The following is a 57,671-nucleotide window of genomic DNA, read 5'->3' on the forward strand; positions in this document are numbered from 1 at the left end:
GGGTACCGTGGCCACGTCAGGCGCGCGCACTGTGGGCCGATCAGGCGGCGGACACCGCGGGCCCGATCAGGCCGTGCGCTCGTGGCGCTGGCCGCGCTTGCTGGCCTTGGCCCGGCTCAGCAGCTGGGGTTTCGCGCCCCGGGTGATCACGTCGGCATCGACCACGACCTGGGTGATGCTCTCGTCGGACGGCACGTCGTACATCACGTCGAGCAGCGACTCCTCGAGAATCGCCCGCAGGCCGCGCGCGCCGGTGCCGCGTTCCAGGGCCGCCTCGGCGACCGCTGCGATGGCCTCGTCGGTGAAGTCCAGGTCCACCCCGTCCAGCTCGAACAACCGCTGGTACTGGCGCACCAGCGCGTTGCGCGGCTCGACGAGGATCCGCACCAGGGCGTCGCGATCGAGTGGGGCCACGGTGGCGATCATCGGCAGGCGACCGATGAACTCGGGGATCAGCCCGTACTTGTGCAGGTCCTCCGGCCGGACGTCGCTGTAGGGGTCGGAGTTCTTCTCCTGCCGAGCGGCCAGGTCGTTGTTGAACCCGAGCGGCCGCTTGCCGACCCGTTCGTTGATGATGTCGTCCAGGCCGGCGAACGCCCCACCCACGATGAACAGCACGTTGGTCGTGTCGATCTGGATGAAGTCCTGGTGCGGGTGCTTGCGCCCGCCCTGCGGCGGGACCGAGGCGACCGTACCCTCAAGGATCTTCAGCAGCGCCTGCTGGACACCCTCGCCGGAGACGTCGCGGGTGATCGACGGGTTCTCCGACTTGCGGGCCACCTTGTCGATCTCATCGATGTAGATGATGCCGGTCTCGGCCTTGTGCACGTCGAAGTCCGCGGCCTGGATCAGCTTCAGCAGGATGTTCTCGACGTCCTCACCGACATAGCCGGCCTCGGTCAGCGCGGTGGCGTCGGCCATCGCGAACGGCACGTTCAGCATCCGAGCCATCGTCTGCGCCAGGTACGTCTTGCCGCACCCTGTCGGGCCGATCAGCAGGATGTTGGACTTGCCCAGCTCCACCCCGTCCTCCTCGGCGGCTCGCCGAGGAGTCGGGGCGTTCTGGGCCTGGACCCGCGTGTAGTGGTTGTAGACCGCCACGGCGAGCGTCTTCTTCGCCGAGTCCTGCCCGATGACGTACTCGTCGAGGAAGTCCCGGATCTGCTGCGGCTTGGGGAGCTCGTCGAAGGACCCGGTCTCCCCCGTCTCGGAGAATTCCTCCTCGATGATCTCGTTGCACAGTTCGATGCACTCGTCGCAGATGTAGACGTTCGGTCCCGCGATGAGCTTCTTGACCTGCTTCTGACTCTTCCCGCAGAAGGAGCACTTCAGCAGGTCACCGGTCTCCCCGATGCGCGACATGGTCGGTCCTCCCCCGTGGCCTAGACGTCCTTGAGGGACTTCAGCACGTCGTCGATCAGACCGTAGTCCTTCGCCTCCTGGGCGGTGAGGTACTTGTCCCGGTCGACGTCCCGGCTGACCTGCTCGGTCGTCTGACCGGTCGCGTCGGACAGCATCTTCTCCATCAGCGCGCGGATCCGCAGGATCTCGTTGGCCTGGATCTCGATGTCGGAGGACTGACCGTACGAGGTCTGCCCCATCGAGGGCTGGTGGATCAGGATCGTCGAGTTGGGCAGCGCGAGCCGCTGACCCTTGGTGCCGGCGGCGAGCAGCACGGCCGCGGCGGAGGCGGCCATGCCCAGGCAGATCGTCTGCACATCGGGCTTGATGTACTGCATCGTGTCGTAGATGGCGCTCATCGCGGAGAAGGAGCCGCCGGGCGAGTTGATGTAGATGCTGATCGCGCGCTCCGGGTCCATCGACTGCAACACCAGCAGCTGCGACATCACCGCATTGGCGATGTCGTCGGTCACCGGGGTGCCGAGGAAGATGATCCGGTCCTCGAAGAGCTTGGTGTACGGGTCGACGCGGCGCACGCCGTACGACGTACGCTCCTCCCACTGCGGGATGAAGTAGTCCATCCGCGGGCCGAGCGGGGCGACCCCGTCCGCCCCCGACCCGGAGAACCCCCCGGGCTGCAGGGCCTCGTGGCGCTGCTCCATGTTGAACCGGGCGAGATACTGCCTGTCCATGGTCATCCTCCTCACTGGTTCGGGGCGTCGTCGCGGCCGGCGGTGATCTGCGAGGCCTTCTCGTACACGTGGTCGATGAAGCCGTACTCGAGGGCCTCCTGCGCGGTGAACCACCGGTCGCGGTCGGAGTCCGCCTCGATCTTCTCCAGCGGCTGGCCGGTGTGCTCGGCGATGAGCTTGGCCATCTCCTTCTTCGTGGCCAGCAGCTGCTCGGCGTTGATCTTGACCTCGGTGGCGGTGCCACCGACGGCACCCAGTGGCTGGTGCATCAGGATCCGGCTGTGCGGCAGGGCGTAGCGCTTGCCGCGGCTGCCGGCGCTGAGCAGGAACTGTCCCATCGAGGCGGCCATGCCCATGGCCACCGTGGCGACGTCGTTCGAGATCCACTGCATGGTGTCGTAGATCGCCATGCCTGCGGTCACCGAGCCGCCCGGGGAGTTGATGTAGAGGTAGATGTCCTTCTCCGGGTCCTCGGCGTTCAGCAGGAGCATCTGGGCGCAGATCGCGTTCGCGTTCTCGTCCTTGACCTCCGAACCCAGGAAGATGATCCGGTTCGCCAGGAGGGACTGGTAGACATTGTCCGCCATGCCGAGTGGGCTCGCGCCGTTGGCGGCGAGGGGGCTTCCCTGATTCACGTTCACGATCCCGAACCTACCGGCCCACCCTGACAAAACTGACCCGAACCGCGTCGTGTTCGCTACAGGCAGAGCACCGGGACCGGCAGCGCGCCCGACACAGGAAGCACGTGACGAAGCCGGGAGACGACACCGCCGGGCCACGACATGGCCGGGACATGACCAGGGCGGCCACCCCCTGAGGGGCGGCCGCCCTGGATCGTGCAGGGGCCGGAGGTCACTCGGCGGCGGCCTCCACCGGCGCCTCGTCCTTCTCCGCGGCCTTCTTCTTCGCCGGCTTCTCCTCGGCCGGAGCGGCGCTCTCGGCCTCGATGACCGGCTCACCCTCGGCCTCCGCCTCGGCGTCGGCCGGCTCGGCGAAGGTGCCGTCGGGCTGCAGGTTCTTGACATCGACGACGTTGCCGTCGGCGTCCTTCACCGTGGCGGCACCGAGGATCAGCGCGAGGGCCTTGGAGCGGCGGATCTCGGTCATCCAGTCCTGGGTGTGGTCGTGCTCGAGCATGTGCTGCATCTCCTGCTCGGGGGAGGTGCGGTTGGCCCGGGCCCGGGCGAACAGGTGCTCGGTCAGGTCGGTCTGCTCGATCTGGACGTCGTGGTCCTCGGCGATCCGGTCCAGGACCAGCTGGGCCTTGACCGAGTCGGCGGCGCGCTCGGCGAGATCGGCACGGAACTCCTCCTCGGTCTGCTCCTCCTCGGTGTCGGCCAGGTACTGCTTGAGGGTCATCCCGGCCTGGGCGAGCTCCTGGTCGACCTGGTTGTTGCGGGCCTCGACCTCGGTGGCCAGCAGCTGCTCCGGCAGCTCCATGTCGATCTGCTTGATGACGGCCTCGAGCACCTTGTCGCGAGCGGCGTTGGCCTGGTCGACGCGGTGCAGGCGAGCGAGGTTGTCGCGCAGGTCCTCGTACATCTCCTCGGCGGTGTCGAACTCGGACACCATCTGGGCGAAGTCGTCGTCGACCTCGGGCAGCTCCTGCTCCTGCACCTTGACGACGGTCACCTCGATATCGGCCTCCTGGCCCATGGCCGTGCCACCGACGAGGGCGGAGGTGAAGGTCTTGGTGTCGCCGGCCTTCATCCCGGTGAGGGCCTCGTCCATGCCCTCGACCATGCCGCCGGCGCCGACCCGGTAGGTCACGCCCTCGGCCTCGCCACCCTCGACGAGCTCGCCGTCCTTGGTGGCCTTCAGGTCGAAGGTGACCAGGTCGCCCTCGGCGGCCGCACGGTCCACCTCGGTGTTCGTGGCGAACCGCTCGCGCAGGATCTTGACCTGCTCCTCGAGCTCCTCACCGGTCGACTCGATCGGGTCGACCTCGACCTCGATGGCGTCGAACGCAGGGATCATGAAGTCGGGGCGCACGTCCATCTCGGCGGTGAACTCGACGGTCTCACCGACCTCGAGCTTGGTCACCTCGATCTCCGGCTGCGTCAGCGGCACCAGCTCGTGCTCGGTGACGGCGGCGGCGTAGAGATCCGGGAGCGCCTCGTTCAGGGCCTGCTCCAGGGCGACGCCCGGGCCGAACCGCTGGTCGATGATGGTCGCCGGCACGTGCCCCGGACGGAAGCCCGGGATCTGCACCTGCTGGGCGATCTCCTTGTAGGCCTTGTCCAGGTGAGGCTTCAGATCGGCGAAGGGCACCTCGACGGTGATCTTGGCCCGCGAGGGGCTCAGCTGCTCAACAGTGCTCGGCAAGACGGATACTCCTGAATCGATGGACACAGGGCGACGGCCGGATGGCGCCCCCTCAAGTCATGGGTGTCCGCAACAGGTGCTCGCCCGGCGCAGACAGGATCACATCCTAACCTCACGCCCCGTCAGCTCGAAAATGTGGACTTGGCCGCCCCGCTCCTCCACCGCTACACTCCAACAGTTACGAACGGCGGACCGCTTCCTGCCGAGCCGTACGATCCACGTACGGCCGGCGCCAGCAGTCAGCACCGGGCTGTCCGTACGACCGGGGCGTAGCGTAGTGGCTAGCGCGCCTGCTTTGGGAGCAGGAGACCGCAGGTTCGAGTCCTGTCGCCCCGACCACACCACCCTCGGCGTGCCCACCCCCTACCGGGGACGGACGGCCGCCCGGGTGGCCTCCAGGGCCATTGCGAGATTGTCGAAACGCTGCTGGGCCACGCGTACGAACAGGAAGTCGACCACCGCCAGCTGGGCCATCCGGCTGGCCATCGCCGCAGCCCGGAACTGCGCCTCCCGCACGGAGGTCGTCAGCACCACGTCCGCTGCCCGCGCCACCGGGGAATCGGCCACGTTGGTGAGGGCGACCGTCAGCGCCCCGGACCCACGGGCGACCTTCAGGCCACGGATCACTTCCTCGGTGGCTCCGCGGAAGGAAGCCCCGAAGGCCACTCCGCCGGGCCCCGCGAGGGCCGCGTTGGCGAGTTGCACGTGTGTGTCGGCGGAGAAGAGGAAAGGGCAGCCGATCCGCTGCAGCTTCTGCGAAAGGTCCTCGACCACCAGCCCGCTGGCACCGACCCCGAAGCCCACCAACCGGCCGGCCTGCGCCATCGCCCCCGCCGCCCGGTCCAGCGCCTCGAGATCGAGCGCCATCGCCGTGTGCTCGATGGCCCGGGCCTCATGAAAAGCCAGCTTGGTCACCACGTCGAGAGCACTGTCAGCGTCATTGATCTCCCCCTCGGCGATGTTGGACCGCTCCAGCTCCAGCGCACGCCGGGACAGGTCACCGGTCAGGCGGCTGCGTAGTTCCGGCACCCCCGCGAAGCCGAGGGCCTGACTGAAGCGCACCACGCTGGCCTGGGACACCTGGGCCCGGTCCGCCAGTTCCGTGATGGAGGCGACCGCCGCACCTTCAGGATCAGCCAGGACGACGGCTGCCACCCGGGCCTCCGCCGGCCTGAGGCGCGTCACCGCGCCCCTGATCTCCTCCATGACATCAACCACGAGACCCCTTCCCTCAACACTGACGGGATCAGTCTGTCATGCCGGGCAGAAGATTATGTAAGACCCTTTCAAACTTGAAAGATTTCTTGTAGGTTTCTTTCAAAGCGGTTGGGTCCCCTCCCGGCCGACCACCACCAGGAACGGAGCGCCGTGAACGAAGCGACACAGCTGTCCATGTCCACGACCGAGGCCCACAACCCGCGCACCCGGGAACTCGACACGATGACCATCCCCGAGTTCCTCACTGTCATGAACGAAGAGGACCACCGCGTGCCGGACGCCGTCGGAGCAGCGATCCCGGACATCACCCGCGCGGTCGCCGCGGTCACTGCGCGACTGCGGGCGGGCGGGCGGCTCCTCTACCTCGGGGCAGGCACCAGCGGCCGCCTGGGGGTCCTCGACGCCGCGGAGTGCCCGCCCACGTTCGGCACCGATCCGGGACTGGTGATCGGTCTGATCGCCGGCGGTGAGGTGGCCCTGACCACTGCGGTCGAGGGGGCCGAGGATGCGCCGCAGTTGGCCGTACGTGACCTCGACGCCGTCGGCGTCTGCGCCGCTGACGCCGTCGTCGGCATCGCCGCGTCGGGTCGCACCCCGTACGTGATCGGTGGCCTTGACCACGCCCGCGCACTGGGGGCCGCCGCGGTCTCCATCGCCTGCAACCCCGGCGCGGAGGTGAGTCGACACGCGGACGTCGCGATTGAGGTCGACAACGGCCCCGAGGTGCTGACCGGCTCCACCCGTCTCAAGGCAGGCACCAGCCAGAAGCTGATCCTGAACATGATCTCGACCGCCACGATGGTGCAGCTCGGCAAGGCCTACGGGAACCTGATGGTCGACGTACGGCCCACCAACGAGAAGCTGCTCGACCGGGCCCTGCGGATCATCGTCGATGCCACCGGATGCGACCGGGCCACCGCCCGCGCCGCGTTCCAGGAGGCGGACGGCCACGCCAAGACCGCGATCGTCGCGATCCTCACCGGGGTCGACGCCCCCACCGCCCGGGCCCGTCTCACCGCCGCCCAGGGCTTCGTACGCCATGCCGTCACCCCATCCAGCAGCCGTCATCGATCGCAAAGGAGCACTGATGACTGACCGTTACACCGACATCGCCCGAGCGCTGATCCCCCCGCTCGGAGGATCCGCCAACATCGGCGACATCAACAACTGCATCACCCGACTCCGGCTCGACATCAAGGATCCGGACCTGATCCGACCCGAGGCGGTGCGGGCGGTTCCCGGCGTCCTGGGCGTCGTCGAGGACGACACGTACCAGATCGTTCTCGGCCCCGGGACCGTGGAGAAGGTGACCGCGCAGTTCCGCCGCCTCGTCGCCGAGGAGCGAGCCTCCGGTGGCGGCGGCGCGGCCACGACCGGCGCCGCCGGGACGAGCGGCACCCCGGCCGCCGGGACGAGCGGCACCGATGCCGAACGGCTCGCCCAGAAGGGCGCGGTTCTCAAGGCCGCCCAGAAGTCGCGCAACAACACGCCGGCGAAGAACGCGATCCGCAAGATCGCCAACATCTTCGTGCCCTTGATCCCCGGGCTCATCGGGGCCGGCATGATCCTGGCGATCCGTGGGTTGCTGGCGAACTGGCAGACAGCCGGTGGGGCGCCGGGATGGCTGGGCACGCTCGTCCCCGTCCTGACCGTCGTGGGCTCGGCGTTCTTCTCCTACCTGGCCGTCTTCGCCGGCATCAACGCCGCCAGGGAGTTCGGCGGGACGCCGGCCCTGGGGGGCGCGGTCGCCGCGATCATCGTGCTGCCCGCGGTCGCCAGCATCCACTACTCACTGCCACTGGTCGGTGAGGTGCACCTGAGCCCCGGACAGGGCGGCGTCATCGGTGCGATCTTCGCGGCGGGTCTGTGCGCGTGGATCGAGCGGTTGCTCCGTGGCCGCATCCCTGACGCGATCGACATCCTCGTCACTCCGACGGTCGCCCTGCTCGTCTCCGGTCTCGCCACGATCTACCTGTTCATGTTCGTGGCCGGCGAGATCGCCACCGCGATCGGCAACGGCGCAGTCTGGCTGTTGGCGCACTCCGGAGTGGTGGCCGGCTTCCTGCTCGGTGGCACCTTCCTACCTCTGGTGATGCTCGGACTGCACCAGGCGCTCGTGCCGATCCACGCCACCCTGATCCAGCAGCTCGGGTTCACTCCCCTGCTCACCATCCTGTCGATGGCCGGGGCGGGTCAGGTCGGCGCGGCACTGGCGGTCTATCTGAAGCTCAAGCGGAACACGTCGCTGCGCACCACGATCAAGGGAGCACTGCCGGTCGGCCTGCTGGGCGTCGGCGAGCCGTTGATCTACGGCGTCTCCCTTCCGCTCGGCCGCCCGTTCATCACCGCGTGCGTCGGCGGCGCCTTCGGCGGTGCCGTGGTCGGCGCCTTCAACCAGTTCGTGGCACCGTTCGGCGCGACGGCGATCGGGCCGTCCGGTCTGGCCCTGCTGCCGCTGCTGCAGAGCCATCAGGGCCAGGGCTACGCGATCATCGCGTACGTCACCGGCCTGCTGGTCGGCTACGTCGCGGGTTTCGTCGCCACCTGGTTCTGGGGACTGCCCCCGCAGCTGATCGCCGAGCACAACGGGGACGCCTCCGACCAGGTCGCGGACCAGGATGCCGTTCCGACCAGTGCCCCGACCACCGAGCAGGGCGACCGGGAGACGACATCGACGCTCTGACAGGAACGTTCGGGCTGACCGGTCACTTCGGCGACGTCTTCCTCCGCCACCGGCCACCGGGCTGATATCACCGACCTCCGACCGCACCGCGGGACCGTCCCACTGACGGCCCCGCGGTCCTGCGGCCCCCGGCCGCCGGTGTCCTGCGGCCCCCGCATGACGGTGTCCTGCGGCCCCCGGCCGACGGTCCGGTGATCCCCCGCCCGCTCAGGAAGGGTTGCCTGACCGCAACGAGAGGGACACCATGGTCGAGGTCACACTGCCGCAGGTGGTCAGTGCCCAGGGGGTCAGCGGGCACGGCCGGCCCGCAGCACGGCGGACGGGCAGACACCACATGATGGGCAGACGTCACGACGGATGGACAGCGCTGGAAGGCGGCACCGATGAGCGAGCACCTCGGCACCGAGGCGGCAGCACCCGAGCAGCACGTGGCCGACAGCCACGACCTGATCCGGGTCCGCGGCGCCCGGGAGAACAACCTCCGCGACATCAGCCTGGACATCCCGAAACGGCGGCTGACGGTGTTCACCGGGGTCTCGGGGTCGGGCAAGAGCTCGCTGGTGTTCAGCACCATTGCGGCCGAGTCGCAACGCCTGATCAACGAGACGTACAGCGCGTTCGTCCAGGGGTTCATGCCGACGCTGGCCCGCCCCGACGTCGACCTGCTCGAGGGGCTGACCACCGCGATCATCGTCGACCAGGAACGGCTCGGGGCGAACATCCGCTCCACCGTCGGGACGGTGACCGATGCCAACACGATGCTGCGGATCCTGTTCAGCCGCCTCGGCCGACCCCACATCGGGTCGTCGCAGGCGTTCTCCTTCAACGTCGCCTCCGCCCACGGCGCCGGGGCGATGACGGTGGAGACCGGCAACAAGCGGGCCGAGCGCCGCGAGTTCTCCATCGTCGGCGGCATGTGCCCCCGGTGCGAGGGCACCGGCAACGTGACCGACTTCGACCTGTCGGCGCTGTACGACGAGACCAAGTCGCTCAACGAGGGCGCACTGACCGTTCCCGGCTACAGCATGGACGGCTGGTGGGGCCGGATCTTCCGCAGCAGTGGCCTGTTCGACCCGGACAAGCCGATCAACAAGTACACCAAGAAGCAGCTGCACGATCTGGTCCACAAGGAACCGACGAAGGTCAAGGTCGAAGGCATCAACCTCACCTACGAGGGCCTGATCCCGCGCATCCAGAAGTCGTTCCTGTCCAAGGACGTCGAGGCGATGCAGCCGCACATCCGGGCCTTCGTCGAGCGGGCGGTCACCTTCCGGACCTGCCCCGAATGTGGCGGCAGCAGGCTCAGCGAGCTCGCCCGCTCCTCGAAGATCGCCGGGAAGAGCATCGCCGACCTCTGCGCCATGCAGATCAGCGACCTGGCCGAGTGGGTCCGCGACCTCGACGAGCCCTCCGTGGCACCGCTGCTGGCCGGCCTGCGTGGCTCCCTCGACTCGTTCGTCCGGATCGGGCTGGGCTACCTCAGTCTCGACCGCCCCTCGGGCACCCTGTCGGGCGGCGAGTCGCAACGGGTCAAGATGATCCGCCATCTCGGCTCATCCCTCACCGACGTCACGTACGTCTTCGACGAGCCCACCATCGGCCTGCACCCCCACGACATCCAGCGGATGAACGAGCTCCTGCTGCAGCTGCGCGACAAGGGCAACACCGTGCTGGTGGTGGAGCACAAGCCCGAGATGATCGCCATCGCCGACCACGTGGTCGACCTCGGGCCCCGCGCCGGCTCCGCGGGCGGCAGCATCTGTTTCGAGGGCACGGTGGACCAGCTGCGGGCCGCCGACACCCTCACCGGTCACCACCTGGACGACCGGGCCCGGCTCAAGGACACCCTCCGCTCCCCCACGGGCGCGTTGGAGATCCGCGGGGCGTGCGAGCACAACCTGCGCGACGTCGACGTCGATGTGCCCACCGGGGTGCTCGTCGTGGTGACCGGCGTGGCGGGCTCCGGCAAGAGCTCACTGATCCACGGCTCCCTGGCCGGCCGCGACGGCGTCGTGGTGGTCGACCAGGGCGCGATCAAGGGCTCGCGACGCAGCAACCCGGCGACCTACACCGGCCTGCTCGACCCGATCCGCAAGGCGTTCGCGAAGGCCAACGGTGTCAAGCCCTCGCTCTTCAGCCCCAATTCGGAGGGTGGCTGCCCGGTCTGCAACGGCGCCGGGGTCATCTACACCGACCTGGCGATGATGGCCGGCGTCGCGGTCCCGTGCGAGGAGTGCGGGGGCAAACGCTTCCAGGCACCGGTGCTGGAGTACCACCTCGGCGACAAGGACATCAGCGAGGTGCTGGCGATGTCGGTCGACCGGGCCGCGGAGTTCTTCGCCGCCGGCGAGGCACGTACGCCCGCCGCCCACACCATCCTCAAGCGGCTCGTCGATGTCGGTCTCGGCTACCTCACCATCGGCCAGCCGCTGACGACCCTGTCCGGCGGTGAACGCCAGCGGCTCAAGCTCGCCACCCACCTGGGCGAGAAGGGCGGTGTCTACATCCTTGACGAGCCCACCGCCGGCCTGCACCTGGCCGACGTGGAGCAGCTCCTCGGCCTGCTCGACCGGCTGGTCGACGCCGGCAAGTCGGTGATCGTGATCGAGCACCACCAGGCCGTGATGGCCCACGCGGACCGGATCATCGATCTCGGCCCCGGCGCAGGCCACGACGGCGGCCGGATCGTGTTCGAGGGCACCCCGGCCGATCTGGTCGCCGCCCGCTCCACCCTCACCGGTCAGCATCTCGCGACGTACGTCGGGGCCTGATCCGCTGGCATAGGTCGGGACCCGGCCCGCCAGGCCTACGTCGGAACCCGACCCGCCAGGCGCACGTCGGAACCCGGCCCGCCAGGCCTACGTCGGGGCCCGACCAGCCGAGCGCTGCCGACGACGCGCGGACGCTTGACAGGTTGGCCGACCCACGACACGTTTGCTGACGTACGGCAACGTGGCCGACGGAGCTCCGTCAGCCAGGTTCGGGCGCGTCGCACAACGCGAGAATCGTCAGCAAGCACGGGCCGCGAGCCGAGGCGATGGAGCCGGACCGCGAGCCGAGACGATGGAGCCGCGACCCGGCCGAGTCAGCCACCTGAATGATCAAAGTCCGGCCGAGTCAGGTTCCTGAGTGATCAAGTCCGGCCACGTATGCCACCGGAGTGATCACGTGTGGACGGGCGTCGCTGTCCCGATCTCCGCTATAGTGGGGCACTGCGTCCCCAGTGGGCGCTCGCGGATGTAGCTCAATGGTAGAGCCCCAGTCTTCCAAACTGGCTACGCGGGTTCGATTCCCGTCATCCGCTCCAATGTATCCGGCCTGGTCAGAGCCACATTACAGACAGCCTGACGGTTCGAATAGCCGGCCCGGCCGACACCGCATGCCAGATATGTGTCCCAACGGTCCAGATATGTGTCCCAACGGTTTCAGCCACCCGCGACCCGGCCCCGAGCGGGCCGCGGCCCCCCGTCATGTGCCCCGCCAGTCATCGTTGTCCCGCCAGTCATCGTTGTCCCGCCAGCCATCGTTGTCCCGCCGGCCATCGTTGTCCCGCCGGCCATCACTGCACGGCGATCATCAGCGGCAGGTAGGCGGCTCGTTCCCGACGCTCCGAAGCTGACACAGGGCGATGTGTAGGCCGATGCGTTGCCCACCGGGCCGTCCCCTCGGTGGCCGCACCTCACTCGTGGTGCAGCGCCGCCACGACGTCGAGCCGGGCCGCCGAGCGGGCCGGGACCAGCGCCGCGAGGACGCCGAACACGATCCCTACGACCATGGTCAGCAGCACGCCGCCGTATGGGAAGGTGTACGGCATCGGCCAGCCGACGTTCTTCATCGCCTGGACCAGGGCGTACCCGAGCCAGACCCCCGACACCACGCCGAACGCCGTGCCGATCACGGACAGCAGCAGGGACTCGGCGACGACCATCCGGCGCACCTGCCGGCGGGTGGCGCCGACCGCCCGGAGCATGCCGATCTCCCGGGTCCTGGCCAGCACCGACATCGCCAGGGTGTTCAGCAGGGCCAGCAGGGACGGGACCGCGAGGGCCGCGATCAGGGCGTCGAAGATGCCGAGCGTGGTGCTGAAGGTCCGCTCCTGCTCGGCCCGCCACTGGGAGGCCTCGTACAGCCGGAATCCCGGGTAGTCGCGGACGACCCGGTCCAGCGCCGCCTTCGTCGCCACCGGATCGGCGCTCGGCAGCCGGTTGGCCATGATGAGCATGTCGGAGGAGACGTTGAAGTCACGCGCCAGCAGGTCCTGGCTGACGTAGATGGTGGAGACCTTCGCGTTGAGGTAGTCGTTGCCGATCCCCGCGACGTGGTAGGTCCGCTGGCCGTTCGGGGTGTCCAGGGTGACCGCCTGGCCGGGGACCAGACCGGCCTGGCTGGAGAAGATGCCGTTGCCGATCAGCCACCGGCCGGTGGCCAGCTGCCCGACGGCGGCGTCCGAGGAGCCCTCGTTCCAGTCCAGGGCGGCGACCTTCAGGTAGCCGGCCGGATCGATGCCGATCACCTGGACGTCACGCCCGTTCAGCTTGCCGCGGGCGATCCGCAGCGACGACACGGGCCCGATCCCGGGGGTGTGCCTGATCTCCTGGGCCAGCTCCGGGCCGGCCGCGACATTGCCCTGGCTGAGCACGATCGACTGCGGGATGACCATGTAGTCCGCGCTCAGTGACTTGTCGATATAGCCCAGGAAGCCGGCGAAGATCGACTGGATCACCGTCACCATCGCCACGATCGACGCCAGGCCGAGCATCACCGCGGTGACGGTGACCGCTGAGCGGCCGGGGTTGCGCTGCAGGTTCGAGCGGGCCAGCGCCCCCTCCCGGCTGAACGCGACCTCGACCAGGTAGCCGAACGCGTGCGCCAGCGGGTTGACCACCGCCGGGGTGACCAGGGCGATGCCGATCAGGAACAGCACCGCCCCCACCCCCACCAGGCCGGCCACCCGGGTGACCAGGCAGAACACCGAGGCGACCAGCGCCGCCAAGCCGATCCAGGCGCGCATGCCCGCCGAGGCCCGGTAGGACTCCTCGGTCACCGGGCGCAGCGCCTCCATCGGGGTGATCCGGCCGGCGGCGCGGGCCGGGATCAGCGCAGCCACAACGGTGACGCCCATCCCGAGCGCGATCGTCTGGACGTACGCGGTGGACTCGAACCGCAACGGCCCCATGGTCAGGTGGGCGACGCTCTCGAACAGCGGCCCCATCACCGCGAACAGACCCGCGGCCATGCCGTACCCGAGCACCATGCCCAGCACCGTGCCGACCGCCCCCTGGAGCAGCGCCTCGGCGAGGAACATCCCCGTCACGGTCCGTCGGCGTGCCCCGATCGCCCGCAGCATGCCGATGTCGCGGCGACGCTCGGCGACCATCGTCCGGAAGCTGTTCAGGATGATGAAGCCGGCCGTGACGACGGCGAAAACGCCGAACAGGGTGAACGCGAGCTTGCTGGTCTGCAGCGAGGCGAGCAGCGACGCGTTGGTGGACAGGCCACCGACCGTGTAGTCGGTGCCCACCGCGGTCCGGACCGCGTCCTCGACCCGGCCCCGGTCCGCCCCCGGTGTCAGCGAGGCCTGGACGACGGTGAGCTTGTCCCCGAGGCCGAACAGCTGCTGGGCGGCCGTCAACGGCACGTACACACGTTCCTGGCCGCCGACCGTCGGGGTCGAGGTCAGCCCGACCACGGTGAACCGGGTCGTCCCGACCTGGGACGGCAGGGCCAGTTGGGACCCCGGTCCCATCCCCAGCCGCCCGGCCAGGTCGGCGGCCAGCACCACCGCGGTGGTGTCGCTGGTCGTCAGCACGCGGCCGGTGACGATCGGGTAGTCGCGGACCCGCCCGGTGACGGCCGGGTCGACGCCGACGACCGTCACCGCGGACACCTGGTCGGCGACCGGCACGTCCGGGCGCACCGGCAGCGGTGCCTGCTGCTCGACCTCTCCGGTCGCCACCCCGATGCCGTCGACCCGGGCGACCCTGTCCAGCACCGCCGGTGAGAACGGCTGGGCCAGGGTGCTGCTGACCGAGATGTCGATCTTGCCGGCCGCCGACATGATCGACCGGTTGAAGGTGTCCATGATCGTCGGCAGCACGCCGTTCAGCCCGAACACGAGCATCACGCCGAGGGCGACGGCCAAGCTGGTCAGCAGGGACCGCAGCCCGCGCCCGCGCAGGTAGCGCCAGGCCAGCATCAGGCTCGCGCGCGCCGCCCCGTTCACAACAGCCCTGCCCGCTCCATGGCCCGGACCGGGCCCTCCCGCGAGCCGTCGAGCGGCAGGTCGTCGACGACGCGGCCGTCCTTCATCAGCACCAGCCGCTGGGCGTACGAGGCGATCCGCGGATCGTGCGTCACCATCAGCACCGACCGGTGCCACTCGGCGGCCACCTGCTGCAGCAGTTCGGCGATCTCGGTCGCCGACCGGGAGTCGAGGTTGCCGGTGGGCTCGTCGGCCAGCACCAGAGCCGGGTCGGTCGACAGCGCGCGGGCCACGGCGACGCGCTGCTGCTGGCCACCGGACAGCTGGTCGGGGCGGTTGTGCAGCCGGTCGACCAGGCCGACCCGGGTCAGCCATCGGGTGGCCCGCTCGTCGGCGTCCGACGCCCCGTCGAGGGTCAGCGGCAGCCCTGCGTTCTCCACCGCGTCCAGCACCGGGATCAGGTTGAACGCCTGGAAGACGAAGCCGATCCGGCGGCGGCGCAACTCGGTCAGCCGGTCGTCGGGCAGCGCGGTGAGATCCGCCCCGTCCACCTCGACCCGTCCCGAGGTGGGTGAGTCGAGCCCGCCGAGCAGGTTGAGCAGGGTGGACTTGCCGCACCCCGATGGGCCCATCACCGCGACGAACTCCCCCGGCGCGACCGCGATGCTCACCCCGTCGAGGGCCCGCACCTCGCTGTCGGCGACGCCGTACACCTTGGTCAGTCCCTCGGTCCGCACGATCGTACGATCCCCCGTCGACACCCGGGCGGTCGATCGCTCCTGCGACTGACCGGACGCGGACCCGTCGGACAAGGGCCCATCGGGCACGGCTCCGCGGGAGATGTCCTCGGCCGGAGCTGTCGGCCGGTCGGGCGCCGCGGTCCTGGCGGACCTCCTAGCCGGCCACATTGACCGACGCCCCGTCCTTGAGGGAGCCGAGCTGGCTGGTGGCCACGAGGTCACCGGCCGCGAGGCCCGTGGTGATCTGGGTGAGGGTGTCGGTGGCCGACCCCACGGTCACCGTGGTGCGGGTCACCTTGCCGTCGGCGACCCGGTAGACGTACTTCGTGGCACCGTCGGTCTGCACCGCCTGGATCGGGACGACCAGGGCACCGTTGACGGTCTGCGTCGCGATCGACACGTTGCCGCTCATGCCCAGCCGGACGGCGCGGTCACCGGGGGCGAGCGGCACCTTGACGATGAAGGCGGTGCCGCCGGTCTTGGTGGTCATCGAACTGGCCGAGATCTCCGAGACGGCCCCCGGGAACGGATCGCCCGGGAAGGAGTCCAGGCTGACCGACGACTGCTGGCCGACCCGGACCCCGGCGATGTCGGCCTCGTCGACCTGGGCCGCGAAATCGACCCGGGAGAGGTCGACGATGGTGAAGACCGGGGTGGCGGTGGTCACCGCGGCACCTGCCGCGGCCTTGGTCCCCGACCCGTCCAGGGACGTCAGGGCCAGCACCGGGAACGAGACGACGCCGCCGGTCGGGGCGGTGATGGTGAGCCGCCCGGCATTGTTCTGCGCATTGGTCCGGACCACGGCGGCGGCCGACTGGGCGGCAGAAGCGGCGGACTGGGCCGCCCGGGCGGACTGCTCGGCGGCGTCGGCGGCCGAGACCGCCGCATCGCGGGCCGCCGTCTGCTGGTCGGTGGCGGTCGGCATCGCCCGGGCCGCCGCCCGTTGGGCCCGGGCGGTGGCGAGCTGGGCGGTCGCGGCCCGGGACTGGGCATCGGCCTGGGCGACCTGCGCCTGCGCCTGGGCGACGGCGGCCCTCGAGGCGGCCCCGTCCAGAGTGGCGAGGACGTCACCCGCCTTGACGGTCTGCCCGTCGCTCACCCGGACCGAGTCCAGCGTGCCGGCGATCGGGGAGAAGACCGAGGTGCGCAAGGTCGTGTCGACGGTGCCCGGGGCCGAGATGCTCACCGACAGATCCTGGACGACGGCGCGGGCGGTGCTGATCGAGGGCTTGGCGGCCTGGCGGGAGTACGCGTACCCGCCGCCCAGGGCGGCGAGGACGGCCACCGCGGCGACACCGGCGATGATGCGGCCCTTCTTCATGGTTCAGCTCCTGGGCTGGTGGTCGGGCGACCCGTTCAGGGCCGCCAGGAACGCGACACGGCTCGCCCGGACGAAGGCGGGATCGAGCGTCACGGTGAACGAACCGGCGCTCGCCCCGAGGACCCGCTCGACGGCGGTCGACAAGGCGGCGATGTTGCGGACGATGATGTCGACGTAGGCGTCCTCGGTCGGCGCCGCGAGGGCCCGGTCGTACATCCGGCCGGCCCCGTCGATCCAGATCGACAGGACCAGATCGGTGGTGACCTCCGGGTCGTCGACGGCCAGCGAACCGTCCTCGGCCCCCCGGGCGACGCAGGGCAGGAAGATCTCCCGGCACCGCTCACCCCACTGGTCGAACAGATGGTGGCGCAGCTCCGCGTTCTCCGGCTTGTAGAGCAGCGGGACGAAGCCGTACGCGTCGTCCACGTGGCCGATCTTCCAGGACGCGGCGCCGAGCAGCAACAGTCGGAAGCGCTCGGCGCCGGAGCCCTCCGGACCGACGGCGATCCGTTCCAGCTCGGTGAACAGCGCGTCGACGAAGCGCTCCACCAGGGCGAACAGCAGGTCCTGCTTCGAGCCGAAGTAGTAGTAGAACGTGCCCTTCGCCACCGACGCCTCGCGGGTCAGGGTGTCCACCGAGAACGCGTCGTACCCCACCGTGGCGCACAGCCGGACGGCGACGTCGAGCAGCTCCTCGCGTCGTGCCTCCGGTGCCATCGAAACCCTCGCCACGCGCATCAGCGTACAACTGACTGACCGTCAGTCAAGTGTCTTCGCAGCCCGTTCTTCCGGAGTCGGTGGCGGGCGGCCACGGCAGGGTCCAGTGTGGATCCATGGCTCCCGCGACCCTCACCTTCCTCGGCGCGGCCGGCACCGTGACCGGCTCGAAGTTCCTCCTCACCATCGGCGGGCGGCGCGTCCTCGTCGACGCGGGGATGTACCAGGGCGAGAAGCACTGGCGCTCGATGAACTGGGCCCCCTTCCCGGTGGATCCGGCCGACATCGACGACGTGGTGCTCACCCACGCCCACATGGACCACTGCGGCTACCTGCCGCGGCTGGTCAAGGACGGGTTCGCCGGGGACGTCTGGGCGACCGAGGGCACGGCGGCACTCGCCGAGATCGTCCTGCGGGACGCGGCCTACCTCCAGGAGCGCGACGCCGAGCACGCGACGCTGCACGGCTACTCCAAGCACAAGCCGGTGCTGCCGCTCTACACCGAGCAGGACGTGCAACGTACGCTCACCCACTTCCGGGCGGTGGCGTACGACACCGACGTCGAGCTGGGGAACGGCGTCACCTGCCGCTGGACCCGGGCCGGCCACATCCTCGGCTCGGCGAGCGTACGGGTGTCGACGGATCGTACGGCGATCCTCTTCTCCGGCGACATCGGCCGCCACGACCATCCGGTGCTGCGGCCCCGGGACATCCCGCCGGGGGCGCCGTTCGTGGTGGTCGAGTCCACCTACGGCGACCGTGAGCACCCCGAGCCCGAGCGGGCGCACGAGGACTTCGCGGCGGCGATCCGGCGCACCGTCGCGCGCGGCGGGCAGGTGCTGATCCCGGCCTTCGCCGTGGATCGTACGGAGGTGGTGCTGAAGACCATCGGCGAGATGCAGCGCGACGGGCGGATCCCGATGGTGCCGATCTACGTCAACAGCCCGATGGCGCTCAACGCGCTGCGGGTCTACCGCTCCCCGGCGCACCGGGACGAGCTGCGACCCGACCTCGACGTCGAGGAGTTCCTCGGGCTGCCGAACGTCACGGAGACGCCCGACGCCGACAGCTCCCGCGAGCTGAACGACCTGGAGGGGCCGGCGATCATCATCTCCTCCTCCGGGATGGCCACCGGCGGCCGGGTGCTGCACCACCTGGAGGAGATGCTGCCCCACCCGCGCAACACCGTGATCCTCACCGGCTACCAGGCCACCGGCACCCGCGGCCGCAGCCTGGAGGAGGGCGCCCGGGAGCTGAAGCTCCACGGCCGCTACATCCCGGTCCGGGCCACCATCGTGCGGGACGCGGAGTTCTCCGTCCATGCCGACAGCAGCGACCTGATGGACTGGCTCGGCGAGCTCGACCCGGCACCGGAGACGACCTTCATCGTGCACGGCGAGCCGGACGCCGCCGCGGCCCTGCACGAACGGATCGCCGACGAGCTGGGCTGGACCTCCGCGGTGGCCCGGTACGGCGAGGTGGTGGTCGTCGAGCCGCGCACCACCCGGCGTCACAAGGATCGGGCCTGACCGGCCGCCGGGCACCAGGACCGCCGAGCAGCAGGACAGGACCGCCGGGTAGCCGGGACCGACGGGCCGATGGGACCGACGGGCCGGCAGGACCGAGCGGCAGCGACGACCGTCGTCGCGAGGGCCCGGAACCTGAGCGGAGGGTGACCCGACGGGTCTGGTCAGGTGTCGTAGGTCACTGCAAGGATGGCGCCATGAGCGAGAACACGATTCCGCAGGGTCGCCCGACCTGGGTCGACCTCACCACCACCGACATCGAGAAGGCCCGGACGTTCTACGGGAACGTCTTCGGCTGGACCTTCCAGGACCAGGGCCCCGAGTTCGGCCACTACACCATGGTCAGGAGCGGCGACGCCGTCATCGGCGGCATGATGGGCCGGACGCCGGACATGCCGGCCGGCCCGGACGCGTGGGTCGTCTATCTCGACACCCCGGACGCCCAGGCCACCTGTGACAGGGCCACCGCCGACGGCGGCACGGTGATCGTCCCGCCGATGCAGGTCGGTGACTCCGGCACGATGGGCCTGATCACCGACCCCGGCGGGTGCGCGACGGGCTTCTGGCAGGCCGCCGACTTCCACGGCATCGAGAAGATGGCGGTCGCCGGCGCACCGTGCTGGTTCGAGATCTTCACCCCCGCGTACGCCCGGAGCCTCGAGTTCTACCGTGACGTCTTCGGCTGGAACATCGTCACATTGAGCGACGCCGACGAGTTCCGCTATGCCACCAACCAGCTCCCGCCGCAGGATTCGGTCGCCGGGATCATGGAGGCCACCTTCCTCGGCGAGGGCCATCCCGGGTTCTGGCGCACCTACATCGGTGCCGTCGACGTGGACGCCACCGCCGAGCAGATCGTCCGGTCCGGCGGCACCATCGTCGAGGCCGCCCAAGACTCCCCGTACGGACGCTTCGCCGCGGTCACCGACGACCAGGGCGCCGACTTCCTCATCGTGCAGGCCCCCGCGGCCTGACCGCCGGGCCCCGGCCGGGGCCGCCCGCCGTCGGCCCCGGCCGCACCGATCGCCCACGGGGCACCGGCCTGCAGCATCGCCATCCCCGGCCCGCAGCACTGCCGTCACTCGACCCGAAGCACTGCCTCACCCGGCCCGGAGCACTGCCTCACCCGGCCCGGAGCACCGCCACGGTCTTCCGGGCCGTGGCGTCGTCGACCACCAGCCGGGTCACCACGCCGGCCCGCAGCGCGCCGGCGAGGGCCCGCGCCTTGCCCGGTGAGCCGACCACGCACAGCCGATGCGGCACTGCAGTGAGCTCGTCGGGGGTCATCCCGGAGGCGCGTGCGTTGATGGCGATGTCGGCCCACGAGCCGTCCTGACGCAGCATCACCGTGCACACGTCGCCCACCACCCCGTCCGCCTCGAGGTCGGCGATCTCATCGCCGGACAGGTAGCCGCCGGCATAGACGTGCGAGGCGACCTGCCCCGACAGCGAGCCCACACTGAAGACCGCCAGATCCATCCGGCGGCGCAGGTCGAGCATCCGGCGGACGAACCGCTCCCGCCACAGCACCCGGCGGGTCTCGGCCTCGTCGAAGAACGCCGGCACGGGGAACTGGACGACCCGCTCACCCAGGGCGCGGCCCGCATCGGTGAGGATCATCCCGGCGTACGGGATGCCGGAGGTCGACGGGTTGGCCGCCCCGTTGATCTGGACGATGGTGGCACGCGACTGCGGCACCGGCTCCAGCTGGTGGACGACCTGCTCCAGGGTGGTCCCCCAGGCGATCCCGATCATCGGGTCCACGGCCTGCGCGGCGTAAGCGCCCAGCCGCTGCGCTGCGGCCCGGGCGACCAGCCGGAGGCGTTCCACGTCCCCGACCAGATCCGGCACGGGGATGACGTGCACCTCGATCCCGAACAGCCCGGCCAGCACCTCACCCGTCTCGGTGCGCTGCTCGGGGCGGACCAGGCTGATCCGGACGACCCCCGATTCCCGGGCGTCCTTCAACAGCCGTGACACCGTCGAGCGCGACGTCCGTAACTGCCGTGCGACGCCGTCCATCGTGGCGCCCTGCTCGTAGTAGAGCTCGGCCGCCCGGTACATCTCACTGACCCGATCTCCCACCGAGACACCTCCTCGTGCACATCCTTTCATTGGCCTTGCACGTCTGTCCACGTGGGCGAACGATGGTCACAACGCGGCACCAAGCCCGGGGTGACACCCGATCGTGACACCCGATCGGGCCGGACGACCGCGGTCCAGGGCGGACCAGGGACCCCCGTCACCGACACGGGTCCGCCGCATCAGCGTGGATGTCCAAGGAGCAGACAATGGCCAGTACCCGGTTGACCCGCGAGACGCGTCAGGCGGCCCTCGAGGCGATGGCGGACGAGGAGCTCGACATCCTCGTGGTCGGTGGAGGTGTCACCGGCGCCGGGATCGCCCTCGATGCCGCGACCCGGGGCCTGCGCACCGGAATCGTCGAGGCCCGCGACTGGAGCCAGGGCACCTCGAGCCGCTCCAGCAAGCTCGTCCACGGCGGGCTGCGCTACCTCTACCAGCTGGACTTCAAGCTGGTCGCCGAGGCCCTCAAGGAACGCGGCCTGCTGCTGACCACCACGGCCCCGCACCTGGTCAAGGCCCAGCCCTTCCTCTGGCCGCTGCGTACGCCGGTGATCGAGCGGGCCTACAGCGCCATCGGCGTCGGCATGTACGACGCACTGGCCGTCATCGGCGCCCACGGCAAGACCGTCCCGCTGCAGAAGCACTACTCTCGCAAGGGTGCCAAGAAGCTCTTCCCCGGCATCCGCGAGGACGCCCTGTGCGGGGCGATCCGGTTCTACGACGCCCGGGTGGACGACTCCCGGCTGGTCATCGACCTGGTGCGCACCGCCGCCGGCCTCGGCGCCCTGGCCGCCTCCCGCACCGAGCTCACCGAGCTGCTGAAGGACTCCCACGGACGCGTCGTCGGCGCGGTCCTCACCGACCTGGAGACCGGCACCACCCATCGGGTGCGGACCCGCCACGTCATCAACGCGACCGGGGTGTGGACCCAGCAGACCCAGCGCCTCGGTGGCAAGGGCGGGCTCAAGGTCCTCGCCTCGAAGGGCATCCACATCCTCGTCCCGCGGGAGCGGATCGACGCCACCACCGGCATCTTCCTGCGCACCGAGAAGTCCGTGCTGTTCATCATCCCGTGGCAGCGCTACTGGGTGATCGGCACCACCGACACCGCCTGGCACGAGGACCTCGCCCACCCGGTCGCGACCAGCGCCGACATCGACTACATCCTCGAGCACGCCAACTCGGTGCTGGCCGACCCGCTGACCCGCGACGACATCATCGGCAGCTATGCCGGCCTGCGGCCGCTGCTGCAGCCGGGCACGATGGACGAGTCCCAGTCGACGAAGATCTCCCGCGAACACACCGTCACCCAGATCGCCCCCGGCCTGGTGTCCATCGCCGGCGGCAAACTCACCACCTACCGGGTGATGGCGGAGGACGCCGTCGACTTCGTCCTCGGCAAGGACCGGGCCAGGGCGATGCCGTCGCGGAGCACCACCACCCCGCTGGTCGGCGCCGAGGGCCTCGCGGACATCCAGGCGCAGGCCGACCGGATCGCCCGGGAACGCGGCTGGACCGCCGACCGCCTCGAGCACCTGCTCGGGCGCTACGGCGCCGAGCTGCCCACCCTGCTCGCGATGATCGATCAGGATCCGTCGCTGGCCGAGCCGCTCGCCGAGGCGCCGGCCTACCTCGCGGCCGAGGTGGCCTTCGCCGTCACCCACGAGGGCGCCCTGCACCTGGAGGACATCGTCAATCACCGGGTCCGCCTCGCGATGGAGACCCCGGACCGCGGCATCAGCGCCCTGCCGGGCATCGCCGCCGTCGCCGCCGGGCTGCTCGGCTGGGACGACGCCACCCGCGCCCACGAGATCGCCTCGTACGAGGCCCAGGCCCGCGCCGAGCTCGAGGCCGAACGCCGGGCCACCGACGCCGACGCCGTCGCCGCCCGCCTGGCGGCCGAGGACCTGTGCCCCGTCCTGCCGCTGGGCGTCGCCTGACCGGTCACCCCGTGCTCCCCCTGCCCGGGCGGACCCCGTCCGGGCAGGATCTCCCGGGCACGGACCCGACCCGTTCCGGCCTGCGAGCACCCCCTCCCCCCGGGGCACAATCCCCCCCCCCCCGGACGCCCGCCCGGGCACACGATGCCCGGACGTCCTCCGTCCTTTACCAGGAGAAGCAATGTCGCTCTCTGCAATCTGCCTGTCCGAATTCGTCGGCACCGCCGCCCTCACCCTGCTGGGCTGCGGTGTGGTCGCCTCCAACCTGCTGCCCCACTCGAAGGGACGCGGCGGAGGCTGGGTCCTGGTCACCTTCGGCTGGGGCCTCGCCGTCTTCGTCGGCGTGTACGCGGCGTTCGCCAGCGGCGGGCACCTCAACCCCGCGGTCACCGTCGCCCTGGCCATCGCCGGGCGCGACCTCGCGCCCGGGGTCGCCCCGACGGCGGCCGCCATCGCCACCTACATCGTCGCCCAGATGAGCGGCGCGATCGTCGGCGCCGTCGCCTGCTGGCTCGTCTACCACGAACATTTCCGCCAGGAGGCCCCGGCGGAGGAGAAGCTCGGGGTCTTCGCCACCGGCCCGGCGATCCGCCGCTACGGCTGGAACTTCGTCTCCGAGTTCATCGGCACCTTCGTCCTGGTCGGCTGGGTGCTGGTCTCGAACAAGACCCCGGCAGAGCTCGGGCCGCTGGCGGTCGCCTCGGTGGTGACGGTGATCGGCATGTCGCTGGGCGGGCCCACCGGCTACGCGATCAACCCGGCCCGGGACCTCGGCCCGCGGATCGCACATGCGATCCTGCCGATCCCCGGCAAGGGTTCCAGCGACTGGTCGTACGCCTGGATCCCGGTCCTGGCACCCTTGGCGGGTGGCATCGCCGCCGCGCTGACCATGCCGCTGGTCCCCACCCTCTGACGCAGAGCCTCCACGGCGCCGCCACACCTGCCTTCACCACCACTCGCGATTCACCACCACTCGCGATTCACCACCACCCGCGACAGCCACCTTCACCACCACCCGCAGCACGGCGCCTGCCACCTCTCCCTGCACCACGGCACGGCCGCCCCACCGATCCGTCTCCACCACCGGAAAGCACACAGACATGAGCAACGACGCCCAGTACGTGATGGCCATCGACCAGGGGACCACGAGTTCCCGCGCGATCATCTTCGACCATGCCGGGGACATCATCTCCGTCGGCCAGCTGGAGCACGAGCAGATCTTCCCCCAGCCCGGCTGGGTCGAGCACGACGCCCTCGAGATCTGGGCCAACGTGAACGAGGCGATCGGCCAGGCCCTGGCCAAGGCCCAGGTCAACCGGCACCAGATCGCCGCGGTCGGCATCACCAACCAGCGTGAGACCACCGTCGTGTGGGACCGCCACACCGGCGAGCCCGTGTACCACGCGATCGTCTGGCAGGACACCCGCACCCAGGCGATCTGTGACCGCCTGGCCACCGACGGCGGCGTCGAGCGCTACCGCTCCCGCACCGGCCTGCCGCTGTCGAGCTACTTCGCCGGGCCGAAGGTCACCTGGATCCTGGAGAACGTCGCCGGCGCCCGGGAGCGGGCCGAGGCGGGCGACCTGCTGATGGGCACCATGGACACCTGGGTGCTGTGGAACCTCACCGGCGGCACCGAGGGCGGCGTGCACCTGACCGACGTGACGAACGCCTCCCGTACGCTCCTGATGGATCTGCGCAGCCTCCAGTGGGACCCGCAGATCTGCGCCGACCTGGGCATCCCGATGTCGATGCTGCCGCAGATCCGCTCGTCCTCGGAGATCTACGGCGAGGGCCGACCGACCGGGCTGCTGATCGACACGCCCATCGCCGGCATCCTCGGCGACCAGCAGGCGGCCACCTTCGGGCAGGCCTGCTTCGAGAAGGGCAGCGCCAAGAACACCTACGGCACCGGTTGCTTCATGCTGATGAACACCGGCACCGAGCCGGTCTTCAGCGACAACGGCCTGCTCACCACGGTCGGCTACAAGATCGGCGACCGCCCGACCCACTACGCCCTCGAGGGCTCGATCGCGGTGGCCGGCTCACTGGTCCAGTGGCTGCGGGACAACCTGCGGATGTTCGACAGCTCCGCCGAGGTGGAGAAGCTGGCCCTGGAGGTCGAGGACAACGGTGGGGCCTACATCGTGCCGGCCTTCTCCGGGCTGTTCGCCCCGTACTGGCGCCCCGAGGCCCGCGGCGCCCTGGTGGGCCTCACCCGCTACGTCAACCGCAACCACATCGCCCGGGCCGTCCTCGAGTCGACCGCCTACCAGACCCGCGACGTGGTGCAGGCGATGTTCGCCGACTCCGGAGTGGAGCTGACCTCGCTGAAGGTCGACGGCGGCATGGTCGCCAACGCCACCCTGATGCAGTTCCAGGCCGACATCCTGGGCGCGCCGGTCGTCCGGCCGCGGGTGGCCGAGACCACCGCGCTGGGGGCCGCGTACGCCGCCGGCATCGCCGTGGGCTACTGGGCGGGCGAGGACGATGTGGTCGCCAACTGGCAGCAGGGGCAGTGCTGGGTGCCGACGATGGACCCGGCCGAGCGTGAGCGGCTCTACCGCTGCTGGCAGAAGGCGGTGACCCGTACGTTCGACTGGATCGACGACGACACCCGCCGCTGAGGCCGCGCGCCCCCGGACAGCGACGGATCCCCGGGTCGGCCAGGTGGCCGGCCCGGGGATCCGTCGTGTCGGACGATCGGTCCTGTCGGACGATCGGTCGTGTCGGACGATCGGTCCTGTCGGACGATCTGTCGTGTCGGACGATCAGCCGTGACAGAAGCGATCAGTCGTCCCGGAGACCACCGGCCCGCGTCGGCGGCGATCAGCCGGCGTTGACCGTCGCCTGCTTCACCGCGCTCTGCGGAGTGTGGTACTTGTCAATCAGCTTCTGGTAGGAACCGTCGTCGATCGCGGCCTGCAGCGCCTTCTGCAGGGCGTCGCGCAGCTGGGTGTTGTTCTTGGCGACGGCCACGCCGAGCGGGCCGGCGATCACCTGCTGGCCGACGATCTCGAACTTCCCCTTCGACTGCAGGGTGTTGTAGACCGCGACCGGGTACTCCTGGATGCCTGCGACCGCGCGGCCCTGCTCGACCTGGAGCATCGCCTCCGACTCGCGGTCGAAGGCCATCACGGTGACCTTGCCCTTGCCCGCCTTCTCACAGTCCGGCGACAGCCGGGAGGTGACGTAGTCCTCCTGGGTGGTGCCGCGCTGCAGGGAGATCGTCCGGCCGCACAGGTCGTCGACGGACGTCAGGCCCTGGGGGTTGCCCGTTCTGACGTACATGATCGAGCCGGAGAGGTAGTAGTCCACGAAGTCGACCTGCTTCTGGCGCTCCTTGGTGTCGCTCATCGAGGAGATGGCCGCGTCGAAGCGGTGGGACTCGAGCTGGGTGATCAGCCCGTCGAAGGTGGAGTTGTTGAAGACCACCGGAACGCCCAGTTCGGTCCCCAGCAGGTCCCCGAACTCCTTGTCGAACCCGATCACCGTCTTGCCGTCGGTGTCGTAGTACTCCATCGGCGCATAGGCGATGTCGCTGCCGACCTGGATCGACCCCTTGTCCTTGACCGACTGCGGCAGCGCGGCGTACAGCGCCGCCGAGGTGTTGACCCCCGCCGGGGAGGCCGCCGAGGACGGGGCCGACCGGCCGCCACCGCTGCAGGCCGTCAGGGACGCGATCGTGACCAGGGCGACGACCGGGGTGAGGACGTGGCTGGGGATCTTCATGGACGGTCCTTCCGGATCATCGAGTGGGTCAGTGCCCGCCGTTGATGCTGGCTTCCTTCACCGCGGACTGCGGCGTGCCGTACGTGTCAAGGAGCTTGGCGTACGAGCCGTCCTCGATGACCGACTGCAGGGCCGCCCTGAGCGCATCGCGCAGCGCGGTGTCCTGCTTGGACACGGCGATGCCGAGTGGCGCGGCGGTCACCTGGTCACCGACGGTCTCGTACTTGCCGGCCGACTGCTTGGCGCTGTAGACGGCGACCGGGTAGTCCTGCAGACCGGCGACGGCGCGGTCCTGCTGGATCTGCAGCATCGCCTCCGACTCGTGGTCGAAGGCCAGCACGTTGACCTTGCCCTTGCCCGCCTTCTGGCAGGTGGGGTCGAGGTCGTTGGTGACGTAGTCGTCCTGCACCGTGCCGCGCTGCAGGGCGATGGTCTGCCCGCAGAGGTCGTCGACGGACTTCAGGCCGTGCGGGTTGCCGGCCTTGACGATCATCACCGTGCCGGACAGATAGTAGTCGACGAAGTCCACCTCCTTCTGGCGTTCGGGGGTGTCGCTCATCGCCGTGATGGCGGCGTCGAACCGCTTCGAGTTGACCTGGGTGATCAGCCCGTCGAAGGTGGAGTTGTTGTAGACCACCGGGACGCCGAGCTTGGCGCCGAGCAGCGTCCCGAGGTCCTTGTCGAAGCCGATGATCGTCTTGCCGTCGGTGTCGAAGTACTCCATCGGGGCGTACGCAGCGTCCGTCCCGACCTGGATCGAGCCCTTGTCCTTCACCGCCTGGGGCAGCTGCGCGTACAGCGGGGCCGACGTGTTCACCCCACCGCTCGCCGAGGCACCGCCCGCGGCGGGCGCGCCGGCGGCGCCGCCACCACCGCAGGCGGCCAGGCCACCGGCGAGAACGACCGCCGTCAGCGGGGCGAGTACACGGGTCAACTTCTGCATCGATCAGGTCCTTTCCTCACCGGACCCACCGGGCCCGGCACCGGCCGAACACTACCGCTGCCGCATCACCGGTGTGTCACCGGGATGACCGCTGACACCCTCTGCGCCGGCGCCCGGAGCGGACCGTCGGAGCACCGTGGACAGATCAGAGCACTGTGGACAGATCAGAGCACCTTGGACAGGAAGGCCTGCGTACGGGCCTCCCGGGGGTTGCCCAGCACCTCGGCCGGCACCCCCTCCTCGACGATGACCCCGCCGTCCATGAACGCCAGATAGTCGCCGACCTCCCGGGCGAAGCCCATCTCATGGGTGACGACGACCATCGTCATGCCGTCCTCGGCGAGCTGCTTCATCACCCCGAGCACGTCACCGACCAGTTCCGGGTCCAGCGCGGACGTCGGTTCGTCGAACAGCATCAGCTCGGGCTTCATCGCCAGCGCCCGGGCGATGGCGACCCGCTGCTGCTGGCCGCCGGAGAGCTTGCCGGGGTAGGCATGCGCCTTGTCGGGCAGGCCCACCCGCTCCAGCAGCTCCACCGCGGTCGCCCGGGCGGTCGCGGCCGGGACGCCGGCCACGTGGATGGGAGCCTCGCAGATGTTCTCCATCACCGTCATGTGCGGGAAGAGGTTGAAACGCTGGAAGACCATGCCGATCCCCCGGCGCTGCTCGGCGATCTCCTTGTCCCGCAGCTCGTGCAGCTTGCCGTCACGCTCCCGGTAGCCGACCAGGTTGCCGCGGACCCGCAGGCTGCCGCCGTTGATCCGTTCCAGGTGGTTGATGCACCGCAGGAAGGTGGACTTCCCCGATCCCGACGGACCGATCAGCACGGCCACCTCGCCGCGGGTCACCTCCATGTCGATGCCCTTGAGCACCTCCAGGGAGCCGAAGCGCTTCTTCACCCCGCGCGCCTCGACGATGACGTCCCGGGCCGCGACGGTGTCGCCGGCTGCGTGCTGTGCGCTCATTCCTGCCTGCCGAACTTGAGATTGCGCTTCACGGCGCCGAGCGGCCCGCCGTCCTGGCCGGATTCCTGGTCGGAACGATTGAAGTACCGCTCCAGGTAGTACTGGGCGATCGAGAAGACCGTGGTGAGGATCAGGTACCAGGCCGAGACGGTGATCAGCATCTCGATCACCTGCAGGGTGTTCGAGTAGATCCGGACCGCCGCCTGGAGCAGTTCGAGGTACTGGATCGAGTAGGCCAGCGACGAGGTCTTCAGCATGTTGATGAACTCGTTGCCGGTCGGCGGGATGATCACCCGCATGGCCTGGGGCAGCACGATGCGCCGCATCGTGTGCGTACGTGACATGCCCAGCGCGCTGGCGGCCTCGACCTGGCCCTTGTCCACCGACTGGATGCCCGAGCGGACGATCTCGGCCATGTACGCGCCCTCGTTGATCCCCAGACCGAGCAGCGCCGCGGTGAACGGGGTCATCACGGAGTTCATCGGGATCCCCGTGCCGGGGACGGTCGGGAAGACCAGCGACAGGTTGTACCAGATCATCAGCTGGACCAGCACCGGGGTGCCGCGGAACAGCCAGATGTAGAACTCGGCGACGCCGCGGGTGACCCAGTTGTCCGACTGGCGCATCACCGCGACGAGGATGCCGAGCGCGACACCGACGACCTGGGCGAGCACGCTGATCAGCAGCGTGTTGCCCATCCCCTTGAGCACCTGGCTCTGGAAGAAGTACTTCGGCGGGACCGACCAGTCGATGCTGGCCTGGGAGAAGGCCCAGATGAGACCGACGAGCAGGACCAGCACGACGCCGGCACCGACCCACCGCCACGGATGGCGGACCGGGACCGCGACGATGTCCCCGCCGGCCGGGGAATCGGTGCCCTGAGTGTTCACAGGGGTGACAGTACCGTCCCCGTTCCCCGACGCGACAGCACGGTCACGGTTCGCCGGGCTGACCGTACGGTCAGGGCGGTCAGGGCGGTCACCCGAGGCGGTGGAGCCGGTCATCGGATCACTGGCCGGCGTTGATGGTGGCCTTGTCGAGCGCCCCCTGCGGAGTGTCGTAGGCGGCGATCAGCTTCTGGTAGGAGCCGTCGTCCATGGTCGACTGCACCGCCTGCTGCAGCACGTCGCGCAGCTGGGTGTCGGACTTGCGCACCGCGATGCCCAGCGGGTTGGCGATCACCTGGTCACCGACCGTCTCGTACGCCCCGTTGGACTGCTTCACGTTGTAGGCGGCGACCGGGTAGTCCTGCATGCCGGAGTCGGCCCGGCCCTGCTTGATCTGCAGCATCGCCTCGGACTCGGTGTCGAAGGCCAGCAGATTGAGCGGCTTGCCCTCGGTCTTGCACTTCGGCTCGAGGGTGCCCTGCAGGTAGTCCCACTGGGTGGTGCCGCGCTGGACGGCCACGGTCTTGCCGCACAGGTCGTCGACGGTCCGGATGCCCTTCGGGTTGCCCTTCTGGACCAGCATGACCTCGCCCGCCTTGTAGTAGTCGACGAAGTCGACCTGCTTCTGGCGCTCAGGATTGTCGGTCATCGCGGAGACGATGGTGTCGAGCCGGTTGGAGTTGAGCTGGGTGATCAGGCCGTCGAAGGTGGTGCCGTTCCAGACGAAGGGCACGCCGAGCTTCTGCGCCAGCAGGTCAGTGAACTGCTTGTCGAAGCCGAGGACGGTCTTGCCGTCGGTGTCGTAGTACTCCATCGGCGCGTACTCGATCGAGGCGCCGACCTGGATGTTCCCCTTGTCCTTGATCGCCTGGGGCAGCTTCGAGTACAGCGGGGCCGCGGTGTTGACGGTCATCGGAGCCGCCGCGGAGGCACTGCCACCGGCCTTCGGCGTGCTCGGACCACCACACGCCGCCAGCGCGCCGGTCACCACCAGCGCGGCCGCCGCCGCCATCACACGTGCCATCTTCTTCATCGGCTGTCCCTTCCCATCGGATCGGGCCGAGGCCCGACAGGTCTCCCGGCTCGGGACATGCTAGTGGACCCGTGTCACGATCCCGTTGCTCGCTCCCGTTGCTCGTGCGCGCTGCCGCTGCCCGCGGCCTGCGTCCCCGTGGCGCACGGGCCTGCGGCTCCGTGCCCGCGGCCTGCGTCTCCGTTGTGCGGGGCCCGGGCGTACGCCTCACCAGGACTGGGCGAGGACCAGCGGAAGCAGCACCTGGGCGCCGAAGGTGTCCGGGTCGGGCGGCAGCAGGTCCGCCACCACACCCGCGGGGAACCGGTCCTCGGCGTCGGTCAGGTCGGCGAGCAGCCGGCGGGTGGTCCGCTCGGCGACCTCGGCGGGGCCGACCACCCATTCGTTCTCCAGCTCGGTCGAGGCCCGCTCGTCGAGCATCCGCAGCATCAGGACCTCCCGGGCGATCATCCGCGGATCGCCCCCGCCGGGCGGCTGTCCCGGCAGCCCGCCGCCGAGGCGCCGGCCCAGCCGGCGGGCCACCTCACGCAGCCGCAGGTCCCACCGGCCGGCGCCGGTCGCCATCGCGTACTCGGCCCGGACGTCCCACGCCACCGGCTGGCCCTCGACGTCGAACCCGGTCGCGCACCGGGCCGCTGTCCGGGCGAAGACGTCGATCGCCTCGGTGGCGTCGGCCTGCGTCGCGGCCAGCGTGGTGAGCAGGTTCATCGTGGCGACCGCCGCGAGCGGCCGGGGGGTCAGGCCGGCCACCAGCGTCGCGGCCTGCTCGAGCCAGCCGGTGTCGCCGGTCGCGGCGTGCAGCCCGAGGTGCACCAGCACGGCCTCCGGCTCGTCCCGGTCCCGCAGCGGCCCCACGATCGAGGCCTCCACCACCTCGACGGCGTGCATCGGGTCGGCCAGCCCGGGGCCGGTGAGCGCGGCCAGGACCACTGCCGCAGCCGTCGGCGACCCGAGCAGGTCGTGGCGGCCCCGGCCGGGGGTCCGGGCCCGGTCGAGGAGCCGCTGCGACCAGATCTGCAGGACCCGGTCCAGCGGCGGCGCCCAGCGCGCCTCGACCAGAGTGGTGCCGCGGGCCGAGTTGAGCCGTACGGTCACCCGATGCCGATCATCGGCCGGCAGGATCTCCACGGTGTCACCGACGAACCCGACGTCGAGCGAGCCGTCGTCGTCCACCGCCTGGTCGAGGTCGGCGATCACCAGCGGGACGGTGTCGGGGAGGTCGACCGGCTCCGGCCACCAGCCCGGCAGCATCGCCGCCGCGGCCCGGAAATCGGCCACCCAGGTCGCCTGCCAGTGCCACAGCCGCCGCTCCCCCGCCGCCCAGTGCGACGACGGGCCGAGCTCGAAGGACCGGGTGGCCAACGTGAGGCCCAGCCGCTGCCGGACGACCAGCAGCGGTCCGTCACCGCGCGGGGCGACGATCCAGGCCGCCTCGGCGCCGGCGCTCCAGGTCCATGCCTCGCAGTCGCGGGCCGGGACGGGCCGCAGCGTCACCGTCGCCGCCTGCGCCGCTCCGGACACGTTGGCCGCCACGATCCGCTGGTCCCACCCGGCGAGGACGCTGTGCCGGATGTCGAGCTGGACCGGGCCCCCGAGGTGCACCTCGACCTCGTCGTCCTCCAGCACCACCAGCGGCGCGGTCGTGTCGGCCCCGGCGAGCCGGACGTCGAGCCCGGCCAGGTAGGGCCCCCACCGGTCGTGGACGAGGGAGACCAACGCCCCGTCCTCGTCAAAGCCGAGCATCGCCTCGCCCCAGCGCAGCGCGTGGCCGGCCATCTCAGCGCTCCGGCTGGCAGGTCGGGCACCAGTAGAGGTTGCGGCCGGCCAGCTCGCGGCGGCGCACCGGGGTGCCGCACACCAGGCACGGTCGGCCGGCGCGGCGGTAGACGTACACCTCACCGCCGTGATCGTCGACCCGCGGCGGGCGCCCCATCGCCTCGGGCGTGTGCTCGGGACGTACGGTGTCGATCCGGCCGGCCCGGCAGCCCTCGGCCATCAGCCCGACCAGGTCGGCCCAGAGCCGGGACCACTGCGCCGGTGTCAGGTCGTCGGCGGGCAGCAGCGGATCGAGCCCCTGCCGGAACAGCACCTCGGCGCGGTAGACGTTACCGACCCCGGCGAGCACCGACTGGTCCAGCAGGACGGCGGCCAGCGGCCGGTGGGACCGGTGCAGCCGGTCGTACGCCCGCTCCGGGTCGGCCTGCGGGTCCAGCGGGTCGGGCCCCAGCCGGGCGATCATCGCCTCCTCGGCGGCGGGACCGGTCAGCCGACAGCCCTGCGGGCCGCGCAGATCGGCCACGTACGCCTCGGTGGCGATCCGCAGTCGCACCTGGCCGACCACGGGGTGTGGGGGCTCGACGGTCATCCTGCCGATCAGGCCGAGGTGGATGTGGACGACCCGTTCGTCGTCGAACTCGACAAACAGGTGCTTGCCCACCGCGCGGGCCCGGTCGATCGTGTGGCCGTCGAGCAGCAGGGCCTCGGCCGCGAACCGCCCCTGGGGGCTGGAGACCGCGACCCGCCGGCCCGCGAAGGCGGTGGTCAGCTGATCGGCGAGCCGGTGCAGGATGTGGCCCTCAGGCACCGGACACCTCCTGTCTCTGTCCCCGGCTGTCGTCACCGGTCGGTGACGCCTGACTAGGCTAGCCGCATGGCAGCAGAAGCGGGGCGCCCCGAAGGGTCTCCGTCCGGCGGGAGCGAGGAGCGTCCGGCCGGCCGGAACGGCGACCGGTCACGGCCCGGTCCCCGCCCGGCCGGCGCTCGCCGCCGACGCAGCGGGCCCGGCCCGGAACGTACGGCGCCCGACTCGGCCCCCGAGGATCGCCGCGGGGGTGCCGGTGACCGCGACACGCCGCTGCCCCACGACTTCGGCCGGGACGGCACGTCCGGTCTGGTCAACCACGATCGCGCGCTGCGCGCCCGCGAGGTCTCCCGGCCCCGGCCGGAGGACGAGGCCGACGCCGCCGCGGGCGCCGAGGCGATGCTGAAGCGCCTCGGCCGGCACCGCTGAAGCGCCTCGGCCGGCACCGCTGACACGCGGGCCGACACCACTGAAGTGCCTCGGTCGGCACCGCTGACACGAGCGGGCCGACGTCGACACGCCCAGGGTGGTCAGCGGGCGGCGTCGTACGCGCTGAGCTTGTCGATCCGACGCTGGTGGCGCTCGTCCTGGGAGAACGGGGTGGCGAGGAAGGCCCGGGCCATCGCCAGGGCGAACTCCGGCTCGTGCTGGCGCGCGCCGATGGCGATCACATTGGCGTCGTTGTGCTCGCGACCGAGCTCGGCGATCGCGACGTTCCAGGCGAGGATCGAGCGGATCCCCGGGACCTTGTTCGCCGCGATGTTCTCACCGTTGCCGGAGCCGCCGATGACGATGCCGAGCGAGCCGGGCTCCGCCGCCACGGCCTGCGCGGCCGGGATGCAGGTGTCCGGGTAGTCGTCCTGGGCGTCGTACTCGTGGGCACCGTGGTCCACGACGTCGTGGCCGTCAGCGGTCAGGGCCTCGACGAAATGGTTCTTCAGCTCGAACCCGGCGTGATCGGTGGCAATGTGAACGCGCATGCGGTCACTATCTCACGCCCGGCCGTGCCTCTCCGGCGCCCGAGAGCCGTCCCGGCCCACCCCTACCCTGGGAGCATGCCCGCGTCGTCCACCCCCGGTGGCCCCACCCCCGGCAGCCCCACCGGCCCCGCCCCTGGCAGGCCGTCCCGACGGACCCTGATGGCCGGCCTGGCCGCCGCCGTGCTGACACCGACGCTCGGGGCCTGCGGCATCACCCCCGGCGGCCGGGGCACGTCGACCCGGCAAGGTCCCACCTGCGTGCCGGCGGCCGACACCCGGACGTACGCCCGGCTGGGGACCGCCGGCCTGCAGTACGAGGTGAACGACCGGCCGATCACGGTGCGGATGGAGCCGGGTTTCGCCGCCCGGCTCACCGCCTGGTTCACCGACTGGTGCGACCTGACCGGCACCGCGCCTGATCTGGTCGGGACGTACGGTGCCTGGCTCCCCGACGACGGCAGCTGCGACTCCTGGCACCACGCCGGGCGTGCGTTCGACATCTCCCGGCTCGCCACCGGTGGCACCGAGCTGGTCTCGTGTCGCTACGACCGGTGGGGTGGCACGCCCACCGCCGACCGGCTCTCCGCCTACTGGGCCCTCGCCGCGAGCCTGCACCTGCATTTCGCGTACGTCCTGACCCACCTGTTCGACGACGCCCATGCCAACCACATCCACGTGGACAACGGCGTCTCGGGCGGCGGCATGTCGACCTTCACCGGTCGCTCCCGGGTGCAGCACCAGGCGGTCCAGGCGATCTGCCGCCAGCTGTGGGGTCGTGATCTGCCGATCACCGGCGTCTGGGACACCGCCACCCGGCAGGCCGTCAACGGGCTGCTCGGACAACTGGGACTGGCCGGCCCGCTGACCCGGCAGGAGAGCTGGCAGGGGTTCCTGCGTGCCTCGGTCCGGCGCTGGGCCGAGGCACGCTGACCGGCGAGGGCCCGGTCGGTCGACGGCCCTGGTCTCCCGAGATCGGGGTCAGCCGGCGACCCCCGTCAGCCCCGTCAGCTGAAGAGCCGGACCGGTCAAGATCGGGCTCAGTCGAAGATCGGGCCGCTCGTCCGCGACCGCTTGAGCTCGTAGAAGCCCTCGTACTCGGTGACCAGCGACACGCCGTCGAACAGCCGGCCGGCCGCCTCGCCCTTGGGTGCCGGTGAGATGACCGGGCCGAAGAGCGAATGTCCGTTGATCCGGATCACCGGCGTGCCGACCTCGTTGCCCACCGGGTCCATGCCCTCGTGGTGGGAGCGTCGCAGTGCGGCGTCGTTGGCATCGGTCTGCGCGGCATCGGCGAGCTCGGCCGGCAGGCCGACATCGACCAGGGCGGCCTCCAGGGTGGCCCGGTCGCGCTCCTCGTGATTCGGGTGGAAGCGGGTGCCGATCGCGGTGTAGAACTCCCGCAGCTTCTGTGAGCCGTACCGTTCCTCGACGGCCAGCGCCAACCGGGCCGATCCCCAGGCTCCGGCCAGGAAGCGCTTGTAGTCCTCGTCGAGTTCGTCGCGGCCCTCGTTGAGCACCGACAGGCTCATCACGTGGAAGACCGTCCGGACCGGGCGGACCTTCTCCACCTCGAGCATCCAGCGGGAGGCCATCCAGGCCCACGGGCACTGCGGATCGAACCAGAAGTCGACCTGCTGGAGGTCGGCCGAGGTGGACGCCGAGGCAGAAGCTTCTACTGTCATTGCCCCAGGATAGGGAGACGTCCCAGCGGCCGCACCGTACGTTCCTCCGGCGTCATCGGACGCTCCTGCGCCACCGCCGTACGTTCCTCCGGCACCACGGGAGGTTCCTGCGCCGCAGAACGTTCCTCCAGCGCCTCCGGACGCCGGGATCCGGTCGGGCGCGCAGACTTTTCGGGTGTCGTTGGGACGGGTCCCGTCGGGACGCCCGCCCCAGTCGCTAGTCTGACCACTGTCGCAGGGGTCTTCCCCGGACAGCCTGCCCTGCAGGCTCCCGTCGACATGAAGGTGACACCGTGTACTCCGAGAACATCACGCGCGAGGAGGCCCGTGCCCGGGCGGACCTGATCCGCACCGATGGCTACCGAGTCCAGGTCGACCTCACCGGTCGTGCTCCCGACGGCGCGCCGCTGGCCGACCCGGAGGGCACCTTCGTCTCCCGGTCGACCGTCACGTTCAGCAGCGGCGCCGGCACGACGTGGCTCGACCTGCTCGCCGACGACATCCTCGAGGCGGCCCTCGACCGTGAGCCGCTCGACACGTCCGGCTACGACGGCGCCCGCCTGCCGCTGACCCTGACCGAGGGCGAGCACGAGCTCACCGTCGTCGGGCTGTGCCGCTACTCCCGCACCGGCGAGGGCCTGCACCGGTTCGTCGACCCGGCCGATCACCGGGTCTATCTCTACAGCCAGTTCGAGGTGGCCGACGCCCGCCGGATGTACGCCGGATTCGAGCAGCCGAGCCTCAAGGCGACGTTCGAGCTGTCGGTCGTGGCGCCGCAGAACTGGACGGTGATCTCCAACGCGGCCTCGGTCGACCCGGTCGTCATCGCCGAGCCCGATCCGCTGCACGGCTGGGACGAGTGGGGCCAGGCGTACGCCCGCTGGGACTTCGCGCCCACGGTCCGGATCTCGACCTACCTCACCGCCCTGGTGGCCGGCAACTACCACCGGGTGCACGACACCTACACCGGCCCGAACGGCGACATCCCGCTGTCGCTCCTGTGCCGCGAGTCGATGGTCCCCCACCTCGACGCCGAGCGGATCTTCGCCACCACCAAGAAGGGCTTCGAGGTCTTCGAGGCGGCGTTCGGCACGCCCTACCCGTTCGGCACGTACGACCAGTCGTTCGTCCCCGAGTTCAACGCCGGGGCGATGGAGAACGCCGGCTGCATCACCCATCGCGACGACTACCTGTTCCGCTCCCGGGTGACCGCCGCGGCGTACGAGAACCGCGACAACACGATCCTGCACGAGATGGCCCACATGTGGTTCGGCGACCTCGTGACGATGTCGTGGTGGGACGACCTGTGGCTCAACGAGTCGTTCGCCGAGTGGGCGTCGCACTTCGCGATGTCCGAGTACCAGGAGAACCCCGAGCAGCCCTGGGTGACCTTCGCCAACCAGCGCAAGACCTGGGCCTACCGCCAGGACCAGCTGCCCACGACCCACCCGATCGCCGCGGACATGGTCGACCTGCTCGCGGTGGAGTCCAACTTCGACGGCATCACGTACGCCAAGGGCGCCTCGGCGCTGCGTCAGCTGGTCGCCTACGTCGGCCGGGACAACTTCCTCGCCGGCGTCCGGCAGTACTTCGCCGACCACGCGTACGGCAACACCACCCTGCAGGACCTGTTCGACGCGCTGCAGGCCGCCTCCGGGCGCGACCTGTCCGGCTGGGCCGCCCAGTGGCTGCAGGTGCCCGGCGTCAGCACCCTCGCCGCGGACTTCGACGTCGACGCCGAGGGCCGGTTCACCCGCTTCGCCGTCCGCCAGTACGTGCCGCAGGCCCACCCGGTCACCCGGATCCACCGGATGGCGATCGGGCTCTACAACCGCGTCGACGCGCACACCATCACCCGCACCGGCCGGGTGGAGATCGACGTCGAGGGTGAGGTGGTCGACGTCGTCGAGCTGGTCGGCGCCCAGCGCCCCGACATCATCCTGCTCAACGACGACGACCTGACGTACGCCAAGGTCCGCCTCGACGGGCAGTCGCTCGGCACCGTCGTCCAGCACGTCGGTGACCTCGACTCGCCGCTGGCGCGGGCGGTCTGCTGGGGCGCGGCATGGGACATGACCCGTGACGGGGAACTGCTGGCCGCCGACTACGTCACCATGGTGCTCGGCGCCGTGGGCCGGGAGACCGACCCGACGGCCGTGCAGCGCACCCTGGGGCAGGCCCTGACCGCCGTCACCTTCTATGCACCGGCCGAGCAGCGCCAGCAGCTGGGCCACGAGCTCGAGAAGGGCCTGGCGCACCTCGTCGCGGGCGCCGAGCGCGGCTCCGACCGCCAGCTCACCTTCGTCCGGACCCTGGCCTCGGCGGCCGGTAGCGCTGCGGCCGGGGAGGTCGTCCGGGCCTGGTTCGCCGGCGAGGAACAGGTGCCGGGCCTCGAGATCGACACCGACCTGCGCTGGCACCTGCTCACCCAGCTGGCCCGCCTCGGGCTGGCCGGCACCGCCGAGATCGCCGCCGAGCTGGACCGCGACCACACCATCAGCGGCGAGCAGAGCGCCGCCGCGGCCCGCGCGGCACTGCCCGACGCCACCGACAAGGCGGAGGCCTGGCGGCTGGCGACGGCCGCGGCCGACGTGCCGAACGAGACACAGCGCAGCATCTGCCTGTCCTTCTGGCGGCCCGGTCAGGAGGACCTGCTCCGTCCGTACGCCGACCGCTTCCTCGACGTGATCAAGGTGATGGGGGCCGGTGCGGGCGGCTGGGACAAGAAGGGCATCGCGCTGCGGGAGAACGTGCTGAAGCACCTGTTCCCCGCGCTGGTCGCCGACGAGGCGTTCCTGGCCGGGCTGGACACCTTCCTGGCCGAGAACGAGCTGACCACCCCGATCCGGCGCTCGCTCGCCGAGTCGCGTGACGACGCCTACCGGGCGCTGCACGCCCAGGCGGTGGCTCGGGCACACCTCGCCACCCGGGGCCCGGCGGAGGAGCCCGCCCAGTTGGCCGTCGGGGAGGAGCCGGCCGGCGACCCGGTCCCGGCCGTCGCCGACGCCCCCGCCATCGGCGAGGAGGCCGGCGAGGTGATCGCGCTGCTGGGCGCCGCGGATCCTGCCCTGCCGGACGAGGACCCCGGCTCGGCTCCCACCGACTCCCAGGGGTGACGGTGACCTCCCTCGGCGCCGTCGTCTCCACGCTGGAGTCCTGGTATCCGCCGGCGACCGCGGAGTCGTGGGACCGGGTCGGCCTGGTCGTCGGCGACCGCAGCCGGCCGGTGACCCGGATCCTCTGCACGGTGGACGTGACCCTGTCTGTCGTCGAGCAGGCGATCGCCGTCGGCGCCGACCTGGTCGTCGCCCATCACCCGCTGCTGCTGCGCGGCATCCACGGAGTCGACGCCGACGACCCGAAGGGCGCCATGGTGCTCCGGCTGGCCGAGCACCGGATCGGGCTGTGGGCCGGCCACACCAACGCCGACATCGCCCCCGGCGGGGTCGGCGAGGCGCTCGCGGACGCTCTCGGCCTGCACGACCAGCGGCCGATGGTGCCCCGGCCCGCTCCGGGGCTGGACAACCTCGTCACCTTCGTGCCCCCCGAGCACCTGGACCGGGTCGTCTCGGCCCTCTCCGCCGCCGGTGCCGGCCGCGTCGGCGCGTACGACTCCTGCCACTTCGCCGCGCCGGGCACCGGGTCGTTCCGCCCCCTGGCGGGCGCGACGCCGTTCATCGGGTCGGTCGGGCAGGTCGAGCACGTCGAGGAGCTGCGGGTCGAGATGGTGCTGCCCCGCTCCCGCCGCGCCGCGGTGGTCGCGGCACTGCTGGCCGCCCACCCGTACGAGACGCCGGCCTGGCACATCGTCGAGACCGCACCGGCACCGGCGGCGTCAGGACTGGGACGGGTCGGCGAGCTCGCCGAGGAGCTGACCCTGGCCCGGTTCGGCCAACGGATCGCCGACGCCATCCCCGCCACGGCCGGTGGAGTGCGGATCGGCGGCGACCCGCAGCGTACGATCCGCCGGGTGGCCGTCCTGGCCGGGGCCGGCGACTCGCTGCTGGAGGACGCCCGGGCACTCGGGGTCGACTGCTATGTCACCTCGGACCTGCGTCACCACCCGGCCGGCGAGTTCCTCGAACGGGCCCGGCTCGATCCCCGTCAGCCGGCGCTGGTCGACATCAGTCACTGGGCCGCGGAATGGACCTGGCTCCCGGTGCTGGCGGACCGGCTGACGGCCGCGTTCGACGGCATCGGGGTCGAGGTCTCGACGATCGTCACCGATCCCTGGTCGGCGACGTACCACCGGCGGAGTTGAGACCCCGGACGCCCCCTCAGCGGTCGATGGCCGGCCGCAGATGCATGTTGGCCTGCGTCCGCGCCGCCTGGCCGAGCTGGGCGATCCCGCCGACGATCCCGCCGGTCAGGTCACCGGCGGCGAAGCTCGTCACCATGCTGGCGGTCGCGAGCGCGCAGCTGGCGTCCGACAGGGTCCGGGCGGCCCGGGCCCCGGTCACCACCACGACCTCGTGGTGCTGCGGGTCGACGTACACCAGGACCGCCTCGTCGCGGTCCGCGAGGGTCGCGTGCAGCGCGTGCGCCCGCTCCTCGACCGATCCCTCGGCGCCGGGCTCGGCGATGTAGGCGATGAAGGGATGGCCACAGGCCTCCTCGGCCTGTCGGGCGGCCCAGGCGACCCGGTTCACGTCACCGGGCGAGAGACGATCACCAACGAGCATGGCTGCCGCCGGTGCCTTCCTCGACGTCCGATCCGCTGGTCACCGCGGGGGTCTCCCGCCCGGAGCCACCGACCATGATCGGCTCGGTCGGCGGATGCAACGACCGGTCCTCCTTGCCGATCATCGCCGCCAGGTTGATCACGGCGATGACGACGAAGACGGCGACCGGCAGGAAGAGGATCCAGACCAGCTCGTGCACGAGGGGCACAGCGGGGGCCGTGGGCCAGCCCGGCAGAGTGTCCAGCGGGAAGAGACCGGACGTCTGGGGCGCGATCACACTCAGCAGCTCACTCACGTAATCTAACGTACTGCAGTCCGCAGTTCCGCGGGAGGAGCCGAGCAACATCGGCATCCCCGGGCGGGGCACAGATGACGATGACACCCGGGTCGGGTGGGGACGGAGGAGCCGGTGGCTGCGGAGGAACGTACGGAGATCGCCCCCCGGGTGGTGATGGACGCGGACGAGATCTCCCGGGCCGTCATCCGCATGGCGCACCAGGTGCTGGAGAACGACCACGACGCGCCACGCCTGATGGTGGTGGGCATCCCCACCCGCGGTGTCCCGCTCGGCCAGCGGCTCGCGGCGGCGATGGAGGAGATCGAGGAGCACGTGGTGCCCGTCGGCGAGCTCGACGTCACCTTCTACCGCGACGACCTGCGCCGCCAGCCCACCCGGGCGGTCGGCCCGACCCGGATGCCCGGCCCGATCGACGACGCCGTGGTGGTGCTCGTCGACGACGTGCTCTGCTCCGGGCGCACCGTCTCCGCCGCCCTCGAGGCGCTCAAGGACATCGGCCGGCCCCGGGCCGTACGGCTCGCGGTGCTGGTCGACCGCGGCCACCGCGAACTGCCGATCCGCGCCGACGTGGTCGGCAAGGAGCTTCCCACCGCCGCCCGGGAGAAGGTCCGTGTCCAGCTGGAGGAGACCGACGGGGTCTCCCGGGTCACCATCTCCCGTCCCGAGAGGGAGTCGTGATGCACCACCTGCTGTCCGCCGCGGACCTCAGCCGTGAGGAGGCCCTCTCGATCATCGACCTCGCCGAGGAGATGAGCGAGGTGCAGACCCGCGAGGTCAAGAAGCTGCCGGTGCTGCGCGGCCGCACCGTGGTCAACCTGTTCTTCGAGGACTCCACCCGCACCCGCTCCTCGTTCGAGATCGCCGGCAAGTGGCTGTCCGCCGACGTGATCAACGTTTCCGCCAAGGGCTCCTCGGTGTCCAAGGGCGAATCGCTGCGCGACACCGTCCGGACCCTGTCCGCGATGGGCGTGGACGCGCTGGTGATCCGCCACATGGCCTCCGGTGCCCCGGCCCAGGCGGCCCGGTGGACGCAGGCCTCGGTCGTCAACGCGGGCGACGGCACCCACGAGCACCCCACCCAGTCGCTGCTGGACGCCTTCACCATGCGCCGGCACTTCCGCGCGGTCACCGGCGATCCGCAGGCGGACTGGACCGGTCGTACGGTCGTGATCGTCGGCGATGTCACCCACTCCCGGGTGGCCCGGTCCAACGTCCTGTTGCTGCGTACGCTCGGCGCCCGGGTGGTGCTGGTCGCCCCACCCACCCAGATGCCCTCCGGCGTCGACAGCTGGCCCTGCGAGGCGACGGACGATCTCGATGCCGCACTGGCCGAGGCCGACGTGGCGATGATGCTGCGGGTGCAGAAGGAACGGATGCACGGCGGCTACTTCCCCACCGCCCGCGAGTACACCGTCGGCTACGGGCTGACCCGTGACCGGTTGGCGGCACTGCGCCCCGACGCGGCGATCTTCCACCCCGGGCCGATGAACCGTGGCCTGGAGATCTCCCCCGACGCGGCCGACGCGGCCTCCTCCCGCGTGCTGGACCAGGTCGCTGCCGGTGTCGCGGTCCGGATGAGCGTGCTCTACCACCTGCTCGGCGGGGGCTCCACTGCCCCGCTGGGGCCGACCACCACGTCGGCGGAGGCCGACAGGAAAGGACCCACGGCATGACCGTCACCCCGCTCAGCACCAGCAGCCCGACCCGGCTGCTGGTCACCGGCGTCACCCTCCCCGACGGCTCGACGGGTGATGTGTACGTGGACGGCCCGGTCTTCGGGGACCCCACGACCGTGCCCGCGGGCGTCGAGCGGCTCGACGGCGCCGGACTGGTCGCGCTGCCCGGCCTGGTCGACCCGCACGTCCACCTGCGTGAGCCCGGGCGCGAGGATGCCGAGACGATCCGCACCGGCACCGCGGCGGCCGCCCGCGGCGGTTTCACCGCGGTCCAGGCGATGGCGAACACCACCCCGGTCACCGACACCGCCGACATCGCCCGGGAGGTCGCCGCGATCGCGGCCGATCAGGGCGCCTGCATCGTCGTCCCGTGCGGCGCGATCACCAAGGGGCTGGCCGGTGAGCAGCTCGCCGAGCTGGGGCTGATCCACCGGGCCACCGGCACCCGGTGCTTCTCCGACGATGGGCAGTGCGTCGCGGACGCCCAGGTGATGCGCCGGGCGTTCGAGTACGTCCGGGCCTTCGACGGCGTGCTCGCCCAGCACGCCCAGGACCCGCGGCTGGCCGGCCCGGACGCCTGCTGCCACGAGGGCGAGCTCTCCGGCAAGCTCGGGCTGGGCGGCTGGCCGGCGGCCGCCGAGTCGACGATCGTCGCCCGCGACGTGGAGCTCGCCGCCCTCACCGGGGCCCGCTACCACGTCTGCCACGTGTCGGCCAGGGAGTCGCTGGACATCATCCGCGCCGCCAAGGCCCGCGGTGTCCGGGTGACGGCCGAGGCCACCCCGCACCATCTGTTGCTGACCACAGATCTGGTGGCCGGCTACGACCCCACCTTCAAGGTCAACCCACCGCTGCGCACCGCCGAGCACATCGAGGCGCTGCGGACCGCGGTCGCCGACGGCACGGTCGACATGATCGGCACCGACCACGCCCCGCACGCTGCGCAGGACAAGGACCATGCCTTCGTCGATGCGCGCCCGGGCATGGTCGGCCTGGAGCAGTCCCTCGCGGTGGTGATCGAGACGCTGGTCCGGCCCGGACTGCTCGACTGGGCCGGTGTCGCCGATCGGATGTCGTACGCTCCCGCGGCGCTGCTCGCCCTGGCCGACCAGGGCCGCCCGGTCGCCCCCGGTGAACCGGCGAACCTGTGCCTGGTCGATCCAGCGGCACGCCACCGGGTCGACCCGGCCGACACGATGTCGCTGTCGCGCAACAATCCGTACGCGGGCCGGGACCTGCCCGACCCGGTGCGTCTGACCGTCTGCCTCGGCCACGTCACCTATCGCCGCTGACCGGCCCCGTACTACCGCCGCTGACCGGCCCCCGGCTCCGGCACCTCCCCGCCTGCTCCTGAAAGGACCGCCATGAGTGAGAACCCCACCGGCCCCGAGACCGCCGACCAGCCCACCCCGTACGAGCGGATGGGCGGGGCGGAGACCTTCCGGGCGATCGTGCACCGGTTCTACGAGAACGTCCGGAAGACCCCGGACCTGCACGCGATGTATCCGGAGGAGGACCTCGGCCCGGCCGAGGACCGGCTGCGGATGTTCCTCGAACAGTACTGGGGCGGGCCCGGCACCTACTCCGAGCAGCGCGGGCACCCGCGGCTGCGGATGCGACACGAACCGTTCAAGGTGACCCCCACGCAGCGGGACAACTGGCTGGAGTGCATGCACGACGCAGTGGGGTCGGTCGAGATGGACAAGGCGGCCCGCGACGAGCTGTGGACCTACCTGGTCCGCGCCGCCGACGCGATGATCAACGCGTTCGAGGGCGAGGACATGACCCCGCAGCCGGGACGCAACCTGCTCTGACCCGGAGACGGTGGCCCCCCGTACGGTTCCCACCTGCACACTGGCCCTTGCGCGGTTCCCGCCCACACGGCTCCCCGGACGGCGAGCCCACCGATGACCCGTACGATCGGGGGGCTGCTGGCCACTCCCACCCGTACGGCGAGCCCACCGATGACCCGTACGATCGGGGGGTGCTGGCCACTCCCACCCGTACGGCGATCCCATCGATGACCCGTACGATCGGGGGCGCTGCTGGCCACGGGCCCCGCTAGGCTCGGGGCGTGACCGAGCTCCGCGAGCAGACCCCCGACCGTCGAGGTGCCACCGATCCGGACTGGTGGCGCGGCGCCGTCGTCTACCAGGTCTACCCCCGTTCGTACGCGGACGGGGACGGCGACGGCCAGGGCGATCTGGCCGGCATCCTCGCCCGGCTCGACCACCTGGTCACCCTCGGCGTGGACGCCCTGTGGATCTCGCCGTGGTACCCGTCGCCGCTGTATGACGGCGGCTACGACGTGGCGGACTACTGCGACATCGACCCGCGCTACGGGACACTGGCCGAGGCCGACGAGCTGATCGCCCGGGCACACGACTGGGGCCTGCGGATCATCATCGACCTGGTGCCCAACCACTGCTCGATCGACCACCCGCTGTTCCGCGCCGCCCTCGCCGCCGGACCGGGCTCGGCCGAGCGGGAGCTCTTCATCTTCCGCGACGGCTCCGGCCCGGGCGGTGACCGGCCGCCGAACAACTGGCCGGCACACTTCGGCGGCCCGGCGTGGGAGCGGGTGGTCGGGCCGGACGGGGTCCCCGAGCAGTGGTACCTGCACCTGTTCACCCCCGAACAACCGGACTGGAACTGGACCCACCCGGCGGTGGCCGACCTGTTCGACGGCGTGCTGCGGTTCTGGTTCGACCGCGGCGTGGACGGCTTCCGGATCGACGTGGCCGACTCCTGCGCCAAGGACATGACGCTGCCCGATCTGCCCGCCGGCGCCGGCGACGGCGGCTACGGGGAGGGCAAGTACCCGGGCCACCCGTATTTCGACCGCCCGGAGCTGGAGGCGATCCACCGCCGCTGGCGGGCCGTGGCCGATGAGTACGCCGACACCCCGCAGGGGCCACGGGTCCTCGTCTCCGAGGCCTACCTCGGCCCCACCCGGCGGCTGGCGGCGTACACCACCGAGGGCCGGCTGCACATGACCTTCAACTTCGACGCCCTGCTCACCGAGTGGTCGTACGCCTCGCAGCGGGCGATGATCGAGGCCACTCTCGCCGGCTACGACGCCGTGGGCGCCCCCGCCACCTGGGTGCTGGGCAACCACGACCAGCCCCGGGTGGCGTCCCGCTACGGCCGGGCCGTCACCGGCGCCCCGTTCAGCGCCGGGACAGGGCTGGGCCCGCGGGCGGCCAGGGGACAGACGGCCGGTGCGGACCTCGAACTGGGGCGGCGCCGGGCCCGCGCCGCCGCCCTGCTCGAACTGGCCCTGCCCGGCGGGGCCTACGTCTACCAGGGCGACGAGCTGGGCCTGGAGGAGGTGGACCTGCCGGTCGAGGTGCTGCAGGACCCGATCTGGAAGCGCTCCGGGCACACCGAGAAGGGCCGCGACGGCTGCCGGGTGCCGTTGCCGTGGTCCGGGGACCGGCCGCCGTACGGGTTCAGCCCGGCCGACGCGACCGCCGATCCGTGGCTGCCGCAACCCGACTGGGCGGACCGTACGGTCGCCGCGCAGGCCGCCGATCCCGGGTCGTTCCTCACCCTCTACCGGCACGCGCTGGCGATCCGGCATGACCATCCGGCGCTGGGCGCCGGCACGCTGCGCTGGGCCGATGACGTCCCGGACGGGGTGCTCGCCTTCGACCGCGAACCGGACTTCTCCTGCTGGGTCAACTTCGGCGACGAGCCGGTGACGCTGCCGGCCGGGGCGACGGTGCTGCTCACGTCGGAGCCGTCCCCCACCGGGAGCACGGTGGCAGGCCCCACCGGAAGCGCGGCATCAGGCCCCACCGGGAGCACGGTGGCAGACCCCATCGGGAGCGAGCCGGCCGGCCCTGGCGGGACTATCCACGCGCTCGGCACCGACCACGCGGTGTGGTTCACCCGCTGAGGCAGCCCGGTCCCTCCTGCCCCGGGCGGTCCTGCCCCGGTGATTCGGTCCGACGGCGCCGGCTCACCCTGAGCCCTCCGGGCCGTCCGGGCGCCGGGAGGCTCAGTCCCCGTACGGTCCGCCGGCGGTCATGGTGATCGGGCGCAGCGCGGCCCGGACGGTGTCGGAGATCCGCCGCGGCCGGCCCTGCCCGTCGGCACAGACCAGCACCACGCGGCCGGCGGCGTGCAGCACATCGAGGCGCGGGTCGCGGATCTGCACCTCGAGGCTCATCGACGAGGAGCCGAGGTGCAGCACCACCAGTTCGGCCAGGTACGGCTCGATCCGGTACGGCATCTCGGTGCGGTACTCGATCTGCTGGGCCGCGACGAGCCAGCTGATGTCCGCACCGGGCCGTCCCCAGCCATCGCGTCCGCGTGCCTCCTCGAGGACAGCGATCCTGGCCTCCTGCAGGAAGGTGAGGATCGCGACGTTGTTGATGTGTCCGCAGGCGTCGACCTCCGACCAGCGGACGCGCACCGGGTACTCGACCCCGGAGCCGCGGTCCCACGGGACCTGCGGCAGGTCGCGGAAGGTGATCTGCGGCCCGGACCAGTCGTCCAGCCAGGCCCGTTCCGCCGCGGTGAGCCGCCGGACCCGGTGGGCCGTGACGTCGTAGGGCGCGCAGTCCGTGGTCGCCCGGGCCACCAGGGTGTCGCCCTGGCTGACCTCGTACGCCACGGTGAACCGCGCCCCGCCGACCCGGGACACCCACAGCCGGATGATGATGCTGTCGCCGCCGAAGTACGCCGGGGAGACGTACTCGACCTGCTGGGCCACCACGGTGATGCCGTGGTTCAGCAGCTCCGGGTGCGGCCCGTCGAGGATCCAGTCGACCCGGGCCTCCTGGAGATAGTCCACGTAGACCACGTTGTTGACGTGCCGCTGGGCATCCTGATCGGCCCAGCGGACGCGGGCCTGGTAGATGTACTGGGTCACCGCCGCTCCTGGTCAGACGGTCAGGGTCAGCGGACGCAGTCGTTCACGCAGGATGTCCGGCAGCGGCACAGGTGTGCCGTGCGGGTCGGCGTGCACCAGGACGAGGTGGCCGACCGCGTACGTCACGTCCACATGTGGGTCGTGGATCCGCATCTCGAAGGTGACCGAGGTGGAGCCGACACGCAGGATGACGACCTCGGCGAGGTAGGGCTCGATCTGGTACAGCATCGGCGCCCGGTATGTCATGTCCTGGGCGGCGACGACCCAGGTGTGCGGGTCACCGGGGCGACCCCACGGCAGGTCGCGGCGCGGCTCCGCCATCATCGCGATGGTGGACTCCTGCAGATAGGTCAGGTAACTGACGTTGTTGACGTGGTCGTACGGGTCGAGCTCGGACCAGCGCACCCGCAGCGGGTGCTCGTAGCCGAAGCCCGACACCCACTCGACGGCGGGCCGCGGCAGCGGCCGGAAGTCCATCGGCGCCCCGAGGAAGCCCTGCAGCCAGGCCCGTTCCTCGGCGCTCAGCCGGCGCAGCCGGTGCCCGTCGACGTCGTAGGTCGCCATCATCGTCTTGGCCCGGGCGACGTGCGTCTCGCCCTGGTAGATGTCGTAGGCCACCCCGAACCGGGCACCGCCCAGGTCGGTCACCCACAGCCTGATGATGATCGGGTCGGGGCAGAACAGCGACTGGGCCAGGTACTCGATGTGGTGGGAGACGACGAGCACGCCGTCGCCGAGCATGTGCGCCTGCGGTCCGCCGAGGATCCAGTCGACGCGCGCCTCCTGCATGTAGTCCAGGTAGGCGACGTTGTTCACGTGGCCCTGCGGGTCCTGGTCCGCCCACCGCACCCGCGCCCGATAGACGTACGGCGTCACGTCAGTCCTCGGGGTCGTACAGCTTGTCGAGCTTGTCGGCGAAGGCCCGCGCCACCGCGGAGCGCCGGACCTTCAGGCTCGGCGTCACCTCCCCACCGGCGACGGACAGCTCACGGTCGAGGATCTCGTAGCGCTTCACCGTCTCCCACCGCTCCAGGCGGGCGTTCGCCTTGGCCATGTAGTGGTCGATCATGCCGCGCACGTCGGGGTTCTGGGTGAGCTCGGCGTACGACAGCCCGTCCAGGTTGTGCCGCCCGGCCCACTTCAGGATGGCCTCCTCGTCGAGGGTGATCAGCGCCGAGATGTACTTGCGCCCCTCGCCCTGGACGAACACCTGGGAGACGTACGGGTTGTTGTTGACGATCGCGCCCTCGACCTTCTGCGGGGCGACGTACTTGCCGCCGGAGGTCTTGATCAGATCCTTCTTGCGGTCGGTGATCCGCAGCCGGCCGCGCTCGTCGAGCTCACCGATGTCGCCGGTGGCGAACCAGCCGTCGGCGGTGTACGCGGCGGCGGTCTCCTCGGGCAGGTTGTGGTAGCCGATGGCCAGCGCGGGGCTCTTGACGAGGATCTCGCCGTCGTCGGCGATCCGCACCTCGTTGCCCGGGATCGGCGCGCCGACGGTGCCGAGGTCGGGGTCGGCCGGGATGTCGAGGAACGTGATGGCCGCGGTCTCGGTCATCCCGTAGCCCTCGACCAGCGGGATGCCGGCGGCCCAGAACCAGTCCTGCACCTGCGGGTTGAGCTTGGCCGAGCCGGACACGAACCAGCGCACCCGCCCACCCATCGTGGCGTGCAGCTTGGAGAAGACGAGCCGGTCGGCGATCGCGTAGCGGATCGCCAACGAGCGGGGCAAGGGCCGGCGGGTGGTGAGGTACGGCAGGGACCGCTGCCCGACGGAGAACGCCCAGCGGGGGATGCGCGAGATGAAACCGCGGTTCTTCAGGATCACCGCGTTGCGGACCTTCTCGAAGATCCGCGGGGCGCCGGCCATCAGCGTCGGGCGCACCTGGCCGAGGCCCTCGACGATCCGGGAGATGTCCCCCTCCACCGCATGGACCAGGCCGCTGGCCAGCTGGATGGCGATCAGGCACTTGCCGAACACGTGGGACAGCGGCAGCCACAGGAAGTGGATCTCGTCGGGCTCGAGGACTCCCATGTCCTGGCCGACCCGGTAACCCTCGTGCGTCCAGGACCGGTGGGAGAGGCGTACGCCCTTCGGCCGGCCGGTGGTGCCGGAGGTGTAGATCAGCGTCGACAGGGTGTCGGCGCCGGTCGCGGCGATGGCGGCGTCCACGCAGCCCGGGTGGTCGGCGAGCCACGCGGCGCCGAGTGCCCGGAAGGCCTGCCAGGAGATGACCTTGCCGCCGGTGTCGAGGTCCGCCACGTCCTCCGGATCGAGGACGACGACCTTCACCACCGCGTCGAGGGTGTCCCGGTGCAGCCGGATCTTGTCGACCTGTTCGGCATTCTCGGCGAAGATGATCCGCGACCCGGAGTCCCCGAGGATGTGCGCCACGTCCTGGTCGTGGGTGTTGGGGTAGACGGTGGTGGTGGCGCCGCCCGCGCACATGATGGCAAGGTCGATCAGGATCCACTCGATCCGCGTGCCGGACGCGATCGCGACCCGGTCCTCGAGCTTCAGTCCGAGGGCGAGCAGGCCAGCGGCCAGCTCGAAGACGCGGTCGTGCGTCTCGTTCCAGCTCATCGTGGTCCAGGCGTCGTCGGCGCCACGGTAGAGGTACGCCGGGCGGGCCCCGAACTCCTCGACCGCCGACAGGAACATCCCGCCCACCGAGTCCTCGCGACGGGCACGGAAGGCCGCGGACGGTGGGGTCAGCTGCTCGAGCACGGAGTCAGCGAGGTCGGACATCTCTCTCCTTGACGGTGGACGCAACGGGCCGGGACCGGACCGCGGGGAGCGCCGGGCGGACCGGCACACGGGGACCGGCCCGGGCGACACTGACCGGACAGGCAGTGGCAGCGTATAACGTCCGATCGTGCGCCCGGGCCGGAGCAGCCCGGTCCGTCACCCGGTCGCACCCCGATTGTGGGGGTGCGACAAGACCGACCACGGTCGTCTTGGAGAGATCCGCGACCCGTACACAGAGACCCGCGGCCCGTGCAGAGACCGGCTCGTGCGCAGAGACCTGCGGCCCGTTCGGGCATTCACACGGAGCCGAGTCCTGATCCCCGGTCCCGGACCGGCCGGGTCAGCCGTCAGCGGTTGAGGGTCGCCTCCAGGCTCACGGTGATGGTGACCTTGTCGCCGAGCATGACCGCGTCGCCCTGCAGCGGGACGTTGAACTCGATGCCGAAGTCCTTCTTGTTGATCACGGCGGTGCCCTCGGCACCCATCCGGAACAGGCCGAAGGGGTCGGGGTCGACGGCACCGTTGAAGGTGGCGTCGAACGAGACCGGCTTGGTGACGCCCTTGATGGTCAGGTCGCCGTTGATCGTGTAGTCCTCGCCGTCGCCCGCCACGGAGGTCGAGGTGAAGCTGAAGGTCGGGTGCTCGTCGGCGCCGAGGATCTCCGAGGTGCGGATGTGCTCGTCACGCTGGGCCTGGTTGGTGTTGATCGAGGCGACGGCGACCTCGGCCTTGACGGTGGCGTCCTTCGGGTCGGACGAGCCGGTGACGATCGTCCCGCTGACCTCACCGAAGTTGCCGCGCACCTTGCTCATCATGTGGCGGATGGTGAACGCCACCTCGGAGTGGGCGGGATCGATGGTCCAGGTGCCGGGAACGAGTGCAGTCATGAGCGATTCCTTACGCGATGAGTGGGCCGCCTGACGGAGGCAGGCCGTTGGAGAAGCAGGGTGCGGAGGCCGTGGCACAGGCCCGGCCCCGCCGTTGCCGGCCCGCAGGCGTCAGGGGGATCCGCCGCCTGCGGACCGTCAACATCGGCAACAGTACGCGTCGATTATTGAATGATCAACATCATTCCATTGTGGCGCTCGTCACATCAGCCATCGTGCCCGAACATGCTTCGGTCGGTTCGAGCCGCTCCCAGCCGCACCCACGTGACGATTCCCACACCCGATCGGGGGGCCGGACAGGTGGTGGCAACTATTGAAGAGTCAACGTGTCGAGTACCATGGCTCCATGCCCGCAGCACTGAAGACCGCCTGTCCGCCGCGGTGGTTGGACGAACACCAGCAGCAGATCTGGCGCACCTACCTGCGGGGCGTCCACCAGCTCGACGAGTACCTCGACCGGGCCCTGCGACCCTTCGACCTGTCCCTGGCCGAGTACGAGATCCTGGTCTCACTCTCGGAGGCCGAGGAGCGCCGGATGCGGATGTCCGAGCTCGCCGAGGCGGTGCACCAGTCCCGCTCCCGCCTGACCCACACCGTCAGTCGGATGGAGAAGGCCGAGCTGATCGAGCGGCTGGCCTGCCCGAACGACCGCCGCGGCGTGTGGGCCCGACTCACCTCCACCGGGTACGACCTGCTGGTCGAGGCCGCGCCGTGCCACGTGGAATCGGTCCGCCGCGCCCTGGTCGACGCGACCACCCCGGAGGACTTCGAGGCGCTGGGCCGGGTCTTCGCCGCCGTCCTGGCCGTGCCGGACATCGCGCCGGGACGCGTCAAGCAGATCTGACCCCACGCCGCAGGGCTGACCGGCCATCGGGGCACCAGATCGACCGATGGCTCCGTGCGGCAAGATGGCCCCATGCGTCTGCCGTCCGTGCTGTCCCGTTCCCGCACCACCGAACGCCCCACGGCGATGGCCGCGGACGACTCCCCGGCGGGCCGTTTCGCCGCCGGTCTGGAGCGGGCCCGGATCGCCGACCGCTACGACACCAGCACCCTGACCCGGGGGCTCTACTCCTCCGACGGGTCGATCTACCGCCTGGTGCCGACCGGTGTCGTACGTCCCCGCAGCACGGCCGAGCTCGAACAGGTGCTCGCCAGCGCCCGGGCGGCCGGCGTCACCGTGACGGCCCGCGGGGCGGGCACGTCGTGCGCCGGCAACGCCGTCGGCGAGGGCATCGTCGTCGACACGCTCAAGCACCTGACCCGTATCCTCGAGGTCGATCCGGCCACCCGCACCGCGGTGGTCGAGCCCGGCGTGGTCCAGGCGTGGCTGCAACAGGCCGCCGCGCCGCACGGCCTGCGCTTCGGCCCCGACCCCTCCACCAGCACCCGCTGCACGATCGGCGGGATGATCGGCAACAACGCCTGCGGCCCCCGCGCGCTCGGCTACGGGCGTACGGCCGACAACGTCGTCGGCCTCGAGGTGGTCACCGGCACCGGCGAGAAGCTGGTGCTGGGCCCTGCCGAGGACCCCGCCACCACGAAGGTGGCCGACTCCCCCGCCCTGACCGCACTGAAGAAGCTGGTGGACGCGAACCTGGCGACGATCCGTACCGAGTTCGGCCATTTCTCCCGGCAGGTGTCGGGGTACTCCCTGGAACATCTGCTGCCGGAGAACGGGTTCGACGTGGCGGCCTTCTTCGCCGGCACCGAGGGGACGCTCGGCATGGTCACCCGGGCCCGGGTCCGGCTGGTCAGCGACGCCCCGCACAAGATGACCGTCGCACTCGGCTACCCGACGATGCCCGAGGCCGCCGACGCCACCCCGCTGCTGCTGGAACACCATCCGGTCGCCATCGAGGGCCTGGACCGGCGGATCGTCGACGTGGTGGCGGAGCGGCAGGGCCCGGCCGCCGTGCCGGAGCTGCCCGGTGGTGACGGCTGGGTGTTCCTCGAGATCGTCGGGGAGGACCCCGCCGAGGTCCGCCGGCGCTCCCAGGCGCTGGTCGACGCGGCCCTCGCGGCGAACCCGGCCGCCCGCGGCGGGATCGTCGAGGAGCCGGCGCTCGCCGCCCGGCTGTGGAAGATCCGGGCCGACGGCGCCGGCCTGGCCGGGGTCGCGTTCGACAAGCCCGCGTACGCCGGCTGGGAGGACTCCGCCGTCCCGCCGGCCCGGCTGGGCGCGTATCTGCGCGACCTCGACGACCTGCTGGCCCGCCACGGCCTGCGTGGCCTGCCGTACGGGCACTTCGGCGACGGCTGCGTGCACTGCCGGATCGACTGGCCGCTGACCGAGCCGGGCGGGGCGTCGGGCTACCGGGCGTTCATCGAGGACGCGGCCGACCTGGTCGCCCGTTACGGCGGCTCGATGTCGGGTGAGCACGGCGATGGGCGGGCCCGCTCCGCCCTGCTGCCGAAGATGTACTCCCCCGCGGCGATCGCGCTGTTCGCCCAGGTGAAGCGGATCTTCGACCCGGAGAACCTGCTCAACCCCGGGGTGCTGGTCGACCCGGTCCCGGTCGAGGCCGACATCCGCGCCGTCGCGGCCGGCCCGTCCGCCTTCCGCCGCGAGCACCGGCACTTCTCCGACGAGGCACACCGGTGCACCGGTGTCGGCAAGTGCATCGCCGACACCACCGCGACCGGTGGGGTGATGTGCCCGTCCTACCAGGCCACCCGCAACGAGCAGGACTCCACCCGCGGTCGCTCCCGGGCCCTGCAGGAGATGGTCAACGGCGACCTGTTCACCGACGGCTGGCGGTCGGTGGAGGTGCTCGAGGCCCTCGACCTGTGCCTGTCCTGCAAGGGCTGCCGGCGCGACTGCCCGACCGGCATCGACATGGCCGCCTACAAGGCCGAGTTCCTGGACCACTACTACGCCGGCCGGCTGCGCCCGCGGGACCACTACCTGATCGGCCTGCTGCCGATGTGGGGCCGGCTGGTCACCGGCATCCCCGGGCTGCACCGGATCGCGAACGCCGCCCTCGGTCTCGCGCCGATCGCCGCGATCGCGAAGTGGACGGCAGGGGCCGACCGACGCCGCAACATCCCGACCTTCGCCCCCGGCCGGGCGACCCGCGCCGGACGCGACCTGCTGCACCTGGAGCAGGTGCAGCACCCACGCAGGGCCCGCCACGGCGAGGTGGTGATCTGGACCGACTCGTTCACCGACGTGTTCGCCGGCGGTGCCCTGCCGTCGGTGATCAAGGTGCTGCTCGAGGCCGGCTACGCGCCGCGGCTGCTCGGCCGGGAGGCCTGCTGCGGCCTGTCCTGGATCTCCACCGGCCAGCTCGACGGCGCGCGGCGGCGGATGCGCCAGGCGATGGACGCGATCCACCCGATCCTGGCCGCCGGCACGCCGGTGATCGGCATCGAGCCGTCCTGCACCTCGGTGTGGCGCAGCGACGTCCGGGATCTGCTCCCTGATGATCCGCGCACACCGGACATGGCCGGGGTGCTCACCCTGGCCGAGCTGCTGGCCCGGACCCCGGACTACCAGGTGCCCGATCTGACCGGGACGACGATCGTCGCCCAGCCACACTGCCACCAGGCGTCGGTGATCGGCTACGCGGCCGACACCGAGCTGTTACGCCGGACCGGGGCGGAGGTCCGTACGCTCGGCGGCTGCTGCGGCCTGGCCGGCAACTTCGGCTCGGTCACCGGCCACTACGAGGTGTCGGTCAAGGTGGCCGAGCACGATCTGCTGCCGGCGATCGAGACGGCCGGTCCGGACGCGGTGATTCTCGCCGACGGCTTCTCCTGCCGGACCCAGGTGGCCGACCTGGCCGACCGTACGGCCCTCACCCTGGCCGAGCTGCTGGCCGGCTCCTCCCGGCGCTGAGGGCCACCCCGCCGGCGGGGGCAGCCCGGGCGGTGACCCCGGGCGGTCAGCCCGGGCGCGGCCTTCCGGGTGGTCAGCCCGGGCGCGGACTTCCGGGACCGCGCCGCCAGGACGGCACGGCAGCCATGAAAGGCCGACCGGCGGTGCGCGCGGTCTGACCAAGCGATCCTGCACCCGGACATTCCCCTAGTGACGGCCGAGAGTTTGGTCAGACCCTGGGACCCCCGTGGTTGCGGGGATCGGACGGACCAATGTGACCCGGTTCACGCTTCGGCACGAGGCCTGCGCACCCCCGTCGGCCACCGCCTACCGTGGAGGAACCGCACGCGTCACCGGCCACACGGGCAGCACCCGAGGCCAACCTCCGACGCCACGCGGGAGCGTACGTCGACGTACGGACGCCTCCGCGTACGCCTCCCCGAGGCTGGCGTCAGGAGGACGGACGAGGGCGCCTGTCCCCTGACCCGAAGGACCATCTCGTGTCGAAGAAGTACACCGCAGCGATTGTGGGTTCCGGCAACATCGGTACCGACCTGATGTTCAAGCTGCTCCGCAAGAGCGAGCACATCCAGCCGACGTACATGATCGGTATCGATCCCGAGTCGGACGGCCTGAAGCGCGCCAAGCGCGTCGGCCTGAAGACCTCCGCCGAGGGCGCCAAGTGGCTGCTCGCCCAGGACGACAAGCCCGACTTCGTCTTCGAGGCGACCAGCGCCAAGGCCCACGCGGCCTGGGCCCCGGCCTACAAGGAGGCCGGCATCCACGCGATCGACCTCACCCCCGCCGCCGTCGGCCCGTTCCTCTGCCCGCCGGTCAACCTCGAGTCGCTGACCGACGTGATGAACGTCAACATGATCACCTGCGGTGGCCAGGCGACCACCCCGATGGTCGCGGCCGTGTCCCGGGTCGTCCCGGTCGACTACGCCGAGATCGTCGCCTCGATCGCCTCGAAGTCCGCCGGCCCCGGCACCCGCGCCAACATCGACGAGTTCACCGAGACCACCTCGGCCGCTCTCGAGGCCGTCGGCGGCGCCAAGAAGGGCAAGGCGATCATCATCCTCAACCCGGTCGAGCCGCCGATGATGATGCGCAACACCGTGTACTGCTCGCTCCCCGCGGAGGCCGCCGAGGCCGGCGCCACCCAGGACGCGGTCCGTGACTCCATCGCCCGCATGGTCGAGACCGTCCAGTCCTACGTCCCGGGCTACAAGCTCGTCGCCGAGCCGCAGTTCGACCACGCCCGTCCGGAGTGGAACGGCTGGGGTCGCGTGACCTGCCTGATCCAGGTCCGCGGTGCCGCCGACTACCTGCCGGAGTACGCCGGCAACCTCGACATCATCACCTCCGCCGCCACCCGCACGGGCGACCTGCTCGCCGAGCGCATCGAGGCCGGCGCGTCCCAGGAAGGGGTGCGCGCATGAGCGCCGCCAAGCACACGCTGGATCCGAACAAGACGTACGCCACGCGCATCATCGACACCACGCTGCGCGACGGGTCGCACGCGGTCCGCCACCAGTTCACCCTCGACCAGGTCAAGGACATCACCCGCGCCCTCGACACAGCCGGCGTGGACATCATCGAGGTGACCCACGGCGACGGTCTGGCCGGCTCCTCGTTCAACTACGGCTTCTCCCGGGTCAACGAGATGGACCTGATCGAGGCCGCCAAGGGCGAGGCGAAGCACGCCAAGATCGCCGCGCTGATGCTGCCGGGGCTGGGCACCCTGCACGAGCTGCGTGAGGCGAAGGAGCGCGGCATCGACGTGATCCGCATCGCCACCCACTGCACCGAGGCCGACGTCTCGATCCAGCACTTCCAGGAGGCCCGGGCGATGGGCCTGGAGACCGCCGGCTTCCTGATGCTGTCGCACATGATCGAGCCCGACCAGCTGGCCAAGCAGGCCCGCATCATGGCCGACGCCGGGTGCCAGTGCGTGTACGTCGTCGACTCCGCCGGCGCGATGATCCTCGACCAGGTCGGTGACCGCGTCCGGGCCCTGAAGGAGGAGCTCGGTGACGACGCCGAGGTCGGCTTCCACGGCCATCAGAACATGAGCTTCGGCGTCGCCAACTCGGTGTACGCCGTGGCCGAGGGTGCCACCTGGATCGACGGGTCGCTGCGCGGCCTGGGCGCCGGCGCCGGCAACTCCCCGACCGAGGTGCTGGTCGCGGCGTTCGAGCGTCTGGGCATCAAGAACAACGTCGACACCATCAAGATCCTGGCCGCGGCCGAGGACGTCGCCGCCCCGATCATCCCCCGCCAGCCGATGATGGACCGCGCCTCGATCATCCAGGGCAAGGTCGGCGTCTACAACTCCTTCCTCTTCCACGCCGAGCGCGCCGCCGATCGCTACGGTGTGCCGGTCCAGGACATCCTGGAGGAGGCCGGCCGTCGTGGATACGTCGGTGGCCAGGAGGACATGCTGATCGACGTGGCGGTCTCGCTGGCCGCCGGCGGCAGCGCGGCCTGATCGGTCACCTCACCACCACTCAGCGCGAGCGCCCGGGGTCCTGCCCCGGGCGTTTCTGCGTTCTGCCCAGCACTTCTGCGTTCTGCTCGGCGCTTCTGCGTCCGCCGGACGCTGTGTGCCCCCGAGTATCCGTGCGCACCGACACCGGCGGGCGCCCTGCAGCCGATCGACCCGACGGACTTGACAATCGGGCCTTCCCCCTTCCATCGGTCTGACCATCATCGACGGAGGCGTTCGGCAAGTTCCCGTCCCGCCTTCCGGTACCCGAGGGCCACCCCAGTCCACCGCATCTCGTAGTACGACAAATACCGTAGTCTCCTTGTCCAGCCGCTGGACGGAATGTGACGCACGTCTCGTTCCTTGTCGTTCCGCGGATCTGCGCGCCTTTCAGCGCCTTCGGGGGACGTAGGGGCCGCCTCAGGGCGGCCGACGTCACCGGACCGCGATATTGACAGGTACAGTGTGACCACGGTGCCACCCTGCGGCACTGTTTCCTGTTGAATGCACCCTCAACGGTGCACCACCGGAGGTGAATG

General features: G+C 70.9%; 46 protein-coding genes and 2 tRNA genes. 23 read left to right on the forward strand and 25 right to left on the reverse strand.

Translation table 11 applies throughout. The features are described 5' to 3' along the window. Window positions 1-66: 66 nt before the first annotated feature. From clpX to tig, 4 genes are all read right to left on the reverse strand, one after another. Complete coding sequence (gene clpX / locus VB059_RS09660; protein WP_323421816.1) at window positions 67-1,362, reverse strand: ATP-dependent Clp protease ATP-binding subunit ClpX; 1,296 nt, start codon at window positions 1,360-1,362, stop codon at window positions 67-69. A gap of 20 nt (window positions 1,363-1,382) precedes the next feature. Next, a complete protein-coding gene (locus VB059_RS09665) occupies window positions 1,383-2,099 on the reverse strand; it encodes an ATP-dependent Clp protease proteolytic subunit (RefSeq protein WP_323421817.1) in 717 nt (238 codons plus the stop codon). Window positions 2,100-2,104: 5 nt separating this feature from the next. After that, on the reverse strand, window positions 2,105-2,680 hold the full coding sequence (locus VB059_RS09670) for an ATP-dependent Clp protease proteolytic subunit (protein ID WP_323421866.1): 576 nt from the start codon (window positions 2,678-2,680) through the stop codon (window positions 2,105-2,107). A gap of 265 nt (window positions 2,681-2,945) precedes the next feature. Continuing rightward, window positions 2,946-4,418 (reverse strand): trigger factor, encoded by a 1,473-nt coding sequence (tig, locus tag VB059_RS09675; RefSeq protein ID WP_323421818.1) that lies wholly within the window; start codon window positions 4,416-4,418, stop codon window positions 2,946-2,948. Window positions 4,419-4,681: 263 nt separating this feature from the next. On the opposite strand from tig, the gene VB059_RS09680 reads away from it, so the two are divergent. Next, window positions 4,682-4,757, forward strand: a tRNA-Pro gene (locus VB059_RS09680). Between the two features lie 24 nt (window positions 4,758-4,781). Here VB059_RS09680 and VB059_RS09685 read toward each other — a convergent pair. Further along, window positions 4,782-5,624: a MurR/RpiR family transcriptional regulator gene (locus VB059_RS09685; protein ID WP_323421819.1), complete on the reverse strand. Its 843-nt coding sequence runs from the start codon at window positions 5,622-5,624 to the stop codon at window positions 4,782-4,784. 162 nt (window positions 5,625-5,786) lie between these two features. Between VB059_RS09685 and murQ the strand changes: the two genes are divergently transcribed. The 4 genes from murQ to VB059_RS09705 all read left to right on the forward strand — a co-directional run bounded on the left by murQ (window position 5,787) and on the right by VB059_RS09705 (window position 11,626). After that, on the forward strand, window positions 5,787-6,731 hold the full coding sequence (gene murQ / locus VB059_RS09690) for an N-acetylmuramic acid 6-phosphate etherase (protein ID WP_416339534.1): 945 nt from the start codon (window positions 5,787-5,789) through the stop codon (window positions 6,729-6,731). Further along, complete coding sequence (locus tag VB059_RS09695) at window positions 6,724-8,319, forward strand: PTS transporter subunit EIIC (RefSeq protein ID WP_323421820.1); 1,596 nt, start codon at window positions 6,724-6,726, stop codon at window positions 8,317-8,319. Before murQ ends, VB059_RS09695 begins: the two co-directional genes overlap by 8 nt. A gap of 383 nt (window positions 8,320-8,702) precedes the next feature. Then, on the forward strand, window positions 8,703-11,090 hold the full coding sequence (locus VB059_RS09700; RefSeq protein WP_323421821.1) for an excinuclease ABC subunit UvrA: 2,388 nt from the start codon (window positions 8,703-8,705) through the stop codon (window positions 11,088-11,090). A 462-nt stretch (window positions 11,091-11,552) separates the two neighbouring features. After that, a tRNA-Gly gene (locus VB059_RS09705) sits at window positions 11,553-11,626 on the forward strand. 372 nt (window positions 11,627-11,998) lie between these two features. Here VB059_RS09705 and VB059_RS09710 read toward each other — a convergent pair. The 4 genes from VB059_RS09710 to VB059_RS09725 form a co-directional block, all read right to left on the reverse strand. Next, window positions 11,999-14,542, reverse strand: coding sequence for an ABC transporter permease (locus VB059_RS09710; protein WP_323421822.1), 2,544 nt, complete (start codon window positions 14,540-14,542; stop codon window positions 11,999-12,001). Beyond that, on the reverse strand, window positions 14,539-15,258 hold the full coding sequence (locus VB059_RS09715; protein WP_323421823.1) for an ABC transporter ATP-binding protein: 720 nt from the start codon (window positions 15,256-15,258) through the stop codon (window positions 14,539-14,541). Before VB059_RS09715 ends, VB059_RS09710 begins: the two co-directional genes overlap by 4 nt. Window positions 15,259-15,415: 157 nt before the next feature. After that, window positions 15,416-16,582, reverse strand: coding sequence for an efflux RND transporter periplasmic adaptor subunit (locus tag VB059_RS09720; protein WP_323421824.1), 1,167 nt, complete (start codon window positions 16,580-16,582; stop codon window positions 15,416-15,418). Window positions 16,583-16,585: 3 nt separating this feature from the next. Beyond that, the gene (locus VB059_RS09725; protein ID WP_323421825.1) at window positions 16,586-17,314 is read right to left on the reverse strand and encodes a TetR/AcrR family transcriptional regulator; all 729 of its coding nucleotides are present in this window, start codon (window positions 17,312-17,314) and stop codon (window positions 16,586-16,588) included. Window positions 17,315-17,415: 101 nt separating this feature from the next. Between VB059_RS09725 and VB059_RS09730 the strand changes: the two genes are divergently transcribed. Then, window positions 17,416-18,828 carry an MBL fold metallo-hydrolase gene (locus tag VB059_RS09730; RefSeq protein WP_323421826.1) on the forward strand — a complete coding sequence of 471 codons (1,413 nt, stop codon included), beginning with the start codon at window positions 17,416-17,418 and terminating at the stop codon, window positions 18,826-18,828. Window positions 18,829-19,022: 194 nt separating this feature from the next. Further along, window positions 19,023-19,799 carry a VOC family protein gene (locus tag VB059_RS09735; RefSeq protein WP_323421827.1) on the forward strand — a complete coding sequence of 259 codons (777 nt, stop codon included), beginning with the start codon at window positions 19,023-19,025 and terminating at the stop codon, window positions 19,797-19,799. Between the two features lie 148 nt (window positions 19,800-19,947). Here VB059_RS09735 and VB059_RS09740 read toward each other — a convergent pair whose 3' ends face one another. Continuing rightward, on the reverse strand, window positions 19,948-20,910 hold the full coding sequence (locus tag VB059_RS09740; protein WP_323421828.1) for a sugar-binding transcriptional regulator: 963 nt from the start codon (window positions 20,908-20,910) through the stop codon (window positions 19,948-19,950). Between the two features lie 206 nt (window positions 20,911-21,116). Between VB059_RS09740 and VB059_RS09745 the strand changes: the two genes are divergently transcribed. The 3 genes from VB059_RS09745 (at window position 21,117) to glpK (ending at window position 25,477) form a co-directional block, all read left to right on the forward strand. Beyond that, the gene (locus VB059_RS09745) at window positions 21,117-22,850 is read left to right on the forward strand and encodes a glycerol-3-phosphate dehydrogenase/oxidase (RefSeq protein WP_323421829.1); all 1,734 of its coding nucleotides are present in this window, start codon (window positions 21,117-21,119) and stop codon (window positions 22,848-22,850) included. Window positions 22,851-23,031: 181 nt separating this feature from the next. Continuing rightward, window positions 23,032-23,763: an MIP/aquaporin family protein gene (locus VB059_RS09750; RefSeq protein ID WP_323421830.1), complete on the forward strand. Its 732-nt coding sequence runs from the start codon at window positions 23,032-23,034 to the stop codon at window positions 23,761-23,763. Window positions 23,764-23,950: 187 nt separating this feature from the next. Then, the gene (gene glpK / locus VB059_RS09755; protein ID WP_323421831.1) at window positions 23,951-25,477 is read left to right on the forward strand and encodes a glycerol kinase GlpK; all 1,527 of its coding nucleotides are present in this window, start codon (window positions 23,951-23,953) and stop codon (window positions 25,475-25,477) included. Window positions 25,478-25,679: 202 nt separating this feature from the next. Here glpK and VB059_RS09760 read toward each other — a convergent pair whose 3' ends face one another. The 7 genes from VB059_RS09760 to VB059_RS09790 all read right to left on the reverse strand — a co-directional run bounded on the left by VB059_RS09760 (window position 25,680) and on the right by VB059_RS09790 (window position 32,994). Next, complete coding sequence (locus tag VB059_RS09760) at window positions 25,680-26,582, reverse strand: ABC transporter substrate-binding protein (RefSeq protein WP_323421832.1); 903 nt, start codon at window positions 26,580-26,582, stop codon at window positions 25,680-25,682. 28 nt (window positions 26,583-26,610) lie between these two features. Then, complete coding sequence (locus VB059_RS09765; protein ID WP_323421833.1) at window positions 26,611-27,525, reverse strand: ABC transporter substrate-binding protein; 915 nt, start codon at window positions 27,523-27,525, stop codon at window positions 26,611-26,613. A gap of 164 nt (window positions 27,526-27,689) precedes the next feature. Beyond that, the gene (locus VB059_RS09770; RefSeq protein ID WP_323421834.1) at window positions 27,690-28,490 is read right to left on the reverse strand and encodes an amino acid ABC transporter ATP-binding protein; all 801 of its coding nucleotides are present in this window, start codon (window positions 28,488-28,490) and stop codon (window positions 27,690-27,692) included. Next, window positions 28,487-29,380 (reverse strand): amino acid ABC transporter permease, encoded by an 894-nt coding sequence (locus VB059_RS09775; RefSeq protein ID WP_323421835.1) that lies wholly within the window; start codon window positions 29,378-29,380, stop codon window positions 28,487-28,489. The genes VB059_RS09770 and VB059_RS09775 overlap by 4 nt, the downstream gene beginning before the upstream one ends. Window positions 29,381-29,498: 118 nt before the next feature. Beyond that, a complete protein-coding gene (locus tag VB059_RS09780; RefSeq protein WP_323421836.1) occupies window positions 29,499-30,410 on the reverse strand; it encodes an ABC transporter substrate-binding protein in 912 nt (303 codons plus the stop codon). Between the two features lie 207 nt (window positions 30,411-30,617). Beyond that, window positions 30,618-32,186 (reverse strand): hypothetical protein, encoded by a 1,569-nt coding sequence (locus VB059_RS09785; protein WP_323421837.1) that lies wholly within the window; start codon window positions 32,184-32,186, stop codon window positions 30,618-30,620. 1 nt (window position 32,187) lies between these two features. Continuing rightward, window positions 32,188-32,994, reverse strand: a complete 807-nt coding sequence (locus tag VB059_RS09790) for an Fpg/Nei family DNA glycosylase (protein WP_323421838.1) — start codon at window positions 32,992-32,994, stop codon at window positions 32,188-32,190. Between the two features lie 66 nt (window positions 32,995-33,060). Here VB059_RS09790 and VB059_RS09795 point away from each other — a divergent pair, with 66 nt between their 5' ends. Then, complete coding sequence (locus tag VB059_RS09795) at window positions 33,061-33,420, forward strand: hypothetical protein (RefSeq protein ID WP_323421839.1); 360 nt, start codon at window positions 33,061-33,063, stop codon at window positions 33,418-33,420. A gap of 101 nt (window positions 33,421-33,521) precedes the next feature. Here VB059_RS09795 and VB059_RS09800 read toward each other — a convergent pair whose 3' ends face one another. After that, a complete protein-coding gene (locus VB059_RS09800; protein ID WP_323421840.1) occupies window positions 33,522-33,971 on the reverse strand; it encodes a ribose-5-phosphate isomerase in 450 nt (149 codons plus the stop codon). Window positions 33,972-34,046: 75 nt separating this feature from the next. On the opposite strand from VB059_RS09800, the gene VB059_RS09805 reads away from it, so the two are divergent. After that, window positions 34,047-34,901, forward strand: coding sequence for a hypothetical protein (locus VB059_RS09805; RefSeq protein ID WP_323421841.1), 855 nt, complete (start codon window positions 34,047-34,049; stop codon window positions 34,899-34,901). Between the two features lie 107 nt (window positions 34,902-35,008). Here VB059_RS09805 and VB059_RS09810 read toward each other — a convergent pair whose 3' ends face one another. Then, window positions 35,009-35,653 carry a DsbA family protein gene (locus tag VB059_RS09810; protein WP_323421842.1) on the reverse strand — a complete coding sequence of 215 codons (645 nt, stop codon included), beginning with the start codon at window positions 35,651-35,653 and terminating at the stop codon, window positions 35,009-35,011. Between the two features lie 293 nt (window positions 35,654-35,946). Between VB059_RS09810 and pepN the strand changes: the two genes are divergently transcribed. Both pepN and VB059_RS09820 read left to right on the forward strand, forming a co-directional pair. Further along, window positions 35,947-38,769, forward strand: a complete 2,823-nt coding sequence (pepN, locus tag VB059_RS09815) for an aminopeptidase N (RefSeq protein WP_323421843.1) — start codon at window positions 35,947-35,949, stop codon at window positions 38,767-38,769. Beyond that, window positions 38,766-39,914 (forward strand): Nif3-like dinuclear metal center hexameric protein, encoded by a 1,149-nt coding sequence (locus tag VB059_RS09820; protein WP_323421844.1) that lies wholly within the window; start codon window positions 38,766-38,768, stop codon window positions 39,912-39,914. The genes pepN and VB059_RS09820 overlap by 4 nt, the downstream gene beginning before the upstream one ends. A gap of 16 nt (window positions 39,915-39,930) precedes the next feature. Here the strand turns inward: VB059_RS09820 and VB059_RS09825 are convergent, their stop codons facing one another. Beyond that, on the reverse strand, window positions 39,931-40,335 hold the full coding sequence (locus VB059_RS09825; protein WP_323421845.1) for a DUF5130 family protein: 405 nt from the start codon (window positions 40,333-40,335) through the stop codon (window positions 39,931-39,933). Next, the gene (locus VB059_RS09830; RefSeq protein ID WP_323421846.1) at window positions 40,322-40,630 is read right to left on the reverse strand and encodes a hypothetical protein; all 309 of its coding nucleotides are present in this window, start codon (window positions 40,628-40,630) and stop codon (window positions 40,322-40,324) included. The genes VB059_RS09825 and VB059_RS09830 overlap by 14 nt, the downstream gene beginning before the upstream one ends. Before the next feature lie 114 nt (window positions 40,631-40,744). On the opposite strand from VB059_RS09830, the gene pyrR reads away from it, so the two are divergent. The 5 genes from pyrR to VB059_RS09855 all read left to right on the forward strand — a co-directional run bounded on the left by pyrR (window position 40,745) and on the right by VB059_RS09855 (window position 46,210). Then, window positions 40,745-41,311 carry a bifunctional pyr operon transcriptional regulator/uracil phosphoribosyltransferase PyrR gene (gene pyrR / locus VB059_RS09835; protein WP_323421847.1) on the forward strand — a complete coding sequence of 189 codons (567 nt, stop codon included), beginning with the start codon at window positions 40,745-40,747 and terminating at the stop codon, window positions 41,309-41,311. After that, window positions 41,311-42,306 (forward strand): aspartate carbamoyltransferase catalytic subunit, encoded by a 996-nt coding sequence (locus tag VB059_RS09840; RefSeq protein ID WP_323421848.1) that lies wholly within the window; start codon window positions 41,311-41,313, stop codon window positions 42,304-42,306. Before pyrR ends, VB059_RS09840 begins: the two co-directional genes overlap by 1 nt. Continuing rightward, the gene (locus tag VB059_RS09845; protein WP_323421849.1) at window positions 42,303-43,601 is read left to right on the forward strand and encodes a dihydroorotase; all 1,299 of its coding nucleotides are present in this window, start codon (window positions 42,303-42,305) and stop codon (window positions 43,599-43,601) included. Before VB059_RS09840 ends, VB059_RS09845 begins: the two co-directional genes overlap by 4 nt. Window positions 43,602-43,673: 72 nt before the next feature. After that, window positions 43,674-44,123, forward strand: a complete 450-nt coding sequence (locus VB059_RS09850; protein WP_323421850.1) for a globin — start codon at window positions 43,674-43,676, stop codon at window positions 44,121-44,123. Between the two features lie 260 nt (window positions 44,124-44,383). After that, window positions 44,384-46,210: a glycoside hydrolase family 13 protein gene (locus tag VB059_RS09855; protein WP_323421851.1), complete on the forward strand. Its 1,827-nt coding sequence runs from the start codon at window positions 44,384-44,386 to the stop codon at window positions 46,208-46,210. A 102-nt stretch (window positions 46,211-46,312) separates the two neighbouring features. Here the strand turns inward: VB059_RS09855 and VB059_RS09860 are convergent, their stop codons facing one another. The 4 genes from VB059_RS09860 to VB059_RS09875 form a co-directional block, all read right to left on the reverse strand. After that, a complete protein-coding gene (locus tag VB059_RS09860; protein WP_323421852.1) occupies window positions 46,313-47,188 on the reverse strand; it encodes a thioesterase family protein in 876 nt (291 codons plus the stop codon). Window positions 47,189-47,200: 12 nt separating this feature from the next. Then, window positions 47,201-48,064: a thioesterase family protein gene (locus VB059_RS09865; protein WP_323421853.1), complete on the reverse strand. Its 864-nt coding sequence runs from the start codon at window positions 48,062-48,064 to the stop codon at window positions 47,201-47,203. Window position 48,065: 1 nt separating this feature from the next. Then, window positions 48,066-49,937 (reverse strand): long-chain fatty acid--CoA ligase, encoded by a 1,872-nt coding sequence (locus tag VB059_RS09870; RefSeq protein WP_323421854.1) that lies wholly within the window; start codon window positions 49,935-49,937, stop codon window positions 48,066-48,068. Between the two features lie 347 nt (window positions 49,938-50,284). Then, window positions 50,285-50,824: a YceI family protein gene (locus tag VB059_RS09875; RefSeq protein WP_323421855.1), complete on the reverse strand. Its 540-nt coding sequence runs from the start codon at window positions 50,822-50,824 to the stop codon at window positions 50,285-50,287. 346 nt (window positions 50,825-51,170) lie between these two features. On the opposite strand from VB059_RS09875, the gene VB059_RS09880 reads away from it, so the two are divergent. The 4 genes from VB059_RS09880 to dmpG all read left to right on the forward strand — a co-directional run bounded on the left by VB059_RS09880 (window position 51,171) and on the right by dmpG (window position 57,135). Continuing rightward, the gene (locus VB059_RS09880; RefSeq protein WP_323421856.1) at window positions 51,171-51,668 is read left to right on the forward strand and encodes a MarR family winged helix-turn-helix transcriptional regulator; all 498 of its coding nucleotides are present in this window, start codon (window positions 51,171-51,173) and stop codon (window positions 51,666-51,668) included. A gap of 72 nt (window positions 51,669-51,740) precedes the next feature. Beyond that, window positions 51,741-54,665: an FAD-binding and (Fe-S)-binding domain-containing protein gene (locus tag VB059_RS09885; protein ID WP_323421857.1), complete on the forward strand. Its 2,925-nt coding sequence runs from the start codon at window positions 51,741-51,743 to the stop codon at window positions 54,663-54,665. A gap of 479 nt (window positions 54,666-55,144) precedes the next feature. Continuing rightward, window positions 55,145-56,086: an acetaldehyde dehydrogenase (acetylating) gene (locus VB059_RS09890; protein WP_323421858.1), complete on the forward strand. Its 942-nt coding sequence runs from the start codon at window positions 55,145-55,147 to the stop codon at window positions 56,084-56,086. Beyond that, window positions 56,083-57,135 (forward strand): 4-hydroxy-2-oxovalerate aldolase, encoded by a 1,053-nt coding sequence (dmpG, locus tag VB059_RS09895; RefSeq protein ID WP_323421859.1) that lies wholly within the window; start codon window positions 56,083-56,085, stop codon window positions 57,133-57,135. The genes VB059_RS09890 and dmpG overlap by 4 nt, the downstream gene beginning before the upstream one ends. The last annotated feature ends 536 nt before the right edge of the window (window positions 57,136-57,671 follow it).

The sequence above is a fragment of the Raineyella sp. genome (genome assembly GCF_034933565.1).
Lineage (GTDB): Bacteria > Actinomycetota > Actinomycetes > Propionibacteriales > Propionibacteriaceae > Raineyella.

Coding starts and splice junctions, on each gene's coding strand:
- clpX (WP_323421816.1), bottom strand. CDS start 1,362: ATGTCGCGCATCGGGGAGACCGGTGACCTGCTGAAGTGCTCCTTCTGC.
- VB059_RS09665 (WP_323421817.1), bottom strand. CDS start 2,099: ATGACCATGGACAGGCAGTATCTCGCCCGGTTCAACATGGAGCAGCGC.
- VB059_RS09670 (WP_323421866.1), bottom strand. CDS start 2,680: ATGGCGGACAATGTCTACCAGTCCCTCCTGGCGAACCGGATCATCTTC.
- VB059_RS09685 (WP_323421819.1), bottom strand. CDS start 5,624: ATGGAGGAGATCAGGGGCGCGGTGACGCGCCTCAGGCCGGCGGAGGCC.
- VB059_RS09695 (WP_323421820.1), top strand. CDS start 6,724: ATGACTGACCGTTACACCGACATCGCCCGAGCGCTGATCCCCCCGCTC.
- VB059_RS09700 (WP_323421821.1), top strand. CDS start 8,703: ATGAGCGAGCACCTCGGCACCGAGGCGGCAGCACCCGAGCAGCACGTG.
- VB059_RS09720 (WP_323421824.1), bottom strand. CDS start 16,582: ATGAAGAAGGGCCGCATCATCGCCGGTGTCGCCGCGGTGGCCGTCCTC.
- VB059_RS09730 (WP_323421826.1), top strand. CDS start 17,416: ATGGCTCCCGCGACCCTCACCTTCCTCGGCGCGGCCGGCACCGTGACC.
- VB059_RS09735 (WP_323421827.1), top strand. CDS start 19,023: ATGAGCGAGAACACGATTCCGCAGGGTCGCCCGACCTGGGTCGACCTC.
- VB059_RS09745 (WP_323421829.1), top strand. CDS start 21,117: ATGGCCAGTACCCGGTTGACCCGCGAGACGCGTCAGGCGGCCCTCGAG.
- VB059_RS09750 (WP_323421830.1), top strand. CDS start 23,032: ATGTCGCTCTCTGCAATCTGCCTGTCCGAATTCGTCGGCACCGCCGCC.
- glpK (WP_323421831.1), top strand. CDS start 23,951: ATGAGCAACGACGCCCAGTACGTGATGGCCATCGACCAGGGGACCACG.
- VB059_RS09760 (WP_323421832.1), bottom strand. CDS start 26,582: ATGAAGATCCCCAGCCACGTCCTCACCCCGGTCGTCGCCCTGGTCACG.
- VB059_RS09765 (WP_323421833.1), bottom strand. CDS start 27,525: ATGCAGAAGTTGACCCGTGTACTCGCCCCGCTGACGGCGGTCGTTCTC.
- VB059_RS09770 (WP_323421834.1), bottom strand. CDS start 28,490: ATGAGCGCACAGCACGCAGCCGGCGACACCGTCGCGGCCCGGGACGTC.
- VB059_RS09780 (WP_323421836.1), bottom strand. CDS start 30,410: ATGAAGAAGATGGCACGTGTGATGGCGGCGGCGGCCGCGCTGGTGGTG.
- VB059_RS09785 (WP_323421837.1), bottom strand. CDS start 32,186: ATGGCCGGCCACGCGCTGCGCTGGGGCGAGGCGATGCTCGGCTTTGAC.
- VB059_RS09795 (WP_323421839.1), top strand. CDS start 33,061: ATGGCAGCAGAAGCGGGGCGCCCCGAAGGGTCTCCGTCCGGCGGGAGC.
- VB059_RS09800 (WP_323421840.1), bottom strand. CDS start 33,971: ATGCGCGTTCACATTGCCACCGATCACGCCGGGTTCGAGCTGAAGAAC.
- VB059_RS09805 (WP_323421841.1), top strand. CDS start 34,047: ATGCCCGCGTCGTCCACCCCCGGTGGCCCCACCCCCGGCAGCCCCACC.
- VB059_RS09810 (WP_323421842.1), bottom strand. CDS start 35,653: ATGACAGTAGAAGCTTCTGCCTCGGCGTCCACCTCGGCCGACCTCCAG.
- VB059_RS09825 (WP_323421845.1), bottom strand. CDS start 40,335: ATGCTCGTTGGTGATCGTCTCTCGCCCGGTGACGTGAACCGGGTCGCC.
- VB059_RS09840 (WP_323421848.1), top strand. CDS start 41,311: ATGCACCACCTGCTGTCCGCCGCGGACCTCAGCCGTGAGGAGGCCCTC.
- VB059_RS09845 (WP_323421849.1), top strand. CDS start 42,303: ATGACCGTCACCCCGCTCAGCACCAGCAGCCCGACCCGGCTGCTGGTC.
- VB059_RS09850 (WP_323421850.1), top strand. CDS start 43,674: ATGAGTGAGAACCCCACCGGCCCCGAGACCGCCGACCAGCCCACCCCG.
- VB059_RS09870 (WP_323421854.1), bottom strand. CDS start 49,937: ATGTCCGACCTCGCTGACTCCGTGCTCGAGCAGCTGACCCCACCGTCC.
- VB059_RS09875 (WP_323421855.1), bottom strand. CDS start 50,824: ATGACTGCACTCGTTCCCGGCACCTGGACCATCGATCCCGCCCACTCC.
- VB059_RS09880 (WP_323421856.1), top strand. CDS start 51,171: ATGCCCGCAGCACTGAAGACCGCCTGTCCGCCGCGGTGGTTGGACGAA.
- VB059_RS09885 (WP_323421857.1), top strand. CDS start 51,741: ATGCGTCTGCCGTCCGTGCTGTCCCGTTCCCGCACCACCGAACGCCCC.
- dmpG (WP_323421859.1), top strand. CDS start 56,083: ATGAGCGCCGCCAAGCACACGCTGGATCCGAACAAGACGTACGCCACG.